Origin of the sequence: Streptomyces sp. NPDC085524, assembly GCF_044541755.1 — a bacterium.
Taxonomy (GTDB): Bacteria; Actinomycetota; Actinomycetes; order Streptomycetales; family Streptomycetaceae; genus Streptomyces.
In genome coordinates this window covers 1-57,435 of sequence record NZ_JBITTH010000021.1, presented here as the reverse complement: position 1 = coordinate 57,435, position 57,435 = coordinate 1, and the positions used below count along the sequence as shown (strand labels likewise).

Below are 57,435 nucleotides of genomic sequence, written 5' to 3'. Positions count from 1 at the left end.
GCGAACTCCAGGCCCCTCATCTCAACCCCGTTGAAGATCACGCGGGCACGCTAACCGACCCCGCGCGGCCGGAACAGCCCCATCGGCCGGCCCGCCGCCTAACCCACCCGCTCCTCCCCGTACTTGACCTCTCCGCCCGCGTCCAGCGACAGCCGGTACCCCCGCTTGACCACCGTCTGGATCAGTTTCGGCGCCCCCAGCGCCACGCGCAGCCGGGCCATCGCCGTCTCCACGGCGTGCTCGTCGCGGCCCGCCCCCGGCAGGGCGCGCAGCAGGTCGGCCCGGGACACCACCCACCCCGGCCGCCGCGCGAGCACCCGCAGCAGGGCCATCCCGGCCGGGGGTACGGGCCGCAGCTCCGCGTCGACCAGGACGGCGTGCCCGCGGATCTCCACCCGGTGCCCGGCCAGCGGCAGGACCTTCGCACGGCCCGGCAGCTCCTGGCAGAGCAGCTGGACCAGCGGGCCGAGCCGGAAGCGCTCCGGCTGCACGGTGTCCACCCCGGCCGCCTGCAGCGGCAGCGCGGTCACCGGTCCCACGCACGCGGACACGACCCCGCCCTGCAGCGTCTCCAGCAGGGATTCCCGTACGCCCCGCTCCTCGGCCCGGGACAGCAGCGAGGCGGCGGCCGGGGCGGAGGTGAAGCTGACCGCGTCGACGCCGCCGCCGATCACCGCGTCCAGCAGCCGGTCGAGCGGAGCCAGGTCCTCCGGGGCCATCCACCGGTACACGGGGACGACCACGACGTCGGCCCCGCCGGCCCGCAGCGCCTCGACGAAGCCGGGCAGCGGCTCCCCGTGCAGCTGGAGGGCGATCCGGCGCCCGGAGACCCCGGACGCCAGCATCCGTTCCAGTACCTCGGCGAGCGATTCCGAGTCCGGGGACCAGGTCTCCACGAGCCCGGCGGCGCGGATGGCGCCCTTGACCTTCGGTCCGCGCGCCAGCAGTTCGGCGGCCCGCAGCCGCTCGAGCAGTTCCTCGCCGATGCCCCATCCGTCGGCGGCCTCGATCCAGCCGCGGAAGCCGATGGCGGTGGTGGCGACCACGACGTCCGGCGCGCAGCCGATAAGTTCCTTGGTGGAGGCGAGCAGTTCGCTGTCGTCGGCGAGCGGCACGATCCGCAGCGCCGGTGCGTGCACCACGGCGGCCCCCCGCCTGCGCAGCAGGGCGATGAGCTCGTCCGCCCTCCGGGCGGCGGTGACGCCGACGGTGAAGCCCGCGAGGGGGCCGGTCTTGGTGTCGTCCATCGTGACCTGCCTTGCGACGCATGGGGGGCGGTACGGGTGGAACCGAGCCTGCCAACGTGGCGTGTCAGGCTCGGTTCACGCACATTTCACCCCGGTTACACGGACGTGAGCTGCGGCTTCGCCTCGGCCCCGGCTTCGGGGAGCACCGGGACGACGGGCCGTCGGAGGTATACCGCCCAGGTCACCGCGCAGCACGCTGCGTAGAAGCCGAGGAAGGTGACGAAGGCCGCCGTGCCGGACCCGGAGCTCAGGAAGGCCTCCCGGAAGACCAGGTTGATGCCGAGTCCGCCCAGTGCGCCGACGGCCCCGATCAGCCCCATGGAGGCCCCGGAGAGCCGTCGCCCGTAGGCGGCCGCGGCTTCGCCGCTCATGCCGCGCGCCAGTGCCTTGGCCTGGAAGATGCCCGGGATCATCTTGTACGTGGAGCCGTTGCCGAGCCCGCTCAGGACGAACAGGGCCACGAACCCGACGAGGAAGACGACGAGCGAGTGCCGCTGCGAGGCGAACACGACGACACCGGTGGCCGCCGCCATGGCCACGAACGTCCCCAGGGTGATCCGCGCCCCGCCGAAGCGGTCCGCGAGCGCGCCGCCCACCGGCCGGACCAGCGAGCCGAGCAGCGGCCCGATGAAGGTCAGCGAGGCGGCCTGGAGCGGGGTGCGGCCGAACTGGGTCTGGAGCACGAGCCCGAAGGCGAAGCTGTATCCGATGAAGGACCCGAACGTCCCGATGTACAGGAAGGCCATGATCCAGGTGTGCGCGTCCTTGACGGCCTCGCGGACCGCCCCGGTGTCGTTGCGCACGGGCGCCAGGTTGTCCATCCGTGCGGCCGCGAGCGCCGCCGCGAGCACGATCAGCGGGATGTAGGCGCCGAGCAGGATCCGCGGGTGCCCGGCCCCGGCGGTGGCGATGACCAGCAGTCCGGCCAGCTGCACCACGGGTACGCCGATGTTGCCGCCGCCGGCGTTGAGGCCGAGCGCCCAGCCCTTCTTGCGCAGCGGGAAGAAGGCGTTGATGTTCGTCATGGAGGAGGCGAAGTTGCCGCCGCCGACGCCGGTGAGCGCGGCCACCAGGAGGAAGGTGCCGTACGAGGTGCCGGGCTCCATGACGGCCAGTGCGGCCACCGTCGGGGCGAGCAGCAGCAGGGCGCTGAAGACCGTCCAGTTCCGGCCACCGAAGCGGGCGACCGCGAAGGTGTACGGGACCCGGACGAAGGCGCCCACGAAGGTGGCGGTGGCGATCAGGAAGAACTTCCCGGCCGGGTCGATCCCGTACTGGGGGCCCATGAAGAGGACCATCACGGACCAGAGCGACCAGATGGAGAACCCGATGTGCTCGGAGAGCACGGAGTAGACGAGGTTGCGGCGGGCTGTGCGCTCGCCGGTCTCCCTCCAGAAGGTCTCGTCCTCGGGGTCCCACTGATCGATCCAGCGGCCTCCCCTGCGCGGTGCGGTCGTACCGGTCATCACACGCCTCCACAGCTGTCGCGTCCGTGGTGACGACCGTAGGAAGGTCGCGTTTCGGCCCCGGTCCCCGCCGGATGACCGCCGGGAAACCTTGCTCTCACCCGCCGCCGGGGCGGGGTGTGAGCCGTGCGGGGCCCTTCGGGAGCCAGCTGCCGGGCGGGAGGTCCAGCCAGCCGCGGTCGGCCGCGAGGCCAGCGGCCGCGGCGCGCAGGGCGTCCAGTCCGGGATGGGTGAGGCCCCTGCGCCACACCATGGACAGGGGCGACAGCGGTACCGGGTCGGTCAGGGGCCGCTTCACGCAGCCCGGCATGTCGAGGAAGTCCACGGTCACCAGCACCGGGTTGCGGGTCTTGGCCATGATCCGGCGGAACTCGTCCTTGCCCATGGCCACCGGTGCGGGCGGCGCCGGCTCGATGCCGCGTCCGGCGAACAGCTCGCGGGCCAGGCCCGTCCACTCGGCGGTCCGCGGGTTCCCGGCGCCGGTGTACACGGTCTCCCCGGCCAGCGCGTCCAGCGGTACGGATTCCCCCGCGGCCAGCGGGTGCCCGTCGGGCAGCAGCACGGCGAGCGGCTCGTACCGTACGGGCATGGCCGCGAGCCCCGCCCGCAGCGCCGGGTCCAGACCGTCCGCGTACCCGAAGGCCACGTCGATCCGGCCCGCGGCGAGCTCGCCGGCGGCGTGGGTGAGCCCGCTCTCGAAGCGGGCCATGAGCTCGCAGTCCGGGGCGAGTTCGCGGGCCCGCTCGAGCACGGTCCTGGCGGTGGAGGGCCCGTCGGTGTTGAGGTCGACGAGGAGGGCGCGGGGTGCGGTGAAGGCGGCGGCCAGTTCCTCGTGCGCGGCGAGCACCCGCCGGGCCGGCCCCAGCAGCCGCTCCCCGTCGGGGGTCAGCTCGACGGCGCGGGTGGTGCGTACGAACAGGGTGGCGCCCAGGGTCCGTTCGAGCCGGCGGACGTCGCGGCTCAGTGCCTGCTGGGCGACGTACAGGCGGGCGGCGGCGCGAGTGAAGTGCAGCTCCTCGGCGACGGCGACGAACCCGCGCAGCAGGCGGGGTTCCACATCACGGGACATCACCCCCGGAGACTAACAACATGATGATGTGAATGGGTCCCGAACAGGTGTTGGACCGCGGGGGCCGCCCGGCGCGAGGCTCTTCCCATGCCCGCTACCACCACCACCGCCCGTTCCCCCCGCATGACCGTCACCGGCGCCACCCTCGTCATCGCCGCCCCCGCGCCGGCCCCGCTGCCGCCGCGGGCCCGGCTCCGGACCGGGCCGCGCGGTCCGTACGGCCGCCTGTTCGCCCTGCCCGGCACCCGCGCCTTCACCGCCGGGAACCTCCTCGCACGGCTCCCCATGGGCATGTTCGGGGTCAGCGCGGTCATGATGATCGCCGGGCAGCGCGGCTCGTACGCCCTCGCCGGTGCGGTCACCGCGACCGGCCTGGCCGCCACCGCGCTGGTCGCGCCCTGGACCGCACGGCTCGTCGACCGCCACGGGCAGGCCCGGATCGCGCTGCCGGCCACGCTGATCGCGGTCCTCGGCTCGCTCTCCCTGATCGTGTGCGTCCGTACCGGGGCCCCCGCCTGGACCCTCTTCGCCTCCTACGCCGCGACCGCGACCACCCCCAACATCGGCGGGCTGTCCCGCGCCCGCTGGACGCACCTGCTGCGCGGCTCCCCCGCTGCGCACCATACGGCGATGTCGTTCGAACAGGCCGCCGACGAGCTGTCCTTCATGCTCGGCCCGGTCCTGGCGGCCCTGCTCTGCACCTCCGTCTTCCCCGAGGCGGGCACCCTCACCGGGGCGGCCCTGCTCCTGACCGGCATGCTGCTCTTCGTCTCCCAGCGCTCCACGGAGCCCCCGGTGACGGCGGCCCCCCGGCTCGGCTCCCCGCTGCGCGCCCTGGCCCCGCTGCTGCTGCTCTTCACGAGCCTCGGCCTGCTCTTCGGCTCGCTGGAGGTGTCCTCCATCGCCCATCTCGAACAGCGGGGGCTGGGCGCGGCCTCCGGGCTGGTGCTGGCCCTCCAGGCGGCGGGCTCCTGCGCGGCCGGCCTGCTCTACGGCACCCTGCGCCCGCGCTCGCTGCGGGTCTGCGTGGCCGTCCTGGCCGCGACGGCGGCGCTGCCGTGGGCGGCGGCGAACAGCGGCTCGCTGCCCGCCCTTTGCGCCGCCCTGCTCCTCGCCGGGATGGCCACGGCCCCGACGATGGTCACCGCGATGTCCCGGGTCCACGCGCTCACGCCCGAGGGCCGCCTGAACGAGGGCATGACCCTCGCCGTCACCGCCATTTTCGCCGGGATCGCGGCGGGTTCGGCCTGTGCGGGTCTGGCGGTCGACCACGCCGGTCCGGCGACGGCGTACCTGCTGCCCGCGGCGGCCGCGCTGGCGGCCCTGGCGACCGCGGCGACCGCGGCGACGGGGCGGGCGAAGAATCATATTTGATCCGGCGGCCGGGTGATCGTGCCCGCGTGGTACTCACCGGCGCCGCTCATGATCCGCAATAACTGGGATGTCTTCCCCCAACGCCCTTCCCTGTGCGGAGGAACACCCCTTGCTGTCTGCTTCCCGCTCCGTTTCCTCGGCCCTGATCGTCGCGGCCGTCACCGCGACCGCTCTGGTGCCGGCCGTTCCGGCCCTGGCCGACTCGTCGAACATCCGGTTCTCCCAGCCGTACCTCCCCTCGATCGCCCCCGGCAAGACGGGCCGCGTCGTGATCGCGGCCCTCGGCGGGTCCCAACCGGCCCTGAGCAGCACCTTCCGGATCACCGCTCCGGAACGGACGACCTTCCCCGAGGCCCGCTTCTACTGGGACGGCAAGCGCGCCGCGACCGCGTGCACGCGGTCCGCCGACGCCCGCCAGCTGACCTGCAACGCGGGCACCCGGGCCGGCTTCCGCTTCCCGGCGAAGGCACAGACCCAGCTCGGCGTGGCCCTGCGGGTGGACAAGAACGCCCCGGAGGGCACGACGCTGGGCGGCGGCGAGTGGGCGACGGGCACGGAGGCCCCGGCCCTGTTCGCCGTCTCCACCCCGGTGAGGGGCCCGAAGGGCGACAAGGGGGACAAGGGCGACGACGGCCACCACGGGCACGACGGAAAGCCCGGCCACGACGGCCACCACGGCAAGCCCGGCAAGCCCGGCCCGCAGGGACCGACCGGCCCCCAGGGACCGCAGGGCGACACGGGCCCCCAGGGCCCGACGGGTGACACCGGCCCGACCGGACCGACGGGCGAGACCGGGCCCCAGGGCCCGACGGGCGACACCGGCCCCACCGGACCGACGGGCGAGACCGGCCCCCAGGGACCGACGGGCGAGACCGGCCCCCAGGGCCCGACGGGCGACACCGGCCCGACCGGCCCGTCCGGCGGCCCCCAGGGCCCGACGGGTGACACCGGCCCGCAGGGCCCGACCGGCGACACCGGTCCGCAGGGACCGTCCGGCCCGACGGGACCCGAGGGCCCGAAGGGCGACACCGGTCCGACGGGGCCCACCGGCCCGACGGGACCCACCGGCCCCAAGGGCGACCACGGCAAGCCCGGCCACTGCAAGAAGTGCGGCGGCCACCACGACGACAAGCCCAAGCCGCCCCACCACGGCAACAAGCCCCCGAAGCCCTCGCACAAGCCGCAGGCCCGCATCGTCAAGCCGGGCCACAGCCTGGGCGTCCGCTCCGGCCCCGGCACCCAGTACGCGAAGACCGGCAAGGTCGACAACGGCGCCGTGGTCTACCTGCAGTGCAAGGTCAACGGCCAGAAGGTCGACGGCAATTCAGTCTGGTACAAGCTCGCCGACGGCTCCGGCTGGATCGCGGCCCGCTACGCCCAGAACCTGAACAAGGTCCCGTACTGCTCCTGACGCCCCACCGCGCATGACGAAGGCCCCGCAGTCCGGAGACTGCGGGGCCTTCGCAGAGTTGTACGACTTTCCGGTACGAGTCCCGTACCGTAAACTTGTACAACTCAGAGAGGAGCGGCCATGTCCATCAGCGCCAGCGAAGCCAGGGCGACCCTGTTTCCCCTGATCGAACGTGTCAACACCGACCACGCCCCGGTACGGATCACCTCGAAGAGCGGCGACGCCGTCCTCATGTCCGCCGACGATTACGACTCCTGGCAGGAGACTGTCTACCTGCTGCGCTCCCCTGCCAACGCCCAGCGGCTGATGGAGGCCGTTGCGCGCGACCGTGAGGGCTCGTCCACGGTCGCCAAGACCATGGACGAGCTGAGGGAGCTGTCCGGGGGCGAGGAGTGAGGAGCGTTCACTTCGACTCCGCCGCCTGGGAGGACTTCCTTTTCTGGCTCGCGTCCGACCGGAAGATGGCTCGCCGAATCACCCGCCTGATCGGCGAGATCCAACGTGACCCGTTCACCGGGATCGGCAAGCCCGAGCCACTGAAGGGCGAGCTGTCCGGCTACTGGTCTCGCCGCATCGACGACGAGCACCGCCTCGTCTACCGGGCCGACGACAAGGAAGTGAAGATCCTCAAGGCCCGCTACCACTACTGACATGACGAAGGCCCCGCAGTCCGGAGACTGCGGGGCCTTCGCCCACATGGGATGAGTGGAGATGGCGGGAATCGAACCCGCGTCCAACGGTGCAGAAGCAGGGCTTCTCCGAGCGCATTCCGCTGCGCTTTTCTCGGCCCCGGAGATCACACGGACAAGTCTCCGACGGGCTCAGTCACTGTTTGGTTTCCCCCTGACCCCCGTGACCGGGGTTAGAGGTTTAGATCCCTAATTGACGCCAGGATCCGGACCGGGACCACTTCCGGGCTGACGCTCCTCACAGAGGCTTCAGCTCACTGTTATTAGGCAGCGAGGGTGAAGCGGGAGTTATCGCTCTTGGAGTTGGCGATTATTTTTTGCGACAGGTGGTTTACGAGATCATTGCCGCTTCCTCGGCTCGCTTCCCCTGCATCGACATCCGCTGTCGAAACCGATCATCCCCATGTTGACCACTATTGAATTAGATACTGCTCAAAGCGCTCCGCCCCCGAGGGGGTGGTGCTGCCGCCATGGTACGCGAAGTGGACCACCGTGTGCCAGGAGGTTAAACCGTGCCCCGCTGCTTGCGGCGGATCGCCGAGATCGTGCGCTGGGTCTCGCGGGTGTCCTGCTTCTCGCGGAGCGTCTGGCGCTTGTCGTACTCCTTCTTGCCCTTCGCCAGCGCGATCTCCACCTTCGCCCGGCCGTCCTTGAAGTACAGGGACAGCGGCACGACCGTGTGACCGGCCTCCTCCGCCTTGCGCGCCAGCTTGTCGATCTCCTCGCGGTGCATGAGGAGCTTGCGCTTGCGGCGGGCGCTGTGGTTGGTCCAGGTGCCCTGGCTGTACTCCGGCACGTGGACGTTGTAGAGCCACGCCTCGTTGCTCTCCACCGACACGAAGCCGTCGACCAGCGAGGCCCGGCCCTGGCGCAGGGACTTGACCTCGGTGCCCGTGAGCACGAGACCGCACTCGTAGGTGTCGAGGATCGCGTAGTCGTGCCGCGCCTTCTTGTTCTGGGCGATCAGCTTGCGCCCTTTTTCCTTAGCCATAGTGCGGTCATTTTCGCACTAAGGACCCACCCCGAGGCCACCCAATACCGCGACCGCCCGCTCCTCGGCCCGCTCGCCCGCCGCCACGTCGGGCGTGATCCCGGTGCCGTCCAGGCTGCGGCCGCCCGGCGTGCGGTACGTACCGACCGTCAGTTCGGCCACCGAACCGTCGGGGAGCTCCGTCGGCATCTGGACGGAGCCCTTGCCGAAGGTGCGGCTGCCCACCGCCACGGCCCGGCCGCGGTCCTGGAGGGCGCCCGTGACCAGTTCGGCCGCGCTCATGGTGCCGCCGTCGACGAGGGCGACCAGCGGGCGCGCCGTGTCCCCGCCCGGGGACGCGTAGAGGGCGCGCTGCTCCCCCCGTACGTCGTACGTGGCCACGAGGCCGCCGTCCAGGAAGGCGGAGGCGGCCGTCACCGCCTCGGTGACCAGCCCGCCCGGGTTGCCGCGCAGGTCGAGCAGGACTCCGCCGCCGGCCGGGGCGGCGGACACCGCGGCCTTGACCCGGTCCCCGGCGCCGCGGGTGAAGGAGGCCACCTTGATGACCGTGATGCCGCCCGGGAGCTGCCGTACGGTCACCGGCTCGGTCCGCAGCTGCTCGCGGCGGACGGTCTCGGTGAGGTCCGCGCCGTCGCGGCTCAGGTTCAGTACGACGGGGGTGCCGGCCTCGCCGCGCAGCAGGGTGATCACGTCGTCGACGGCCAGGCCGGTCACGGCGTGCCCGTCGACGCTCAGCAGCCGGTCCCCGGCGCGCAGCCCGGCCCGGGCGGCGGGGCTGTCGGGCTGGACCTTGTCGACCTGGATCCGGCCGTCGCGGGCCCGCTGGGCCCAGAGCCCGACGCCGGTCCAGCTGCCGTCGAGGCCCTCGGTGAAGGCCGCGTACTCGCCCCGGTCGTAGACGGTGCCCCAGCGGTCGCCGCTGCGGCTGACCACCTCCTGGGCGGCCTTCTTGCCGGACTTGCCCTCGGCGACGGCCTCGGCGACGGCGCGGGCCACGGCCTCGCGGTCGGCGGTGCCCGTCGTGCGGGGCGGCTCGGCCTCCACCACGAGTGCGGCGGCGGAGTCCTCCCCGCGGTCCCAGCAGCCCGTGCCCGCGGCTGCGCTGACGGACGCGAGGAAGACCAACGTCAAGACGGCCCCGCGACGCAGGTCGCGGGGCCGGAGACTGGAGGCGGGAATACTCGGCAAGCCCAGCATGGCGCCGAGTCTAGGACAAGCCCCGCCGCGGTACGGGTGGTTGCCCGGACCGCTCGCGGGGCGCTTGTCACACCTTCAGGTACTTGCGCAGGGCCACGAAGGCCGCCATGGAGGGCATCAGCAGGCCGATGAAGAGGACGTACGGGAGCTTGCCGAGCACCGAGGACCAGCCCATGAAGTCGATCAGCTGGATCTTGTCGCGCAGGCCCACGCCGTGGTCGATCACGAAGTACTGGCCTGAGACGAGCATGGCGCACGCGAAGAGCGCGCCGATGAGCCCGGCGACGGCGGCCTCCATGATGAAGGGCACCTGGATGTAGAAGCTGGACGCGCCGACCAGCCGCATGATCCCGGTCTCCCGCCTCCGGCTGAAGGCGGAGACGCGCACGGTGTTGACGATCAGCAGCAGCGCCACGATCAGCATGATCAGCATGATGGCGAGCGCGGCGATGTTGAGGTAGTTCAGGATCCGGAAGAGGTCGTCGATGGCCTGGCGCTGGTCGTCGACGGTGTGGATGCCGTCGCGGCCCACGAAGGCGGAGGTGACGACCTTGTACTTCTCCGGGTCCTTCAGCTTGACCCGGAAGGACTCCTGCATCTGGTCCGGGGTGATGGAGGAGGCGAGGGGCGTGTTGCCGAACCGCTCCTGGTAGTGCTTGTAGGCCTCGTCCGCCGATTCGTAGGCGACGGACTTCACCAGCGACATCTGCTTGAGCTCGGCCTCGATCTGCTTCTTCTGGTCGTCGGTGACCGCGCCCTTGGCGCACGTGGCGACGCCCGAGGCGGCCGCCGGCGAACCGTCGGTCTTCTTGGCCGCGGCCTCGCTCGCCTCCTGGGCGTCCTGCTTGTTGCACAGGTAGAGCGTGACGTTGGCCTTGTCGTACCAGTAGCCCTTCATCTTGCTCACCTGCTCGCGCATGAGCAGGGAGCCGCCGAAGAGGGCCAGCGAAAGGGCCACGGAGATGATGACCGCGAAGGTCATGGTGAGATTGCGGCGGAGACCGACGCCGATCTCCGACATGACGAACTGGGCGCGCATGACGTCTCAAGGGCCTTTCAGTGCTGGTAGCCGTAGACGCCGCGCGACTGGTCGCGTACGAGTCGGCCCTGTTCGAGTTCGATGACGCGCTTGCGCATCTGGTCCACGATCTGCTGGTCGTGCGTGGCCATGATCACGGTGGTGCCGGTCCGGTTGATCCGGTCCAGCAGCTTCATGATCCCGACCGAGGTCTGGGGGTCGAGGTTGCCGGTGGGCTCGTCCGCGATGAGGAGGGCCGGCCGGTTGACGAAGGCGCGGGCGATGGCCACGCGCTGCTGCTCACCGCCGGAGAGCTCGCCGGGCATCCGGTCCTCCTTGCCGCCGAGGCCCACGAGCTCCAGGACCTGCGGGACGGCCTTGCGGATCTCGCCCCTCGGCTTGCCGATGACCTCCTGGGCGAAGGCGACGTTCTCGGCCACCGTCTTGTTGGGGAGCAGGCGGAAGTCCTGGAAGACGGTCCCCAGCTGGCGCCGCATCTGCGGGACCTTCCAGTTGGAGAGCTTGGCGAGGTCCTTGCCCAGGACGTGCACCTGGCCGTGGCTCGCCCGCTCCTCTCGCAGGATCAGCCGCAGGAAGGTGGACTTGCCGGAGCCGGAGGAGCCGACCAGGAAGACGAACTCGCCCTTCGCGATGTCGAGGGAGACTTCTCTGAGTGCGGGACGGCTCTGCTTCGGGTAGGACTTGGAGACACTGTCGAATCGGATCACGGGTGCACCACGGTCGCCGGGAGTAGGTGTGCGTGACCATACGCGAACGGGCGCGAGGTGTGGACCCGGCAACCGGAGTTGCCCCATATGTCCCCGGGTCCGGGGGGTCTGTGACCGTGATTGCCCGGACGGGCCGCGCCGAATGTCGTCGAAGCTGGCACAGTGGTAGGGGGAACGCAGTGGTTCCTCGTGCCGTTGTACACGAGTAAGAGGACCAAGAGGACGAGAGGAGGAGCGCATGACATATGACCGGCTCGTGTGCGCGAACTGCGCCGCACCCGTCAGCCAGGGCCGCTGCCCGGTGTGCCGGGCGAACAGGGAGCGCCTCCAGCAGCAGGAAGGCCCCTTCTCCGGCCTGAATCCCGCGACGCTCATCGTGCTCATGGTGATCCTCGTGGCGGCGCTCGTACTGGTGGCCCAGCAGACCGCGTAGCCGTGGCGATCACGCACGTGCCGTGAACCGTGTGGACACAGTGCACACAGACGGAAGGGCCCGGACACTGGTGTCCGGGCCCTTCCGTCTGTCTGTTCAGGGGTTACGCGGTCTGCTCCTGCTGCTTGCGCCAGCGGATGCCGGCCTCGAGGAAGCCGTCGATCTCGCCGTCGAGGACCGCCTGCGGGTTGCCGACCTCGAACTCCGTCCGCAGGTCCTTGACCATCTGGTACGGGTGCAGGACGTAGGAGCGCATCTGGTTGCCCCAGGAGCTGCCGCCGTCCTTGAGGGCGTCCATCTTGGCCTGCTCCTCCTGGCGGCGCCGCTCGAGCAGCTTGGCCTGGAGGACGTTCATGGCGCTGGCCTTGTTCTGGATCTGCGAGCGCTCGTTCTGGCAGGAGACGACGATGCCGGTCGGGATGTGCGTGATGCGCACCGCCGAGTCGGTCGTGTTGACGCCCTGGCCGCCGGGGCCGGAGGCACGGTAGACGTCGACGCGCAGCTCGGTCTCGTCGATCTCGACGTGGTCGCTGGTCTCGACGACCGGGAGCACCTCGACGCCCGCGAAGGAGGTCTGGCGGCGGCCCTGGTTGTCGAAGGGCGAGATGCGCACGAGGCGGTGGGTGCCCTGCTCGACGGAGAGGGTGCCGTAGGCGTACGGGGCCTTGACGACGAAGGTGGTCGACTTGATGCCGGCCTCTTCCGCGTACGAGGTCTCGTAGATCTCGGTCGAGTAGCCGTGCCGCTCGGCCCAGCGCAGGTACATGCGCTGGAGGCGCTCGGCGAAGTCGGAGGCGTCGACGCCACCGGCCTCGGCGCGGATGTTGACCAGGGCCTCGCGCTCGGCGTACTCGCCGGAGAGCAGGGTCCGGACCTCCATCTCGTCCAGCGCCTTGCGCACGGAGACCAGCTCGGCCTCGGCCTCGGCGAGGGTGTCCGCGTCGTCCATCTCCTGGGCGAGCTCGAACAGCACCGCGAGGTCGTCGATGCGCCCGCGCAGGGTCTCGGTCTTGCGGACCTCCGCCTGGAGGTGCGAAAGCTTGCTCGTGATCTTCTGGGCGGCCTCCGGGTCGTCCCACAGGGACGGCGCGGCGGCCTGCTCCTCGAGCACGGCGATATCTGCCCTCAGCTTGTCGAGGTCCAGGACGGCCTCGATCGACCCCATGGTCGAGGAGAGGGACTTCAGCTCTTCGGAAACATCGACGACTGCCACGGGTCCAGCGTAGCCGGTCCTCGGAGGAGGCCGTCCGGGCAGGCCGAATCACCCGTACCGACGGCGGGTCGCACGGGCGTACGCTCAGCGTATGACCGTTCTCCTCGTCAAGCGCCGCCATGTGGACCACATGCGTGTCACGACGACGAGCTGTCTTCCGCCGGACCTGTCCCAAGCCTGATCCACCCCGATCCGACTTGGTCCTGTACGCGGACCAGCGGTCCCGGCGCCATCCCTGCCGGCGGCCCACCCCACCCGCGGCCCCCGCCACCTCTGGGGAACAGGACCCCGTGACATCCCGAAACGGAGCCGTCATGCCGTCCGCGCACACCTCGACCTCCTCCCTCCCCGTCCTGGACCTCTCCCAGGCCGACGACCCCGCCCGGCGGGCCGACTTCCTGAAGCAGCTGCACGCGGCCGCCAGGGACACCGGGTTCCTGCACCTGACCGGGCACGGCATCACCGCCGCCGAGAGCGCCCGCATCCTGGAGCTGACCAGGGCTTTCTTCGCCCTCCCGGAGGCCGACCGGCTCGCCGTGAGCAACCTGAACTCCCCGCACTTCCGCGGCTACACCCGGATCGGGCACGAGCTGACGGGCGGCGCCTCCGACTGGCGGGACCAGCTGGACGTCGGCGCGGAGCGGCCCGCACCGGTGCTGCGGCCGGGCGACCCGGCGTACCTGTGGCTGGAGGGCCCGAACCAGTGGCCGGCCGCGCTCCCGGAGCTCCGTACGGTCGTCCTGGACTGGCAGTCCCGCCTCGCCGCGGTGGCCCACCGGCTGCTGCGGGAGCTCCTCACCTCGATCGGAGCCCCGGCGGACTTCTTCGACGAGGCCTTCGCGGACCGGCCCCACCTGCACACGAAGCTGATCCGCTACCCGGGATCGGCCCCGTCCGGCGCGGACCAGGGGGTGGGCGCGCACAAGGACTACGGCTTCCTCACGCTGCTCCTCCAGGACTCGGTGGGCGGCCTCCAGGTGGTCCGGGAGGGGGGCTACCTCGACGTCCCGCCGCTTCCCGGGGCCTTCGTGGTGAACCTGGGCGAGCTGCTGGAGATCGCCACGGAGGGCTACCTGACGGCGACGGACCACCGGGTGATCAGCCCGCCGGGGGCGGTGGAGCGGTACTCGGTGCCGTTCTTCTACAACCCGCGGCTGGACGCGGTGATCGACACGGTGCCGGGCGAGTACCTGCGGACGGCGCCGGGCGTCGTGCACGACGCGTCGAACCCGCTGCACGCCGAGTACGGCCGCAACGAGCTGAAGGGGTGGGTCCGGGCCCACCCCGCGGTGGCGCGCCGCTGGCACCCGGAACTGGTCGTCCCGGCATAGCCCGTATCCGGTGGGGCTGGATTCGCCCCCCTGCCGTCCGCCGGGCGCGGCAGATCCAGCCTCGCCGGCGTTTGAGGAGCGGGGGTTCGGGGGCGGAGCCCCCGACAACGGCGTCGCACCCGCCGGGGCTACGGGGTGCGGGGGCTCGAGTGCTTGTTGTCCTGGCGGGCCGGCGGCGCGTCGTCGCCCGAGACGGCGAACCACGTGCCCAGCCCGAGCACCGCCGCCAGCGCGACCGCGGAGGTCGACAGGATGAGCCGCCGCTTACGGGCGGCCTCCGCCCGGTGCCGGGCGGAGCCGGGCCGGTGGCCACCGGCCGGGCGCGGCACGCGGGCCGTGCCCAGGGCGCCGCCCGCCAGCTCGTCCGGCCCCGGGACCCGCATGGAGGTGTGGGTGTCCCGGTTGGAGTCCGTCGCGGACCCGGGGACCAGCGGGACCACGCCCCGCCGCCGCACCGGCTCCGCCGTCGCGGCCTGCTCCTCCGAGGGGTCCGGCTCCGGTTCCGCGTCGTCCGGCTCGTCCACGTCCAGCGGCGGCATCCCGGCCAGCAGCGGCAGCAGGTCCCGCAGGCGGACCGACAGCTCCGAGGCCCGGAGCCTGGACGCGGGGGCCTTCGCCAGGCACTGCACGATCAGCTGCCACAGCTCGTCGGGGATCCCGGGCAGGGGGACGACGGTCTCCGTGACGTGCCGCCGCAGCACCGCGCCCGGGTGGCCCCCGCCGAAGGGGGTGAAGCCGGCCAGCAGCTCGTACAGGACCGTGGCCAGGGCGTATATGTCGACCGCCGCCCGCGGGGGCAGGCCCTCGACGATCTCCGGGGCCAGGTAGTCCGGGGTGCCGATGATCCGGGTGGCGGGCGCCGACGTCCGGACCCCGGCGGCCCGCCGCGGGGAGTCGATCAGCTTGGCCACGCCGAAGTCGGTCAGCAGCGCCGGATGCGCCCCGCCCGGGCCGAGCGGGCCCTGCATGTCGAGCAGGACGTTCTCCGGCTTGACGTCCCGGTGGACGACCCCCGCCGCGTGCGCGGCCGCCAGCGCGTCGGCCACGTCCGCGACGATCGCCACGGCCGCCTCGGGGGCGAGCCGCCGCTCGCGGTCGAGGCGCGTGCGCAGGTCCGTACCGCGTACGAGGTCCATGACCAGGGCGAGGTCGTTGCCGTCGACGACGAGGTCGCGGACGGAGACCACGTGGGGATGCTCCAGGCCGAGCAGCGCGCTGCGCTCCTGGACGAAGCGTCCGACCAGTTCCTGGTCGGACGCGAGGTCCTCGCGCAGCAGTTTGACGGCGACGGGCCCGTCAGGCCCCTCGCCGAGCCACACCGTGCCCGCGCTGCCGCGCCCCAGGATCTGGTGCGCGGTGTACCGGCTGCCGATCTTCCGTGCCACGACTGCTCCCTCAGCGGCTGGCGTACGCACCAAAGCTACGCGGCCGGGTGCGCCTTGGAGGCCAGCAGGGGCCCTGAATCGCGGTGACCTTCACTTCTGCGGGCGAAAACATGCCCCAGAAGTCGACAAATCCACGAACTCGGCGCTACAAGGGTCCGGTTCAGGGCGTCGGAGGCTGGTTGGAACTCGCCGCGTCCCCGATCGTGCTGACCCAGTCGACGGCGTCGGAGCCCCAGGTCCACAGCTGGTCGAACCAGCCCCTGCCCGTGCCGACCCACTCCTGGAGCGGGGTGAACTCCCAGATCAGCCAGCCCGCGACGAAGAACATGAGGATCAGCACCAGGCAGCCCTTGAGGCAGCCGAGGCCGGGGATCTTCACCGGGTTGGCGCTGCGGCGGCGCGGCTCGCGGGGCTCCCGCGGGGCCTGCTGCGGCGGCGGAGCCTGCGGGGGCTGCTGTTGCGGCTGGCGGTACTGAGGCTGCTGCGGCGCCTGCGGCTGCTGGTACGGCTGGGGCTGACGCTGCTGCGGCTGGTACTGCTGCGGCGGCGGAGGCGCGTACTGCTGGTGCTGCGGCTGCTGCTGCCGGTACTGGGGAGGCTGCTGCGGCGGCGGGGCCTGGCGGTACTGCTGTTGCGGAGGCTGCTGCGGCCGGTGCTGCGGCGGCGGGGGCGCCTGGCGCTGCGGGCGGCGGCGCAGCGGGTCCTCGCTCGGGTCGAGGTAGTGCATCTGCGTCTGCTCGTTGCGGTCGCGCGCGGCCTGCAGCTGCGACTGCCACGGGTGCGGCTGGTCCGGCCGCTGCACGGGCGGCATGACCGAGGTCGGGTCGGCGCCCGGGCCTGGGCCCTGCCCGGCCGACCCGGCCGGCAGCACCGTGGTGGCGTCGGCGGCGCCGACCGGCGGCATGACGCTGGTCATGGCGTTCGGGTCGTACGCGCCCATGGGCGTGGCGGCCGCGCCCGCGGGCAGCACCTGGGTGGCGTCGGCGGCGCCCGGGGTCTCGGGGACCGGCGCCGGGGACGGGTCGGGGGCGAGCAGCACACCGACGCCCAGTGCGGCCTCCACCTCGGCGGCCGAGGAGTGCACGCCGATGCCGGAGGCGACCACGCGCAGGGCGCGGGCCAGGCTCACGGCGCTGGGGCGTTCGTTCGGCTCCTTGCGCAGGCAGCGCTCGACGACCGTCCACAGCGGTTCGGGCACGGTCGAGGGGCGCTGCGGCTCCTCGCTGAGGTGGCGGTGCAGCACTTCGAGTGCGGTGCCGCCGGCGAACGGCGGGCGGCCGGTGAGCAGCTCGTAGAGCAGGATGCCGGCGCCGTAGATGTCGACGGCGGAGGTCTGCGGACGGCCTTCGGCGGACTCGGGGGCGACGTAGGCCGGGGTGCCGACGAACTCGTGGGTGCGGGTCAGGCCCGGGGAGTCCGCGAGGCGGGCGATGCCGAAGTCGGTGAGCATCGGCTTCATCTGGCCGCCGCGCTCGTCGAGCAGCACGTTCGCGGGCTTCAGGTCGCGGTGGACGACGCCGTCGGCGTGGCTGGCGGCGAGCGCGTCCGCGATCTGGGCGGTCAGCAGGCTCGCGGCGACCGGGCTGAAGGGGCCGTTCTCGCGGAGGTACTTGTGCAGGTCCGGGCCGTCGATCAGGTCCATGACGAGAGCGAGGAGATCGCCCTCGACGACGAGGTCGCGGGTGCGGACGATGTTGGGGTGGGTCAGGCGCAGCAGGACGGAGCGCTCCCGCAGGAAGCGCATGACGATGTCCGCGTCCTGGGCCAGCTCCTCCTTGAGGACCTTGATGGCCACGGTCTCGCCGGGCTGTCCGGCCACGGCCGCCTCGGCACCCGCGGCCTCCCTCTGGCGGGCACGCCAGACAGTGCCCGTGGCGCCGCGCCCGAGCGGCTCCTCGAGCAGGTACTTGCTGCCGACTGGCCGCACGTCTCGCGCTCCCTGCTGCTGTGTCGATCTGCTGTGCCGACCGGGTGTCCGATCGGTTTTCCGGCCCACTCTAGGGGGTGTCCCCGTGGAAGACGCGGGTCACGGGAGGTTGGTTGCCGCACGTATGTACGAAGGGTGACGTTCGGGGCGTATGCCCCTGGCGTTTTTCCTCTGCATTCGGCCAGGTCGGGCCCGCCCGCTGATCGATCAAGATCATTTGTGGGCGGGCGCCGGGCGTGTTGTCCGTAACAGGTGCGAGGATGCACACGTACGGAAGGCACGGGACGGGAGCCCCGCCTTCCGGCAGACCTGACCGGACGACGCGTCCGTGCCGGGCGGGGGGCGACGAGCGGGCAGCGATGCCCGGCCCGTCATTCCCCTGCCGGGCGCACTCACCGCGCCCACCGCGCAGAAGGGACCGCTGACGGCGATGCAGATCCGGCTGACCGTCCTCGGGTCGCGCAGCGGCCACCAGACCGCGAGCGCCCCAGCCAGCTGTGACGTGCTCGTCACCGCGCCCGTCGGCACCGTGCTGGCCGCGGTGGCCTCCGGGCTGGCGGCGACCGTGGGCGGACCCGACACCGGGGGCACGGTCGTGCTCTACGCCGGTTCGGAGCGGCTCGACCTCCAGCGGCGGGTCCTGGGCGAACCGCCGCTCGTCGACGGGGCGGTACTGGCGCTGAACGTGCCGGTGCCGGACGTCCTGCCGGAGGAGAGCCTCGGCGCCCCCGAGCTGCACGTGGTCGCCGGACCCGACGCGGGCGGGGTGCACCTGCTGCACAGCGGGCAGATCCGGGTCGGCCGCTCCGCCGACGCCGACGTCCCGCTCGACGACCCCGACGTCTCGCGGCTGCACTGCACGGTGACGGTGCTGCAGGACGGGCGGGTGGCCGTGGCCGACCTGGACTCCACGAACGGCACCACGCTGGACGGCGCCCCGGTGGGCCCGCAGCCGGTCGCCCTGACCCCGGGAGCCCTGCTCCGGGTCGGCGAGTCCACCCTCCGTCTGGCCCCTCCGGCCACGGCGGCCCCGCGCCCGGTCACCCCGGACCTGGAAGGCCACCTGTCCCTGTCCTCCGGGACCCCGGGCCGGGGAGGGCCGACGGGCTCCCCCGGCGGAACGGCCCCGGACGCCCCCGGCGCGAACGGCCCCGCGGGTCCCGTCGGCGCCGGACGGCCCGGACACGTCGGCCCGCCCGACTCCGACGGCGCCGGACGGGGCGCGGGGCACGGCGCCGCGACCCACGGCGGTGCGCCGCAGGGCCCGGCCGGGCACGGCGCGGCCGGCACGGGCACGACCGGCGCAGCCGGGTGGCCCGCCCCGGGCGGCACGCACGGCGGTACGCACGGCGGTACGGATGCCTCCGGCGGCGCCGAGCGGGCCTCGGGGCACGGCCCCGCAACCCACGGCGCTGTCGGCGCGGGCACGGGCGGTGCCGACGAGGGCTCCGCCGGATCCGGCGGGACGCCGCACGGTGCCGCGGGGGCCAACGGACCCGGCACGCCGCCCGGCAAGGGGCGCCGCAAGGGGATAGGCGCCTGGGCGCGGAAGTGGGTGCGCGGGGAGGAGGTCGCCGAGGAGCCGCAGGAGCCGGCCGCGGCCGCCGCCGTGCCCGACGCCGACGACCCCGCCGCACTGCTGCTGGCCGCGCTGGCACCCAACGAGCGCCTGTGGTCGCGTGCGGCCGGCCACCCCCGGCTGCTGGAGGTCGGGCTCGGCGCCGGAAGCCGGGTGTCGCTGCCCGCCGTCGGAGGGCTCGGCGTGGCCGGGCCGAGGGCCCGGCTGACCGGGGTCGCCCGCTGGGTGGTCGCGCAGGCCGCCGCCCTGCACGCGCCCGGGCAGCTGGAGATCGTGCTGCTGTCCACCGACCGCGCACGGGGCCTCGCCGACCGCCGCCGCGACTGGGGCTGGCTCGGCTGGCTGCCCCACGTACGGCCCGCGCACGGCCAGGACTGCCGGCTGCTCCTCGCGTACGACCGCGATCAGGCGGCCGCCCGTACCGGCGAGCTGACCCGGCGCCTCGACGACGGCCCCCTCGGCCCGCACTGGGCCGCCGCCGATGCCGATCAGGTCCGGCGGGCCGCGGCCGTGTACGAGGGGCCGTACACCCTGCTCGTCCTCGACGGCGATCCCGGCGCGGGCCCGCTCCGCGATCTCACCGGGCGGCTCGCCTCGCACGGGCCGGCCGCCGGGATCCACGTCCTCGCGCTCGCCGAGGCCCCGGCCTCCACCCCCGCCTCCCCGGTCGCCGAGACGTACGAGGCCGCCTGCGCGGGCTCCCCCGCGTTCCGGGACTGCGGCGCGGCCGCCCTGCTCAGCGGGGACGTGGCCACGGCCGTACGGACCTTCGCCACCGACGGCGGCCGCCCGGTGCCCACCGGCGCCACCGCCACCGCCGACGCCGTCTCCGCCGCCTGGGCCGAACGCTTCGCGCGGGCGCTGGCGCCCCTGCGCACCACCGAGGCCTCCGCGGAGACCTACCGGCCGGCCGCCGCCGCGCTGCCCGCCACCGCACGGCTGCTGGACGAACTGGGGCTGGCCCGGGCCACCCCGGCCTCCCTGATGGCCCGCTGGGCCGCCTCCACGGACCAGGGGCAGGGCGTGGGCGGCCTCGCCGAGATCGTGCTGGGCGGCGGCCGGCGCGGGCCCGTGGGTGCCGAGCTGGTCCACGACGGGCCGCACCTGCTCATCGAGGGGCCCGCCGGGAGCGGCCGCACGGAGCTGCTGCGCTCGGTGGCGGCCTCGCTGTCGGCGGCGGCCCGGCCCGACCGGCTCGGTCTGGTCCTGCTCGACGGGGCCGGCGGCGAGCGCGGGGACGGGCTGCTGCCCTGCACCGAGCTGCCGCACGTCTCCGCCCACCTGGTGGCCTCGGATCCGCTGCGCATGCGGGAGTTCGCCCAGGCGCTGGGCGCGGAGCTCAAGCGCCGCGCCGAGCTGCTGGACGGGGTCCCGTTCGCCGAGTGGCACGCCGGCCGGGAGCTCGCCGACCGGATGGTGTCCCCCCGCCAGCCCAGCCCGGGCGAACTGCGCGGCGACCTCGACCCCCAGCGCACGGGGACGCTGCGGCTGCGCGCCTCCGCCGTCCGGACCGATCCGGCGGGGCCGAGTCCGCTGCCCCGTCTGGTGGTGCTGGTGGACGACTTCGACGCGCTGGTCGCGCCGGGGCTCGGCGCCACGGGCCGGCCCGCCGCCGGCTCGGTGGTGCGGGCGCTGGAGGCGGTGGCCCGCGAGGGCGCCCGGCTCGGTGTGCACCTGGTGGCCACGAGCGCCCGTCCGGACCGGACGGCCGACACCCTCCTCGCCCGGCTGACCACCCTTCGGGTGGAGTTGGACGCCCCCGACCAGCCGGGGCCCGGCCGCGGCCTGCTGCGGCACGCGGACGGGCGGACGGTGCCGTTCCAGGCGGGCCGGGTGACCGGCCGGATCCCCCGGACGGCGACCTTGCGGCCCACTGTGGTCCCGGTGGAGTGGGAGCGGATGGGCGACCCTCCGGCCCGCCGCCCGGTGCGTGAACTGGGCAACGGGCCGACCGACCTCGCACTGCTGGCCAGCGCCCTGGACCGGGCCTCGCACCTGGTCTCGGCGGTGCCCGTGCTGTTCCCGCCCGCCCCGTAGACGCGGTCCCGCGCCCGGCGAGGCGGTATTGCGCGGGGCGCGCGGGTCGGCGTAGACCTTGTGGTCCAGGACACACTCCAGGACACACAGCGGGCATCGGGGGCAGAACCATGCGCAAGCACGGAACGGGCCGTACGACACTCACCTGGGCGGCGATCGCCGCGGCGGGCGCGCTCGTGCTCGGCGCGTGCGGCGACGGCGGCGGGTCCAAGGCGAAGGACGGCGCGTCGGAGGCACCCCAGGGCGGGACGGCCTCGCCGCAGGTGCAGTTACCGAAGCTGCCCGGCGAGAAGCTCGAGGTCGCGGCGGTCTGGACGGGCCCGGAGCAGGCGAACTTCACCAAGGTCCTGAAGGAGTTCGAGAAGCGGACGGGTGCGACGGTCACCTTCGTCCCGGCCCAGGACCCGATCGTCACCTTCCTCGGCACGAAGATCGCGGGCGGTGCCCCGCCCGACGTGGCGCTGCTCCCCCAGGTCGGGGCGCTGGCCTCGGCGGTGCAGAACAAGTGGGCGCAGCCGGTGGGACCGGATGCCCAGGCGCAGCTCGACGCCAACTACTCGGCGGGCTGGAAGAAGCTCGGCGCGGTCGACGGCACCCAGTACGGCGTGTACTACAAGGCCGCCAACAAGTCGCTGATCTGGTACAACGCGAAGGCCTTCGAGGCGGCCGGCGTGAAGCCGCCGAAGACGTGGAAGGAACTGCTGACGGCGGCGGACACGCTCTCGGCCTCCGGCACCCCGGCGGTTTCCGTGGCCGGTGCGGACGGCTGGACCCTCACCGACTGGTTCGAGAACGTCTACCTCTCGCAGGCGGGGCCCGAGAAGTACGACCAGTTGGCCAAGCACCAGATCAAGTGGACGGACGACAGCGTCAAGCAGGCGCTGACCACGCTCGCCGAGCTGTTCGGGCGCAAGGACTTCCTGGCGGGCGGGCCGAGCGGGGCCCTGGCGACGGAGTTCCCGAAGTCGGTGACGCAGACCTTCACCGGCGGGGACCGGCCGGCGGCCGCGATGGTCTACGAGGGCGACTTCGTGGCGGTGAACATCGCGCAGACGGAGGCGAAGGTGGGCAAGGACGCCCTCGTCTTCCCCTTCCCGGCGGTCGGCGCGAAGGCGCCGGTGGTCTCGGGCGGCGACGTGGCGGTCGCGCTGAAGCCGTCGAAGGGCGCGCAGGCGCTGCTGACCTTCCTGGCCTCGGCGGACGCGGCGGAGATCCAGGCCCGCGAGGGCGGGTTCGTCTCCCCGAACCGGGCGGTGAACCCGGGCGCCTACCCGAACGACATCCAGCGCGACATCGCCAAGGCCCTGATCGCGGCGGGCGACGACTTCCGCTTCGACATGTCGGACCAGGCCCCGTCCGCCTTCGGCGGGACCCCGGGCGCGGGTGAGTGGAAGGCCCTCCAGGACTTCCTCGCGAACCCGTCGGACGTGGCGGGCACCCAGGCGAAACTGGAGGCGGACGCGGCCAAGGCCTACGGGAACTGATCCCGGTGGCGGCCACCTCCCGGGAGGCCCGGCGCCGCCGCCTGATCGCGGCGGCGTTCCTCCTCCCGGCGCTCGTGCTGCTGGGCGCGCTCGTCGTGCACCCGATCGGCTACTCGGTCTACCGCAGCCTCTTCGACCGCTCCGGCGGCTCCTTCGTGGGCACCGGCAACTACCGGCAGATCTTCCAGGACGGGACGATCCGCACCGCCCTGAAGAACACCGCGGTGTGGGTGGTCCTGGCGCCCACGACGGCCACCGCGCTCGGCCTGATCTTCGCGGTGCTGACCGAACGGGTGCGCTGGGGGACGGCGTTCAAGCTCCTGGTCTTCATGCCGATGGCGATCTCGATGCTGGCGGCGGGCATCATCTTCCGGCTGGTGTACGACCACGATCCGGACCGGGGCATCGCCAACGCGGTCTGGGTGGGGGTCCACGACACCTTCGCGGAGTCCTCGGCGTTCCCGAAGGCCCGCCCGGGCCGGGACTCCCCGCTGGTCCCCGCCGACGGGGGCGCGTTCGTCACCCGCGATCCGGTCAGGGCGGGCACCCCGGTCGTGCTCCCGCTGGTCGGCGTGGCGCCGGAGTCCCTGCCCGAGGGCACCCGTACGGCGAAGGCCGCGGCCGCCGAGCCGGGCAAGGTCACCGGGACGGCCTGGCAGGACTTCACCCGGGGCGGCGGGGGCCGCCCGAACGCGGTCGATCCGAGCGAGTCGGGGTTCTCCGGCATGCGGATCGAGGCGGTCAGGGACGGCAGGGTCGTGGCTTCGGCGACGACCCGCGCCGACGGTACCTTCACGCTGCCCGCAGCGGCCGACGGCGCCCTGCTGCGGCTGCCCGCCTCGAACTTCCGGGAGGCGTACGCGGGGGTGGAGTGGCTGGGCCCGGCGCTCGTCACCCCGGCGGTCATCGGGGCGTACGTGTGGATGTGGGCCGGGTTCGCGATGGTCCTGATCGGGGCCGGGCTGGCGGCCGTGCCGCGGGAGCTGCTGGAGGCCGCGCGGGTGGACGGGGCGAACGAGTGGCAGGTGTTCCGCCGGATCACCGTCCCGGTGCTGGCGCCCGTGCTGGTGGTCGTCCTCGTCACCCTCGTCATCAACGTCATGAAGGTCTTCGACCTGGTCTTCGTGATCGCACCGGGCGCGGTGCAGGACGACGCGAACGTCCTCGCGCTCCAGCTGTACCGCACCTCCTTCGGCACGGACGCCGACCCGGGCCTGGGCAGTGCCATCGCCGTCCTGCTGCTGGTGCTGGTGGTGCCGGTGATGCTCGTGAACATCCGCCGGCTCCGCAAGGAGGGATCCCGATGACCCGTTCCGGTGCGACGGCGGTGGCCCCCGGGGCGGTGAAACCCCCTCGGGGCGGGCTCTCCGCCGGAGGCCTCGCCGCACGGGCGGCGGGTGGGGCCGTGAGGGTGTTCCTGGTCCTGGCCGCACTGTTCTGGCTGCTGCCCACGCTCGGGCTGCTGGTCTCCTCGTTCCTCTCCCCCACCGACCTGAACGCGGGCGGCTGGTGGCAGGCGCTGACGGCGCCCGCCCGGCTGACGACCGGCAACTACGAGCGGCTGCTGGCCAACGAGACGATCACCGACTCCCTCCTCAGCACGTTCGCGATCGCCGTCCCGGCCACCCTGCTCGTGGTGACCCTGGGCGCCTCAGCCGGATACGCCTTCGCCTGGCTGGATTTCCCCGGCCGGGACTGGCTGTTCCTCGTCGTCGTCGGGCTGCTGGTCGTCCCGGTGCAGGTGGCGCTGATCCCGGTCTCCGAACTCTTCGGCTCCATCGGCCTGTTCGAGACCACCGCGGGCGTGGTCCTCTTCCACACCGCCTTCGGGCTGCCGTTCGCCGTCTTCCTGCTGCGCAACTTCTTCGCCGAGATCCCGCGCGAGCTGCTGGAGGCCGCCCGCCTCGACGGGGCGGGCGAACTGCGGCTGTTCGCGCGGGTGGTGCTGCCGCTGGGCGCCCCGGCGATCGCCTCGCTCGCCATCTTCCAGTTCCTGTGGGTGTGGAACGACATGCTGGTCGCGCTGGTCTTCGCGGACTCGGCGCACCCGCCCGTGACGGTCGCGCTCCAGCAGCAGGTACGGCAGTTCGGGAACAACATCGACGTGCTGGCGCCCGGCGCCTTCCTGTCGATGGTGGTGCCGCTCGTCGTCTTCTTCGCCTTCCAGCGGCAGTTCGTCTCGGGGGTGATGGCGGGCGCGGTCAAATAGCCCGGACGGCCCGAAGACCACGATCGACGTGGGGTGTTGACGCTCCGTAACCCGAATGCCGCACTCTGCGTAACCCGATCGCCACGCCGGGGGTTCCTGGGCAATATGCCCGCGCCGACCCCTGGATGTGCCGTGCCCCGGTTCAGCGTCATCGTGCCCGCGTACAAGGTCCAGGCCTACCTTCAGGAGAGTCTGGACTCGGTCCTGACGCAGTCGTACCCGGATCTGGAACTGATCGCCGTCGACGACGCCTCCCCGGACGCCTGCGGTTCGATCATCGACGAGTACGCGGCCCGGGACCCCCGGGTGACCGCCGTGCACCTGCCGCACAACCTCGGGCCGGGCCCCGCCCGCAACGCGGGCCTGGCCCGGGCCACCGGCGACTACCTCGTCTTCCTCGACGGCGACGACACCCTCGCCCCCGGCGCCCTGCAAGCCGTCACCGACCGGCTGAAGGCCACCGGCTCCCCCGACGTCCTGGTCTACGACCACGCGCGCACCTCCTGGACGGGCGAGCCGGTCCCGGGCAGCCCCTCGCACCGCCTCTCCGAGGAGGGCCCGGCCAGCTTCCGGCTCGCCGACCGTCCGGGCCTCCTCGGCATGCCGATGGTGGTGTGGAACAAGACCTACCGCCGCGAGTACGCGGAACGCGAGGGCCTGGAGTTCCCGCCCGGCTTCTACGAGGACGCCCCCTGGACCTACCCCGCCCTGCTGGCCGCCGAGTCCGTCGCCGTCCTCGACCGGGTCTGCGTGCACCACCGCCAACGCCGCACCGGCTCGATCCTGACCACGGCCAGCCGCCGCCACCTCGACGTCTTCGACCAGTACGACCGGGTCTTCGGCCACCTCGCCGGCCGCCCCGAACTGGAGCGCTGGCGCCCCGCCGTGCACCGGCGGATGGCCGAGCACTTCTGCACCCTGTACGCCGACCCGCGCCGCCTCCCGCGCACCTGCCGGGCCGAGTTCTTCCAGCGGGCCTCGGCCCTCCTGCACCGCTACCGGGCGCCGGTCCGCGCCGGAGCACTGCCCCTGTCCCTGTCCCGCACCGACAGGCTGCGCCACGCCCTGATGCAGCTGGGCACGCGGCGCACGTACCGGCTGCTGTCCGTGCTGCGCTCGGCCTCCCTGGCGGCGGGCCGCGGCGGCGCCGCCCTCGGGCGGGGCCTGCGCGAGAGCGCCCTGCGCCTGCACTACCGCATCCAGCGGCTGCTCCCGCTCCGCCCCGAGCTGGCGGTCTTCTCCGCGTACTGGCACGGCGGCTACGCCTGCAACCCGGCGGCGATCGAGGCCAAGCTGCGGGAGCTGGCGCCGCGGATGCGGACGGCGTGGATCTGCGACCCGGAGCACGAGGCGACGCTGCCCCGGGAGACGGCCGCTCTGCGGCCGGGCTCGGCGGCGTACTGGACGGCCCTGGCCAGGGCCACGTACCTCACCACGAACGTCAACTTCGAGCGCGCCCTGGTCAAACGCCCGGGCCAGGTCCTGCTCCAGACCCAGCACGGCACCCCGCTCAAGCGGGTCGGCCTGGACCTCCAGGACCGCCCCGCCGCCGCCCCCACCACCGACTTCGCGGGCCTGCTGCGGGGCGCCGACCAGTGGGACTACCTGCTGTCGGCGAACCGGCACTCCACCCTGGTGTGGGAGAAGGCGGTCCCCGCCTCCTACACCACCCTCGAATACGGCTACCCGCGCAACGACCCCTTCCACCGGGCCACCCGCTCCGAGGTCCTGGAGCTGCGCGAACGCCTCGGCATCCCGGCCGGCTCGACGGCGATCCTGTACGCCCCCACGCACCGCGACTACCGGCGCAGCCGCCCCGAACTCCTCGACTTCGAGCGGGTCCTGCGCGATCTGGGGCCGCGCTTCGTCCTGCTGGCCCGCACCCACCTCACGTACGCGGACGCCCCGGCGACGGCGGACCCCCACCCCCGCCTGATCGACGTCTCCTCCCACCCCTCGGTGGAGGAGCTCTGCCTGGCCTCGGACGCGCTGGTCACCGACTACTCGTCCCTGATGTTCGACTACGCCTCGCTGGACCGGCCGATCGTGATCCACGCGGACGACTGGGAGGCGTACGAGGCGGCCCGCGGCACCTACTTCGACCTGCGGGCCTGCCCGCCGGGCGCGATCGCCCGGACCGAGGACGAGCTGGTGGACATCTTCGGCACCGGCCACTGGCAGGGCTCGCGCTCGGCGCAGCTCCGTGCGGCGTTCCGCGCGCGGTTCTGCTCGTACGACGACGGGCACGCGGCGGAGCGGGTGGTCCGCCGGGTCTTCCTCGGCCAGCCGGACCCCCTCCCGGCGGTCGTCCCCCCGGAGGACCGCCGCCCCTGCCCGGCGGCGGCCGCCGGGCCGCTCCCCGACCCGCCGCCGCTGGCCGCGCTGAGCCCGTCGCTCTGGCCGTAGATCAGTCGCCGAAGACGACGGACCGCAGCTTGAGCCGCTCGCTGCCGCGCCCGACGAGCGGACGGAGGGTGAACCAGTCGCCCGTGCAGTCGGGCTCGGTGAACACGGTCGCCGTCGCGTCGGTCCGGTTGCGCGGTGAGTGCGCGGGGCTGCTGGAAGCGGGGTCGGCGACCTCCGGGAGCGTGATGCACTCGCCGTCCGCGGGGTCCGGCAGCTCGGCGGTCTGCGGGCGTCCGTCGAGCCCGCTGTACGTGTACCGGAACTCACCGGTCGCGGCGGCCGCGGGCGAGGCCGGGAGGGTGAGACCGAGCACGAGGGCGCCGAGGCCGGCGACGGCGGCGTTGCGCATGCGCATGAACTGCTCCTAGGGGAGTGCGGCGGCGGCCCCGGGGTCGGTCCGGGTCCGCCGCCACACTCCCGTGCCGCTCGGGCGCGCCCCAACCTCCGGCCGCCGAAGAATCGATCCCCCGTCCCCCGATCGGCCGAGCCGCCCCTGCGCCCCGCCGGGTCAGACGGCCTTCAGCCCGGCCACCACCGACCGCGCGAGCTCGTCCAGGTAGCCCCCCGGGACGGCGTCCCGGACCACCACCTGCCGCCAGTACAGCGGCCCGATCGCCAGATCGAGCGCCCGGTCCGGATCCACCCCCTCCGCGAGCTCCCCCCGCGCAACCGCCTCCTCGACGATGCCCGCGGCAAGCCGCCGCTGCCCGTCGAGCAGCGCCCCCCGCACCGCATCGGCGATCTCCGGGTTCCGCGCCGCCTCGACCAGCAGGTCGGGGATCACGGCCGACGCCACCGGGTGCCGCAGCACGTGCGACATGACCTCCAGCAGGGCCCGTACGTCCCCGTACAGCGACCCCGTGGCCGGCACCGGCAGCCCGTCCGCCGCGAAGGCTCCCACCAGGTCCAGCACCAGGTGCAGCTTCGACTTCCACCGCCGGTACACCGCCGTCTTGCCGACGCCCGCGCGCCGCGCGATCCCCTCGATGGACATCCGCGCGAAGCCGACCGCGGCCAGCTCCTCCACCACCGCGGCCCGGATCGCCTCGGTCACGTCCTCCCGCAGGACGGCGGCCCCGGCGGGGGCCCTCCGGGCGGGAGCGGGGGCAGCGGCGGAGGAGGCGGCAGCGGGATCCGTGGTCATGCACAGAGCATAACCGCGCCACGTAACGACGATACGGTTGCGTTCCGACGCGCCCCGCCCTACTGTCACCGTAGCGACGAAACGGACCCGTCCCATCGTCAGCGACGCCCCGACCCCGGCGAAAGCGACCCTCGTGACCACCACCTCGACGGCACCCGCGCAGCCCGCACGACCGACGGCTCCCGCCCCCACTTCCGCCCAGCTCGCGGAACTCGCGGCCGCCCACGGCCTGACGCTCAGCGGCGCCCGCCCCACGCTCCCCCGCTACGTCGCGGAACTCTGGGGCCGCCGCCACTTCGTGACGGCGTACGCGACCGCCCGCATGCAGGCGCAGTACAGCACCGCGAAGCTCGGCCAGGTCTGGCACCTGGTGACCCCGCTCCTGAACGCGGCGGTCTACTACTTCATCTTCGGCATCGTCATGCGCGCCAGCCACGGCGTGCCCGACTACGTGCCGTTCCTGATCACCGGCGTCTTCGTCTGGGACTTCATCGGCAGCTCCATCAACGCCGGCACCCGCTCCGTCCACAGCAACCTGGGCCTGGTCCGCGCCCTGCACTTCCCCCGCGCGAGCCTGCCCATCTCCAGCGTCGTACAGCTCTTCCAGCAGCTGCTCGTCACGATGGCCGCCCTGGTCATCCTGCTGCTCGCCTTCGGCCAGACGCCCGGCCCGGCCTGGCTCCTGGCGGTCCCCACCCTCTTCCTGATGGCGGTCTTCGCCGCCGGCGTCGCCATGGTCATGGCCCGGATCGGCAGCAAGAGCCCGGACGTCAGCCAGCTGATGCCCTTCGTCCTGCGGACGTGGATGTACTCCTCGGGCGTGATGTGGTCCATCGACACCATGCTCAGGACGGACCAGCTGCCGTACTGGGTGTCGACGCTGCTGAAGCTCAACCCCCCGGCCGTCTACATCGACCTGATGCGCTTCTCGCTGATCGACAGCTTCCAGGCGCACTCGCTCCCCCACCACGCATGGCTCATCGCCGTCGGCTGGGCACTGCTCGCCGGAGCCGGCGGGTTCGTCTACTTCTGGAAGGCCGAGGAGGAGTACGGCCGTGGCTGAGCTCACCGACACCACCGAGACCCGCGTACCGACCGTCATCGCGGACGGGGTCCACGTCGTCTACAAGGTCAACGGCGGCGGCCGCAAGGGCACCGCCACCGCGGCCCTGAGCCGGATCTTCTCCCGCAGGCCGGCCCCCGGCATCCGCGAGGTGCACGCCGTCAAGGGCGTCACGTTCACCGCGTACAAGGGCGAGGCGATCGGCCTCATCGGCACCAACGGCTCGGGCAAGTCCACCCTGCTGGCCGCCATCGCCGGCCTCCAGCCGGTGGCCCGGGGCCGGATCTACTCGCACGGCCAGCCCTCCCTGCTCGGCGTCAACGCCGCCCTGATGAACGACCTGACAGGCGAACGCAACGTCGTCCTCGGCGGCCTGGCCATGGGCATGACCCGCGAGCAGATCAAGGAGCGCTACCAGGACATCGTCGACTTCTCCGGCATCAACGAGAAGGGCGACTTCATCTCGCTGCCCATGCGCACGTACTCCTCCGGCATGGGCGCCCGCCTGCGGTTCTCCATCGCCGCCGCCAAGGACCACGACGTCCTGATGATCGACGAAGCCCTGGCCACCGGCGACGCCGCCTTCCAGCGGCGCAGCCAGGCCCGCATCGAGGAACTGCGGGAGCGGGCCGGCACGGTCTTCCTGGTCAGCCACGGCATCGGCACGGTCCGCGAAACCTGCGACCGCGCGATCTGGCTGGAGGCGGGCGTGATGCGCATGGACGGCCCCGCGGACGAAGTCTGCGACGCGTACGAGGCCTTCACCACGACCCGCTGAAGCCCTGCCCACCGGGGCCCGCAAAGCAGGGCTGCGCCGAGCCCCTGGGGCTCCGCACCCGGCCGTCAACGGGTGCACGAACGGGCCGGGCCCGGGACCGCGAAGGTCCCGGGCCCGGCCCGTTCAACGGAACCGACTAGCTGTGCGCGCGCAGCAGCGACCGCATCGTCCGCATCGCCACCGACAGGTTCGCCAGGTCGAAGTCGTCCGAGCCCCGGATCTCGTCCAGAGTCGTCCGCGCGCGGCCGATCAGCGCCGCGTTCTTCTCCTCCCACGCCTTGAAGCGCTCCTCGGGCGTCGCGTCCCCGTCGCCCACGGACAGGACGTCCGCGGTCAGGGCGGCGTGCGCCGCGAAGAGGTCCTCGCGGATGGAGGCGCGGGCCATGGACTGCCAGCGGTCGGACCGCGGCAGTTCGATGATCCGGTCCATCAGCTGCGTGATGTCCAGGCGGTCGGCGAGGTCGTAGTACACCTCGGCGACACCCAGCGAGTCCACGCCCGTGCGGTCGGCGATCGCGACGATGTCGAGCGTCGGGAAGGCCGACGAGAACCCGGCGACCTTCGCCGCCAGCTCCTCCGGGACGCCCTCGCCCGTCAGCTCGTCCAGGATCGACTGGTACCACTCGAGGTCGGCGCCGCGCACCAGCTTCGGCAGCTCCGCCCACACCTCGGCGACGCGCGCCGAGAAGAAGTCGATGGTCTCGGTGATCTGGAGCGGCTGCGGCCGGTTGTTCAGCAGCCAGCGGGTACCGCGCTCGACCAGACGGCGCGAGTGCAGCCGCACCCGGGTCTGGACGTCGGCGGCGACCTTGTTGTCGAGCGCCTCCACCGCGTCCCACACGTCGGCCAGACCGAAGATCTCGCGCGCGGACAGCTGCGCCCGGACGATCTCCTCCAGGGAGGCCCCGGTCTCCTCGCGCAGGCGGTGCAGGAAGGTCGAACCACCGGTGTTGACGGTGTCGTTGACCAGGAGCGTGGTGATGATCTCCCGGCGCAGCGCGTGCGCGTCGATCTGCTCCGGGAACTTCCGGAGCAGGGCGCCCGGGAAGTACGCGTGGAGCAGGCCGCGCAGGTACGGGTCGTCCGGCAGCTCGGTGTGGATGAGCTCGTCCGCCACCGTGATCTTGGTGTAGGCGAACAGGACGGCCAGCTCCGGCTGGGTCAGGCCCTTGCCGGTGTTGAGCAGCTCGCGGATCTGGCGGTCGGCGGGCAGGAACTCCAGCTCGCGGTTGAGCAGGCCCTCGCTCTCCAGGCGGCGCATGAAGCGCTGCTGGGCGTGGAGCAGGCTCGGGGCCTGGGCCGAGGCGTTGGCGAGCGCCGTGTTCTGCGCGTAGTTGTTGCGCAGGACCAGCGTGCCGACCTCGTCGGTCATCTCGGCGAGCAGCTTGTTGCGCTGCTTGACGGTCATGTCCCCGTCGGCGACGACCGCGTTGAGCAGGATCTTGATGTTCACCTCGTGGTCGGAGGTGTCCACGCCCGCGCTGTTGTCGATGGCGTCGGTGTTGACCTTGCCGCCGTTGTGGGCGAACTCGATGCGGCCGAGCTGGGTCAGGCCCAGGTTGCCGCCCTCGCCGATGACCTTGGCCCGGACCTCGGAGCCGTTGACGCGGATGGCGTCGTTGGCCTTGTCGCCGACGTCCGCGTGCGTCTCGGCCGTGGCCTTGACGTACGTGCCGATGCCGCCGTTCCACAGCAGGTCCACGGGGGACTGCAGGATCGCCTTCATCAGGTCGGCCGGGGTCATCTTGGTGACGCCGGCCTCGATGCCGAGGGCCTCGCGGACCTGCGCGGTGATCGGGACGGCCTTCGCCGAACGGGGGTGGACGCCGCCGCCCGCCGAGATCAGCGAGGTGTCGTAGTCCGCCCACGAGGAGCGCGGCAGGTCGAACAGGCGGCGGCGCTCGGTGTACGAGGTGGCCGCGTCCGGGTTCGGGTCGATGAAGATGTGCCGGTGGTCGAAGGCGGCGACGAGGCGGATGTGCTCGGAGAGCAGCATGCCGTTGCCGAACACGTCACCGGACATGTCGCCGACGCCGACGACCGTGAAGTCCTGGGCTTGCGTGTCGTGGCCCAGCTCGCGGAAGTGCCGCTTGACGGACTCCCACGCGCCGCGGGCCGTGATGCCCATGCCCTTGTGGTCGTAGCCGGCCGAGCCGCCGGAGGCGAAGGCGTCGCCCAGCCAGAAGCCGTACGACTCGGCGACGCCGTTGGCGATGTCGGAGAAGGTGGCGGTGCCCTTGTCGGCGGCGACGACGAGGTAGGTGTCGTCCTCGTCGTGGCGGACGACGCCCTGCGGCGGCACGACCTCGCCGGCGACCATGTTGTCGGTGATGTCGAGCAGCGCCGAGATGAAGATCTTGTACGAGGCGATGCCCTCGGCGAGCCACGCGTCGCGGTCCACCGACGGGTCGGGGAGGTTCTTCGCGACGAAGCCGCCCTTGGCGCCGACGGGCACGATGACGGTGTTCTTCACCATCTGCGCCTTGACCAGGCCGAGGATCTCCGTACGGAAGTCCTCGCGGCGGTCGGACCAGCGCAGACCGCCTCGGGCGACCTTGCCGAAGCGCAGGTGGACGCCCTCGACGCGCGGGGAGTAGACCCAGATCTCGAAGGCCGGGCGGGGCGCCGGCAGGTCCGGGATGGCCTGCGGGTCGAACTTCATCGACACGTACGAGTGCGGTTCGCCCGCCGCGTTCAGCTGGAAGAAGTTGGTCCGCAGCGTCGCCTTGATCAGCGTGAGGAAGGAGCGCAGGATGCGGTCCTCGTCGAGCGAGGCGACCTGGTCCAGGGCCCCGTCCAGCTCCTCCAGCATGGCGTCGACGAGCTCGCTGCCGGCGGCCTGGCGGCCGGGCGACATCCGCGCCTCGAAGAGGGAGACCAGCAGCCGGGTGGTGTGGACGTTGTTGCGGAGGGTGTCCTCCATGTAGTCCTGGCTGAAGGTGGAGCCGGCCTGGCGCATGTACTTGGCGTACGCGCGCAGGACGACGGCCTGCCGCCAGGTGAGCCCGGCGCCGAGCACCAGGCTGTTGAAGTTGTCGTTCTCCGCGTCCCCGGTCCACACGGCCGCGAAGGCCTCCTGGAACCGCTCACGGGCGTCGTCGCCGAGGTAGTTGTCCCCGTTGCCCGTCGAGACCGGCATCCGCAGGCCGAAGTCGTAGATCCAGGCGCTGACGCGGTCGGAGCGGCGCAGCTCGTACGGGCGCTCGTCGGTGACCTCGACGCCCAGGCGCTGCAGCACGGGCAGGACCGCGGACAGGGAGACCTGCTCGCCGGTCCGGTAGATCTTGAACCGGCGCTCGCCGGGGCCCGCGCCGACCGGCTCGTACAGGGAGAGCGCGAACGGGCGCTCGCTGGCGGAGAGCTTCTCCAGGTGGCACAGGTCGGCCACGGCCGCGCGCGGCGAGTGGTCGGCCTTGTAGCCCTCGGGGAAGGAGGTGCCGTAGCGGCGCAGCAGCTCGGCGGCGCGCTCCTCGCCCAGCTCGGCGACCAGGGCCTCGGAGAAGCCGTCGGCCCAGGAGCGGGCGGCGTCGACGAGGCGGGCCTCGATGCGCTCGACGTCGGCCTCGGTCAGGACGGGGAGTTCCTTGCCCTGCGGGACGCGGACGACGAAGTGGATGCGGGAGAGGATCGACTCGGTGTTCCAGGCGGTGAAGTCGACGCTGATGCCGTCGAGGTCCTCCTTGAGGATGTCCATCAGCCGCAGCCGGACGCCCGTGGTGAAGCGGTCGCGCGGCAGGTAGACGAGGGCCGAGTAGTAGCGCCCGTACTCGTCCTGGCGCAGGTACAGCCGCAGCCGGCGGCGTTCCTGCAGGTAGAGGACGGAGGTGACGATGGCCTGGAGCTGGTCGACCGGGGTCTGGAACAGCTCGTCGCGCGGGTACGTCTCCAGGATCTGCAGCAGGTCGCGGCCGTCGTGGCTGTGCGGCGCGAAGCCGGCGCCCTCGAGTACCTCGGTGACCTTGCGGCGGATGACGGGGACGCGGCGCACCGACTCGGTGTAGGCGGCGGAGGAGAACAGGCCGAGGAAGCGGCGCTCGCCGACGACGTTGCCGTCGGCGTCGAACTTCTTCACGCCCACGTAGTCGAGGTACGAGGGGCGGTGCACGGTGGAGCGGCTGTTGGCCTTGGTCAGCACCAGCAGGCGGTGCTCGCGGGCCTTGGCGCGGGCGTCGGCGGGCAGCCGGTTGAAGGACGGCGAGACCGGGTGGCCGTCGTCCTTGCCGCTGTGGTGCGGGTCGGAGCGCAGGATGCCGAGGCCGGTGCCGGGCACGGCGGCGAGGGCGTCGCCGTCGACGAGGTTGTACTCGCGGTAGCCGAGGAAGGTGAAGTGGTCGTCGGCGAGCCAGCGCAGCAGCTCGCGGGCCTCTTCGAGCTCGTACTCGCGCAGGTCCGGGGCGGTGGGCTCCTCGGGCAGGCCGTCGGCGATGCGCAGCGCGGCGTCGCGCATCTTCTCCCAGTCCTCGACGGACTCGCGGACGTCGGACAGGACGCGCAGCAGGTCGACGGTGATCTGCTTGAGGTCGGCGCGGTCGGTCTCGCGGTCGATCTCGACGTGGATCCAGGACTCGACGAGGGAGTCGTGGGGGCGCGAGGTGCGGGGGCCGTGCGCGTCGCAGTCGGGGCCGAGGATCTCGATGAGCTTGCCGGTGACGTCACGGCGGACGACGACCTGCGGGTGGATCACGACGTGGATGCCGCGGCCCTGGCGGGACAGCTCGTTGGTGACGGAGTCCACGAGGAAGGGCATGTCGTCGGTGACGACCTCGACGACCGAGTGGCTGGAGGTCCAGCCGTTCTCCTCCACCGTGGGCGTCTGCACGCGCACGTTCGCGGTGCCCTGCGGACGGTTCTCGGCGAGGCGGTAGTGCGAGAGCGCCGCCCCGAACACGTCGACCGGGTCGCGGTCCGAGAGGTCCTCGGGGGCCGTGTGCAGGTAGTAGCGCTGGAGGTAGGAGAGCACCGTGTCCTTGTCTGGACGCTCTCCCTGCTCGGACCCAGTCGGAAGTAGCCCCCCGGCCGGGCTGTTCTCAGCTACCCGTGCCGCCCGTGCGAGCAGCTCGGCCTTTGCTTCGTCCAGCTTGGTCTGCATGTCCTCTGGCTCCTGTCGCGCGCCATTGCGTGACGTAGGTGAAGGAAGGAATGACGGAGCGCCGCGCGGGGGCGGGATGTCCGTCCGTGATCGATATCGACGCTAGGTCGTCGGGAGAGGCTGCCGGGAGGGAATCGGCCATGTTCGGCAGGAGGTCCCGGCGGCGGAAATCAGCGAAGGCCCGGGTACGGTCGTACGCCGGGCGCATGCCGGAGGCTCCAGTGCCGCCGATGACTATCGCGCTGATCACGGGTACAAGGCTATCTCGCCCTACCCCCAGGTCGTCATTCACTGCATCTGTACAAATCTCGGGGTGGAACTTTGACACTCTGGCCAGCGACTCGGCCGGGCGTCCGTGCAGGCCGCCCGTGACGGCCCTGTCCAGACGTTATTCGGCCAGTTCCCGAGCTGTCCGAACGGCCTCTGCCAGGCTGTCCACGACGGGTACACCGGCCGATTCCAGACTGGCGCGGCTGTGGGAGCCGCCCGTGTACAGCACGGCCCTGGCGCCGACGTGGGCGGCCGCGAGCGCGTCGTCCACGGCGTCTCCGATGAGGACCGTACGGCCGGGTGCCACCCCCGTCCCGTCCAGTGCGGCCATGTGGCGTACGAGGTGCCCCGCCTTGGAGGTGTGGGAGGGGCCGGTCCGGCCGTCGACGCGCAGGAAGTGCCCTTCGATGCCGAACTCCCGGACGAGCGGAACGAGCTTCTCGTGGGGTGCGAGGGACAGCAGGGACTGGGTGAGCCCGGCCCGGTCCCAGTCCTGGAGCAGCTCGCGGGCGCCCTCGGCGAGGCCGGAGTCGGCTGCGGCGGCCCAATAGTGCCGGTGGAAGGTGTCGTCCATGACGACCCATTCCTCATCGGTGGGCAGCCGCCCCATGAGCCGCTCGTAGAACTTGGGCACCGGTACGACGTACAGGTCGCGGTACGTCTCCAGCGTGATCGGCGCGAAGCCGAGTTCGGCGAAGGAGGCGTTGGTCGCGGTGATGACGGCGTCGATGTCGTGCAGGAGCGTCCCGTTCCAGTCCCAGACGATGTGGGCGCCCTGGCCCGTCATCGCAACAGCCCCGGAATCTCCTGCACCCCGAACCACAGCAGCTCGTGGTCCTCGGCACCGTCCACGGTGAACTGCGCGTCGTCGTCCCCGGAGTCGGCGGCCTCCAGCGCGGCCGCGGCGGCGGCCACGTCCTCCCGGGCGTCGTCGGCGTCCACGTGCACGGCGGCGGCCACGGTCAGCCGCACGGCGGCGGCCAGGCCGACCTGCCCGAGGGTCGCCTCGTCGACGCCGGGGGTGGAGCTGACGGCCTTGTCGTCCACGTCGAGCGCGACGACGACCCGCTTGCGCGGAGCCCCCTCCTCCTGCGCCAGCATCCGCAGGGAGGCGGCGGCGGCCCGGCTCAGGGCGGCGTACTCGAGCTCCTCGATGTCGTCGGACACGTACCACTCGCGCAGCCCGGGCGTGACGGCGTACGCACGCAGCGGGGCGGGCCCCAGCTCACCCGCCTTGTGCGCCTCGGCGAGCCCGGGGAGGGTCAGGGGGACGTACACGCGCATGGCCGGCTGCTTTCGGTAGTCGGAAACGCCCCCAGGATACGACTGTCACCCTGCGCCCGAGTGGGGGACGGGCCCGTACCCCTTCGGGGCGTCGCGGCACGGTCCGCGCCCGTCCACCTCCGTCCGCGCCGACGGCGGGCCGCGGCGCTGCGCGGGACCGCCGCGCACTCGGATAGGTGAACCGGCCCGGAAGCTGCCCCCGCGGCCCGCACGATTGCGGACCGTGACCGGCGGTCCGTAGAAGATCCCCATCAAGTTACTGCCCGGTACTGGATCCGGGCCCGGCCTGACGGGGGCAGATCGCCATGGACACCACGCTGCGCACGACGACCGGCGGGGAAGCCGCCCGCCGCCGGCCCGGCGCCCGTACCCGTACCCGGCCCGCGGGCCGGACCGACCAGCGCCGTCCCCCGCGCACCGCACGGCTCGGCCCGCACCACTGGTTCGCCGACCGGCTGCTCGCGGTCGTCAGCGGCCGCCGCCCGGTCCACTCGCTCCTCGGCCACACCGTCGGCCCCGCCTACGAGCAGCTGATCACCCTGGCCCCGGCGGACCACCTCCGCGCCCGGCTCGGCCCGGTGATCCGCCAGTGCGGCCGCTTCACGCCCGGCCCGGGCGTCATCGAGGCCTTCGCCCGCATCGCGACGGGCGACCGCATCACGGCGATGGCCTTCCGCCTGGAACAGGGCCCGGACCTCCGCTGGCGCTGCGCAGCGGTGGAACTCCGGGGGCCGGGCCGCGACGCCCCCTGAGAGCGGGTGCGGCGCCGCCGCTGGAAACTCCCTGCGGGCGCACTTCACGGCCTACGCCGGGCAGAACCCAGCCCCGCCGGCGTTTGAGGCGCCGCCGGAGGCAAATCCAGCCCGTCCGGCGTTTGGGGACCGGGGGTCCGGGGGCAGCGCCCCCGGCAGCGGTGCCGCAGCCGAAGGGGGACACGACGCGGCCGGGGCCGGACACCTTCGGCGGTGTCCGGCCCCGGCCGGTGAGCTCGACCCCGCAGGGGTCACTTCTTGCGGCGACGCCCGCCAGAGGCCTTGGCGGCCTTGCGCCGCTCCGCCCGCGTCAGACCGTCACCCGCGCCATCGGACCCGGCGTCTTCGAAGTCGCCCTCGACGACCCCGCCCTCCCCGTCCACCGTCGGCGCGGAGAAGTGCAGCCGGTCCGGACGCTGCGGAGCGTCCAGCCCCTTCGCCCGGATCTCCGGACGCGCCGCCGGCACCGGCTCCTTCGTCAGCAAAGGCGCCGCGTCCTGCACCGGAAGCTCCTCGACCTGCTGCTCGACCTGGACCTCCAGGTTGAACAGGTAGCCGACGGACTCCTCCTTGATGCCCTCCTGCATGGCGTTGAACATGTCGAAGCCCTCTCGCTGGTACTCGACCAGCGGGTCCTTCTGGGCCATCGCCCGCAGGCCGATGCCCTCCTGCAGGTAGTCCATCTCGTACAGGTGCTCGCGCCACTTGCGGTCCAGCACCGACAGCACCACGCGCCGCTCCAGCTCACGCATGATGTCGGAGCCGAGCGCCTTCTCGCGCGCCGCGTACTGCTCGTGGATGTCGTCCTTGACGGACTCCGCGATGAACTCGGCGGTGATGCCCGCACGGTCGCCCGCCGCGTCCTCCAGCTCCTCGATGGTGACCTTCACCGGGTAGAGCTGCTTGAAGGCGCCCCACAGGCGCTCCAGGTCCCACTCCTCGGCGAAGCCCTCGACCGTCTCGGCCGCGATGTACGCGTCGATCGTGTCGTCCATCATGAAGCGGACCTGCTCCTGGAGGTCCTCGCCCTCCAGGACGCGGCGGCGCTCGCGGTAGATGACCTCGCGCTGGCTGTTGAGGACCTCGTCGTACTTCAGGACGTTCTTGCGCGTCTCGAAGTTCTGGGTCTCGACCTGCGACTGGGCCGACGCGATCGCGCGCGTCACCATCTTGTTCTCGATCGGCACGTCGTCCGGCACGTTGGCCATGGCCATGACGCGCTCGACCATCTGCGCCTTGAACAGGCGCATCAGGTCGTCGCCCAGCGACAGGTAGAAGCGGGACTCGCCCGGGTCGCCCTGTCGGCCGGAGCGGCCGCGCAGCTGGTTGTCGATACGGCGGGACTCGTGGCGCTCGGTGCCCAGCACGTACAGGCCGCCGAGGTCCTTGACCTCCTCGAACTCGGCCTTCACGGCCGCCTCGGCCCGGGTGAGCGCCGCGGGGAGGGCGTGCGCCCACTCCTCGATGTGCTCCTCCGGGTCCAGGCCCTGCTGGCGCAGCTCGGCCTCGGCGAGGTCGTCCGGGTTGCCGCCGAGCTTGATGTCGGTACCGCGGCCGGCCATGTTCGTGGCGACGGTGACGGCGCCGCGGCGGCCGGCCTGGGCGACGATCACGGCCTCGCGCTCGTGCTGCTTGGCGTTGAGGACCTCGTGCGGGATACCGCGCTTGGACAGCTGCTGGGAGAGGTACTCGGACTTCTCGACCGACGTCGTGCCGACGAGGATCGGCTGGCCCTTCTCGTGCTTCTCCGCGATGTCGTCGACGACGGCGGCGAACTTGGCGACCTCGGTGCGGTAGATCAGGTCGGCCTGGTCCACGCGCTGCATCGGCCGGTTCGTCGGGATCGGGACGACGCCGAGCTTGTAGATCTGGTGGAACTCGGCGGCCTCGGTCATGGCCGTACCGGTCATGCCCGACAGCTTCGAGTACAGGCGGAAGAAGTTCTGCAGGGTGATCGTGGCGAGGGTCTGGTTCTCGTCCTTGATGTCCACCCCTTCCTTCGCCTCGATCGCCTGGTGCATGCCCTCGTTGTAGCGGCGGCCGGCGAGGATACGGCCGGTGTGCTCGTCGACGATCATGACTTCGCCGTCGATGACGACGTAGTCCTTGTCCTTCTTGAACAGTTCCTTCGCCTTGATGGCGTTGTTCAGGTAGCCGACGAGCGGGGTGTTCACCGACTCGTAGAGGTTCTCGATGCCGAGCCAGTCCTCGACCTTGGCGACACCGGCCTCGTGGATGCCGACCGTGCGCTTCTTCTCGTCGACCTCGTAGTCGCCGGTCTCCTCGATGCCCTTGAGCGGCTGGCCGGCCTCGCCCTTGGTCAGGCGGGTCACGAGCTTGGCGAAGTCCGCGTACCACTTCGTGGCCTGGTCCGCCGGACCGGAGATGATCAGCGGGGTGCGGGCCTCGTCGACGAGGATCGAGTCGACCTCGTCGACCACGGCGAAGTTGTGGCCGCGCTGGACGAGCTCGTCCTGGGACCACGCCATGTTGTCGCGCAGGTAGTCGAAGCCGAACTCGTTGTTCGTGCCGTAGGTGATGTCGCAGGCGTACTGCTCGCGGCGCTGCGCCGGCGACATGTTCGCCAGGATGCAGCCGATGGACAGGCCCAGGAACTTGTGGACGCGGCCCATCATCTCGGAGTCGCGCTCGGCCAGGTAGTCGTTCACCGTGATCAGGTGGACGCCCTTGCCGGACAGCGCGTTCAGGTAGGCGGGCAGCGTGCCGACGAGGGTCTTGCCCTCACCGGTCTTCATCTCGGCCACGTAGCCGAGGTGCAGCGCCGCACCACCCATGATCTGTACGTCGTAGTGACGCTGGCCGAGCACGCGCTTCGCGGCCTCGCGCACCGTGGCGAAGGCCTCGGGCAGCAGGTCGTCCAGGCTCTCGCCGTCCTGGAAGCGCTGCTTGTACTCGTCAGTGAGCGCCCGCAACTCGGCGTCGGAGAGGTTGACGAAGTCCTCTTCGATGGAGTTGACCTGGTCCGCGATGCGGTGCAGTTTGCGCAGGATCTTGCCTTCGCCTGCACGCATGAGCTTGTTGAAGACGGACACCGAGGTTTGTCTCCTTGCCGGTCGGGCCTGGGCACTGTACGTACACGGGCACGGCAGGTGGGCCCCACCGTAACGGCCATCGTAAGCGAGGACGTGGTCGCGCCGGGAGGTCCGCCGTAGCCGCGAGGGCGCGGGTGCCCGTATTGAGAACGTACGGGTGACGCGGAAGGTGCCGCTTCCCCCGCGAGATTCCCGAAAAGTGTTCGCCCGGCGGAGGGCGGCGGCAGCAGAATCCGTTCATGGAGCCCACGACACTGACGACAGGCCGACTCGACCTGAGGCCCTTCACCCCCTCCGACGAGGACGAGGTGTACAAGGCCGCCCAGGACCCGGACATCCAGCGCTGGACGATGGTCCCCTCCCCCTACGGGCGCGAGCACGCCCGCGCCTTCGTCGGCGAGCTGGTGCCGAACGGCTGGCGCGACGACACCGGCTACTCCTTCGCCGTCCGCCTCGGCGAGGGCGGCCCGCTGGTCGCCGCCGTCGGCGTCCACGTCCACGAGGCCTTCGGGGAGAAGTCGTACGAGATCGGCTACTGGGCCGCCAAGGAGCACCGCGGGCGCGGCTACATGGCCGAGGCCGTCACCGCCGTGGCCCGCTGGGCCTTCACCGAGCTGGGCGCCGTACGCCTGGAGTGGCGCGCCGAGGTCGGCAACGCCGGCTCGCGCGCCGTCGCCGAGAAGGCGGGCTTCCGCATGGAGGGGCTCCTGCGGGCCTCCCTGCACCGCGCCGGCACCGTGCGCGACTCCTGGGTGGGCGCGCTGCTCCCCTCGGACCTCGGCCTGGCCTCCGAGGTGGCCTACCTGCCGTCGGACGCCGGCTAGCCCCTCGGCAGAATCGCCGGTCATGGAGCCGATCACGCTGACCACCGAGCGCCTCGTGCTGCGTCCCCACACCCCCGGGGACGCGGCCGAGGTGCACGCCGCCTGCCAGGACCCCGAGATCCAGCGCTGGATCCCCGTACCGCTGCCGTACCGGCCCGAGGACGCGCGCGCCTTCGTCGCGGAAACGGTTCCGCGCGGGTGGCGGGAGGACACCGAGTTCAACTTCGCCGCCCGTCTCGGGGCCGGCGGCCCGCTGGTCGCCGCCCTGTGCGTCGTCCCGCGCGGCGCGCACGCGCACGAGATCGGCTACTGGGCCGCCGCCGGGCACCGGGGCAACGGCTACATGACGGAGGCGGTGCGCGCCGTGGCCCGCTGGGCCTTCACCGAAGCCGGCTGCGTCCGCCTGATCTGGCGGGCCGGAGTGGGCAACACCGCCTCCCGCGCCGTCGCCGAGAAGGCCGGCTTCGTCGTCGAGGGCGTCCGGCGCGCCGGCATGGAGCACCGCGGCACCCTGCGCGACTGCTGGGCCGGCGCCCTGCTCCCGTCGGACCTCGGCCTGCCCTCCCGGCTGGCGTACCTGCCCGCTGTCAGTGCCCGCGGCTAGGCTCCGGAGATGATCTCGACCCCGCTCTCGCTGTCCGCCGACGAGGCCCGCCGGATCGCCCTGCGCGCGCAGGGCTTCCTGGGCGCTCCCGACCGCCGCGGCGGGGTCCGCGGCGTGCTGCGCCACCTGGGCGCCGTACAGCTGGACACCATCTCGGTCCTGGCCCGCTCGCACGAGCTGATCCCGTACGCCCGCCTGGGCGCCGTCGGCCGGGAGGCGGTGGAGAAGGCGTACTGGTCGGACCGTCACGCCTTCGAATACTGGTCGCACGCGGCCTGCATCCTGCCCATCGAGGAATGGCCGCATTTCGCCTTCCGGCGCCGCGCCCGCCGGGCCCGCGGCCACCGCTGGCACGTCCTCCAGGACAAGGAGCGCTCGACGAAGGCGGTCCTCGACCGGCTGAAGGCCGACGGCCCGCTGACCTCCACCGAGCTGGGCGGCGCGAAGAACGGCGGCGAGTGGTTCGAGTGGTCCGAGACCAAGATCGCGGTGGAGTGGCTGCTCGACACCGGCGAGGTGGTGTGCAGTGAGCGCCGGGGCTGGAAGCGGGTGTACGACCTGCCCGAGCGCGCCGTCCCCGACGCCCTGCTCCACGACGACCTGGACGACCGCGAGTGCCTGCGCCGCCTCGTCGCGCTGGCCGGGCAGTCCCTGGGCGTCGGCACCCGGGCCGACATCGCGGACTACCACCGCCTGGGGGGCGGGGAGTTCGACGCGGTGATCGCCGATTCCGGGCTGGTCCCGGTCGAGGTGGAGGGCTGGTCCAAGCCCGCGTGGGCCGACCCGGCGGCGCTGGCCACCGTCCCCCGGGGCCGCCACCGCACCACGCTGCTCTCGCCGTTCGACTCCCTGGTGTGGGACCGTCCGCGCACGGAGCGGATCTTCGGCTTCACCCACCGCCTGGAGGCGTACGTCCCCAAGCCGAAGCGGATACACGGGTACTTCGCGATGCCGCTGCTGGCGGGCGGCCTGCTCCAGGGCCGCGTCGACCCGGCCCGCGAGGGCCGCACCCTGGTCGCCCGGCAGCTCTCCCTGACCACCCCCAAGGCAGCTCCCGCGATGGCCGAGGCCCTGTGGGAGGCCGCGGCGTGGGTGGGGTGCGACGCGGTCCGGGTGGAGCGCGCGCAGACCGCCGCCGAGGCCGCAGCGGTCACCGCCGAACTGGCCCTCCGGGGCTGACAGCCGCCGCCCGACCCCGGCCGGAGCGGAGGCCCGGCCGGGACGCGGACCCGGCACGGGCGCGGACCCCGCGCGAGCACGGACCGGCACTGACGCAGCCCCGGCACAGACACGGCATGACCCGGAACGGGCCGGGCCGGGGTGCGGGCCCGGGTCCGGCGCGGGACGCCGTCGGCCGCCCGCGCCCGGCCGCGGGCCGCGGGCCGCGCCACCGCTCCACCGCCCACCCCGCCGGGAGGCGATCAGCGGATCTCGAGGATCTTCTCCCGCATCGCGTAGACCACGGCCTCCATCCTGGAGTGCAGCTGCAGCTTCTCCAGGATGTTGCGGACGTGGTTCTTCACGGTGTTCTCCGAGATGAACAACTCCTTGGCGATGTCACGGTTGTTCATGCCCGTGGCCACCAGCTTCAGGACCTCCAGCTCCCGGTCCGTCAGCCTCGGCGCCGGCACCAGCCGGCGCTCGTCGGTCCGCTGGATCATCGACTTGAACTCGGTGAGCAGCTTCGACGCCATCGACGGGCTGATCTGGGACTGTCCGTCCGCGACCGCACGGATCGCGGTGGCCACCTCGTCCGTCGAGATCTCCTTCAGGAGGTACCCGGTCGCGCCCGCCTTGATCGCGTCGTAGAGGTCGGCCTCCTCGTCGCTGATCGTCAGCATGATGATCTTCGCGGAGGGTGCCACCTCCTTGATCGAGGTGCACGCCTCGATCCCGCCGCGCCGGGGCATCCGCACGTCCATCAGCACGATGTCCGGCAGCAGGTCGGCCGCCTTGTCCACGGCCTCGGCCCCGTCCCCGGCCTCGCCGACGACCTGGATGTCCTCCTCCTGCGCGAGGACGATCTCCAGCCCTCGCCGGAACAGCGCGTGGTCGTCGACCACGAGCACCCGGATGGGCTCCCCGCCCCGCGAACCGGCCGCTTCCCCCGAGGCCGCCCCGTCCGCGTCACGACAGTCCGCGCCGCCGTCACCGCGTACCGGCCCGAAGCTGTCCGCCATCGTTCCTCCCCCTGCATGTGCTCAACCGCCGGACCAACCGGACGAACACCGCCATCGGTTGACTGACCGCCATGATTCCATGCCCGCACCACGGCGCGGGGGCGTCCGGCGGCCATGCGTGGCGCATACCCGTCACACAGGTGCCCCTGCGGACGCATGAGCGAACCGCAGGGGCACCGAACGGTCGGTATCAGCCGCCGAGCGCGCCGCCGGCGCCGCCTCGCGGTTCCTCCGAGCTGGAGGCCCCGTCGGGGTTCACGTGAATGACGCCGTAGTCGTAGGCGTGACGGCGGTACACGACGCTGGGCAGCTTGGTCTCGGCGTCGACGAACAGGTAGAAGTCGTGGCCGACCAGCTCCATCTCGTAAAGAGCCTGGTCGAGCGACATGGGTGCCGCAGAGTGCGTCTTCTCGCGGACGATGAGGGGGCCTTCGCCCTGCACCTCGATGGATCCGATCCGGGTGATCGGTACCCCGTTCACGCTCTCCTCGCCGACCGGCTCACCATTGCCGTTGAGCGTTGCGACACCCGGTACGACGTCGGCGACCTCCGCCGCCGAGAGGCGTCCGTTGCCGCGGCGCGTGTAGCGCTTGTCGTGCTGCTTGCGCAGCCGGGCCTCCAGCTTGTCCTGAGCCAGGTCCAGCGCCGCGTACGGGTCGGTGGCCGCAGCCTCGGCACGGATCACCGGGCCCCGCGTGCGGAGGGTGATCTCCACGCGGTCGGAACGGTCGGCCTGACGCGGGTTGTGCTCCTTGGACACCTCGACGTCCACGCTGATCACCTTGCCGTCGTACTTGGTGATCCGCTCAGGATTCAGCTTCTCGGCCACGTGCTTGCGGAACCGCTCGGGCACTTCGGTCTTACGGCCCTTGACGACGATGTCCACGCAGAACTCCGTTCCCGGATAGCTCCGCCTCATGGGGCGAAGCGTCTCCCTTTCGCACCAGGCTCCGGTGAAGGCCGGAGCCACGGACTTGGCGACTTCCACCTCCTCCTCCCCCATCGGCAAGATCTACACCCCACCGACTTCGGAGTCGAGAGACCGCGATGCGTGGGGCCAAAGGCTCGCCAGTCCTTACAACCGAACATATCCCTCTATGACGGTTGTCGGCACCCGCTACCGGGACGTTCTTCCGATCCCGTCACTGATCTCTCTTACTACCTGCAACGATGGGCCTTCCCCAGCAGTTCCAAATGTATTCACAAGACTTTTGCTCTCTTCGAGTAGCCGGCCGTCGCAGCGACCACGGCGGCCCGCACGGCACCTCCGGCCGCACCCGGCCCCGCCTCGCGCAGGGCCCGGGCCGCCTCCGCCAGCGTGGCCCCCGTGGTGACGAGGTCGTCCACCAGTACGACGGCCGCGCCCGCCACCGCCCGCACCCCGCCCCGGCGCACCTCCAGCGCCCCCGCGAGGTTCTCCCGGCGCTGCCCGGCCCCCAGCCCCGCCTGGTCCGCCACCGCCCGCCGCAGCCGCAGTACGGGCGCCACGCGCGCAGGAACACCGGCCCGCCGCAGCAGCCCCGCCGCGGCCAGCGCCGTCCTGCGCGCCGGATCGTGCCCGCGCGCCCGCACCTGCCGCCGCGCCGAGGGGACGGGCACCAGCGCCAGCTCCCCCTCCCCCGGCCCCCTGCCGCCCGCCAGGACCGCCGCCGCCAGGGCACGGCCGAGCGCCCCGGCCAGCGGCAGCGCCCCGCGCTCCTTGTGCGCCAGCAGCACCGCCCGTACGGGGCCCTCGTAGACGGCGGCCGCGTGCACCACCGGCAGCCCCTCCGGCGCCGGCGAGGGCCGCACGAGCCCCGCACCGGCCCCGCTCAGCGCCTCCCGGCAGCCTGCGCACAGCAGCACCCGGGCGGCGCCGCAGCCGGCGCAGTCGTCCGGCAGGACCAGCCCGGCCAGCTCCTGCCACCACCCCCGCATGGCTCCACCCTGCCCGGCCCGGCCCGCACCCGCCACCCCTGTGGACGGCCGCGGAACCGCAGGCCGGGCAGGGGCGGCGGGCCCGGCCGCGGGGATCCGGATCAGCCCGGGTACACCGGAGCCCGGCCGCCCGCCGCCACCGTGCGCCACTGCGCCCCCGGCGGCAGCCACACGATGCCGTCGTCCTTGGAGAAGCCCACCACCGGCTTCGGCTTCGCCTCCTCCTCCGAGACCGCCACCGCGACCGCCTCCAGCCCGGTGGCCCCCGGCAGGCTCGCCGCGACCATCGAGCCGTCGGCCAGCATGTAGCGGGCCTGCACGACCCCGCCGCTCTCCCGGCCCACCACCAGCAGCCGGGCGCGCGGCGCCCAGCTCATCGCCGTCACGTCCGCCATCTGCGGGGCCGCCGGGCGCAGCTCGCGCACCGACACCGACTCGGCGTTCGTCTTGGCGTCGGGCCGCTCGATCCGCCCCACCCACAGGGTCTTGCGGCCGCCGCCGTCCTCCAGGAGCAGCGCGAGCCGCACCCCGTCGGCGGAGGCCTTCAGCGAGGTGATCTTCCGCCCGTCGAGCCCCGCCACCGGCACCTTCTCGGGGGTCCCGACCCCGCCCGGCACCCGCCACAGGCCGGGGTGCTGCGGATCCTGGTCCGCGACCCACAGATCGCCCGCCGCGTCCCAGCTGGGCGCGGTCAGGGTGTCCGCCGCCCTGGTCCCCTTGCTCGTGACCACCGGGACCTGCGGCATGGCGCCGACCCCGGACATCTGCACCACGTACAGGCCGTGCCCGTCCTCCGAGACCACGGCCGCGCGCCGCTCGTCGTACGTCACGGCGGCCGAGCTGACGTTGAAGGGGACCGGGGTGCTCAGCGGCCCCGGCACCGGCTCGGGCTTCGGCTGCTGGTCCTCGCTCGCGACGTCGAGCTTCATGCGGACCAGCCGCTTCTCGTTGTCGACGAAGTACTGGTACTCGGGGGTCCTGGGCCGCCCGGCGATCGTGGCCGCCGTCGACTCGTTGACCGAGCAGAGCGAGGACTTGCCGTCGGAGCGCAGCAGTTCGACCTGGTCGAGCCGGGAGCCCGTCAGGTCCTTGACCGAGTACAGGAGTTGGGTGGCCATCTTCTTGCACTGCGGCTGCGTGACGATCTCCGCCTTCTCGTTGAGCGGCACGCGCAGCGTGTTCTGGCCGTCGTACGAAAGGGACTTGGTGCCCTCGCGCAGTTCCGTCCCGGTGGGGAAGCTCGACTGGACGACCGGGCCGAGCCAGTTGGAGGGCCCGGAGAGCAGCGACTGCACGGTCTGCGTGGTCGGGTCCATCCGCGAGTCCGGATCGGCGCGCTGGCGCACGTAGACCGGGTCGGCGACGAGCGCACTCCCCGCGAAGTAGTACTTGTTGACGGGCATGTAGATGCGCTGGAAGTCGGACTCGCTGAGCACGAGGCTCTTGGGCGGGGTCGCGATCCGCCACTGCTTGTTCTCCTGGACGAGCTGGAGGAACCACTCGTACTTCCCGCCGCCGGTCTCCGGCTGGTACGCGCTGCGCTCGTCCACCGTCGCGAGCTTCTCGCCGGTCACCTTCCAGCGGGGTCCGTCGGGGTCCTTCTCGCCGGTGACGGGAGAGCGCCCGAGGCCCGACTTGAGCACGGTGACGGTGGAGCCGGGCTTCCAGCTCTTCGCGGCGTCCTCGGTGAGGTACTTGCGGGCCGTCTCCAGCTGCGGGTCGTCGCTGGTCATGGCCTCCAGGAAGCCCTTGACGATCTCGGCCGCGCCGGCCTTGTCCGCGGGCGGCACGCCGAAGACCCGGACCTGCGAGTCGACTCCCTGCGAGGCCTGCACGGAGCGGATCTCCCCGTGGGTGGGCATCGAGGCGCACCCGGCCAGCAGCAGGGCGGCCCCGCCGAGGGCGCACGCCCGTACGATGCGCGCGCTCCTGGGCTCAGCGTCCATCGGGTCCGTCCTCCTGTGGTGCCTGCTCGGCAGGGGCGTCTTCGGCGGGCCGGGCCACGACGCGGGCCCCGCTCCCCGGCAGGGCGGTCGGGTCGGCCGGTACGGGCACCGCACCCGCCACAGGCGACCTGGGCGGGATCGCCGACCGGTCTCCGGCCTCCGCGGGCCGGGCGGGCGCCGCGCTGCCCGCGGCCTCCGCGGCGGCCCTGGCCCGGTTGGCCCGGGAGTCCTCGGGCTCCAGCGGGATCGGCGACCCGCGCAGCGGCTCGTCGGCGGTGCGCGGCAGGGTCAGGCGGAACTGCGACCCGCCGCCCGGCTCGCCCCACGCCTGGAGCCAGCCGCCGTGCAGCCGGGCGTCCTCGACGGCGATGGACAGGCCGAGGCCGGTGCCGCCGGTCGTGCGCGCCCGCGCCGGGTCGGCCCGCCAGAAGCGGTTGAAGACGCGGGTGGCCTCGCCGGGCTTGAGCCCGACGCCGTAGTCCCGTACGGCCACCGCGACGGCCCCGCCCGCGGACGCGAGCCGGACCACCACATCGCGGCCCTCGCCGTGCTCCACGGCGTTGACGACGAGGTTGCGCAGCACCCGCTCCACCCGCCGGGCGTCGGCCTCGGCGATGACGGGCTGGGTGTCGCCGAGCACCCGGATCCGGGTGCCCTTGTGCTCGGCCAGCGGTTCGGCCCCGTCGATGACGCGGCGTACGACGTCGCGCAGGTCGATGGGCTCGGCCTGCAGGTCGGCGGCGCCCGCGTCGAACCGGCTGATCTCCAGCAGGTCCGCGAGCAGCGACTCGAAGCGGTCGAGCTGCCCGGCGAGCAGCTCCGCCGACCGCGCGGTCACCGGGTCGAAGTCGACGCGGGCGTCGTGAATGACGTCGGCGGCCATCCGCACCGTCGTCAGCGGGGTGCGCAGCTCGTGCGAGACGTCCGAGACGAAGCGGCGCTGCATCCGGGACAGGTCCTCCAGCTGCTGGATCTTGAGCTGGAGGTTCTGGGCCATCTTGTTGAAGGCCTCGCCGAGGCGCGCGATGTCGTCCTCGCCGGTGACCTTCATCCGCTCCTGGAGCTGCCCGGCCGAGAGCCGTTCGGCGATCCCGGCGGCCATCCGCACCGGCGTCACGACCTGCCGTACGACGAGCCAGGCGACGCCGCAGAGCAGGACGACGACGAACAGGCCCGCGGTCACGATGGTGACCTTGATCAGATTGAGGGACTCCTCCTCCTGCGTGAGCGGGAAGAGGTAGTACAGGTCGTACGGGTCCCCGTTGATGTCCGTGAGGCGCTTGCCGACGACCAGCGCGGGCTCCGGCGCCTTCTGCCCCGTCCCGCTGGTGTAGCGGATCTCGGAGAACGTCTTGAAGCTGCCGGTGGCCCGGTTGACCGCCCGCCGCAGCGGCAGCGGAACGCTCGCGGTCGGGTCCACGTTGCCGGAGGCCCGGGCGCCCTTGACGCCCTGCGCACCGGGCAGCGCCTGCTCACCGGTCCCCGCGCCGAGCGCGACGACCTCGAAGGCGGTCTGGCCGCCGCTGGCGAGCTGCTTGACGAGCGAGTTCATCCAGGTGCTGGCGTCCCGCCCCGTCTTGCTGTCGGCGGCGTCGCCCCCGTCCGAGGTCGCCGGGGCGTTGGCCTTCTCCTGTGCGACCGCGAACCCTCCGGCGGCCTGGCTCTGCGCCGCCTCCTCCTTCGCGTCGAGGAGGCCCTTGTTCACCTGCGCGATGACGACGAAGCCCAGCGCGAGGACCACGGAGAGCGAGATCAGCAGGGTGGCGGCGACCACCCGCAGCTGGATGTTGCGCCGCCACAACCGGACAGCCGGGAGCAGCGGCCGGCGTACGAGCCGTACGCACAGCCGCAGCAGCGGGCCGCCGGGCGCCCCGTCCTGGAGCAGCCTGCCGCCCCGTAGCGCTCCCCACCGGGAACCGCTCCGGGCCTTGCCGGACTGCACGTCAGCTCGGTCCGGCCTTGTAGCCGACACCGCGCACCGTCACAACGATCTCGGGGCGCTCCGGGTCCTTCTCGACCTTGGAGCGCAGTCGCTGCACGTGCACGTTGACCAGGCGGGTGTCCGCGGCGTGCCGGTAGCCCCAGACCTGCTCCAGCAGCACCTCGCGGGTGAAGACCTGCCAGGGCTTGCGGGCGAGCGCGACCAGCAGGTCGAACTCGAGCGGCGTCAGGGCGATGGAGGCACCCTCCCGCTTGACCGAGTGCCCGGCCACGTCGATGACCAGGTCACCGATGGCCAGCTGCTCGGGCGCGGGCTCCTCCGACCGGCGCAGGCGGGCCCGGATGCGGGCCACCAGCTCCTTCGGCTTGAACGGCTTGACGATGTAGTCGTCGGCCCCGGACTCCAGGCCCACGACCACGTCCACCGTGTCGCTCTTGGCGGTGAGCATGACGATCGGCACGCCGGACTCCGCCCGGATCAGGCGGCAGACCTCTATGCCGTCCCGACCCGGAAGCATGAGGTCGAGCAGCACCAGGTCCGGCTTCGCCTCCCGGAAGGCAGCAAGTGCCTTGTCACCGTCCGCTACGAACGACGGCTCAAAACCTTCTCCACGCAGCACAATGCCGAGCATCTCGGCCAGCGCGGTGTCGTCGTCGACGACAAGGACGCGTCCCTTCATGGTTGACATCATCCCATTAGCTAATCGTTACCCGGCGGTGAGCTGTCCCACAGCCAAAAGGGCTGGAAATCGCCCCTCGGACCTGCGTGGAGAACAGGTCGACCAGTCTGCCCCGGATCCGGGTGACAATTGAAGGTACGGGCTGCCGGAGATCCGGGGGGACGGCCGGTCCGTTCGTGGACCCCACGTGGCACGATGGCAGCCGACCAGCGCCCCCGCCACAGCAGGTGCACGTGAAGGAGCGACGATGAACGACTCTCCGGGCTGGGCCACGCCCGGGTCCTCCCCGTCCGAAGGCGAGCGTCCGGGGGCCCCGGCCGAGCAGCCGCAGCCTCCCGCACAGCCCGCCGACGCACCGAAGTGGTCCGCCGAGCAGCCGCCGCCCGGCCAGTGGCAGAGCCCTGCCCCGGGCCAGAACCCGCCGCCGGCCCCGCAGGGCGGCGGCTGGGGCGGGTATCCCCCGCAGCCGCCCCCGTACGGCGGCCCGCAGGGCGGTCAGTACGGCTATCCGGGCGGCCCCGGCCACTGGGGCCAGCCCCCCGCCGCCAAGCCCGGAGTGATCCCCCTGCGCCCTCTGGGCCTCGGCGAGATCCTCGACGGCGCGGTCGCCACCATGCGCGCCCACTGGCGCTCGGTACTCCCGATCACCCTGGTCGTGGCCACCGTGGTCCAGGTGCTCAGCCTGCTCGTGCAGAAGTTCGTCATGGAGGACCTGGTCCTCTCCGCGAACCGGGGACAGGTGACTCCCGAGGAACTGCTCAGCAGCCTGGGCAGCACCCTGCCGGTGAGCGCGGCGGCGCAGCTCCTCGAGTTCGCCGGCGGCATCGTCGTCACCGCGATGCTCACGATGATCTTCAGCCGGGCGGTGCTCGGCCTGCACTCCTCGATCTCCGAGGCCTGGCGCGACGCCCGCCCGCAGATGCTGCGCCTGATGGGCCTCACCCTGCTGCTGGCCCTCGGCGCCGTCCTCCTCGGCGTGGTGCTCATCGTGCCCGTGGCCTTCACCGGGAACCCCGGCCTGATCGCCCTCGCCGCCCTCCTCTGGATCGGGCTGTTCGTCTGGCTGGGGATCAAGTTCAGCCTGGCCTCGTCCGCCCTGATGCTGGAGCGCGGCACCGTCTTCAAGTCCCTCGCCCGCTCCTCCAAGCTCGTCGGCGGCGCCTGGTGGCGGATCTTCGGCATCACGCTCCTGACCCTGATCATCACCGCCATCTTCGCGGCGATCATCGTCCTCCCGCTCCAGATGATCGGCTTCTCCGTCTTCGGCGACGGCCTGGGCTCCATGCAGGACCCTCTCGCCGCGACCGCCTGGGGACCGCTCGTCCTCACCGGCATCGGCGCGATCATCGCGCAGGCCGTGATCATGCCGATCCAGTCCGGCGTCACCGTCCTCCTCTACGTCGACCAGCGCATCCGCCGCGAAGGACTCGACCTGGAGCTCGCCCGGGCGGCCGGCGTCGAGAACTACGGGGGCTGATTCGCCCATGATGAGTACGGGGGGTCTCATCAGCACGCCGACACCACCGGTGACGACACCGCACGACCCCGCCCGCGAGGCGGCCGAACGCGAACTGTCCAAGCCGCTCTACCACCAGAACGACCCGGGCCTGATCGACCGCGCCCTGCGCAAGTTCTTCGACTGGCTCGGCGACCTGCTCGACACCGCCGCCGGGGCCTCCCCCGGCGGCGGCTTCGGCCTGCTCGCCATCGCCGTACTCGTGCTCCTGGCCGTCGGGGCCCTGTGGTGGCGCCTCGGCGCCCCCCGCCGCACCGCCACCGCGGACAACGCCCTCTTCGACGACGGCATCCGCAGCGCCGCCGACCACCGCACGGCCGCCGAGGCCCACGCCGCCGCCGGCCGCTGGACCGAAGCCGTCCAGGAACGCATGCGCGCCGTCGTCCGCTCCCTGGAGGAGCGCACCCTCCTCGAGCCCCGCCCGGGCCGCACCGCCGACGAGGCCGCCGCCGAGGCCTCCGTGTCCCTCCCGGAGCACACCGCCGAGCTGCGCGCAGCCGCCCGCGTCTTCGACGACGTCACCTACGGCGGCCGCACCGCCGACGCCGACACGTACGCCCGCCTGCGCGCCCTCGACACCACCCTGACCCGCACCAAGCCCCTCCTGACGGGACCCGCCGCATGACCCCGCCCAACGAGCCCACGGCCGAGGCCGGCGGAGCCCCCGGTTCCGGCGGGTACGGGGGCGTGCCGGGGCGTCCCCTCGGGGCGCTGGGCGCAACCACCCCGCACTCCTCGGACGCCTGGAAGGATTCGGCACCCGGCGGGACTCCCGCCACCCCGCCGAGCCCACTGCAGGCAGCCGTCGGACCGCAGGCGCCCGGAAGCACTCCGCAGGCACCCTCCGGAGCCACCCCGCCCGGCGGGCCGCAGGACCCCGGCGGGCCGACCGCACCCCACCCGCCGGGCCGGCCACGGGCCACCCGCGTCCGCCGGATGCGCAAGGGCCTCGTCATCCTGGGCGTCGTGGCCGGGGGCATCGCGATCCTCGCCGCCCTGAACTCCGGCACCCGCCACGGCCTCCTGGACCCGCGCTCCGCCGACCCCTACGGCAGCCGCGCCGCCTCCGAGCTCCTCAAGGAGCGCGGCGTCACCACCCGCGTGGTCACCACCGCCGCCGAAGCCGCCGCCGCCACCGGCCCCCGCACCACCCTCCTGGTCACCGACCCCGACCGGCTCGGCGCCGCCCAGCGCCGCCTGATCCACCGGTCCGCGGAGCTCTCCGGCGGCCGCATGATCCTCATAGCACCCACCGGCCACTCCCTCCCCGAGCTCGCACCCGGCGTCCACACCAAGGGCGACGCCGACGCGAAGGCCCTCGCCCCCGCCTGCACGTTCCCCGCCGCCGCCACCGCCGGCCGCGCCACCCTCGGCGACGGCCTGCGCTACGGCACCACCGCCCCCGGGGCCACCGCCTGCTACCCCGCCGACGGCCACCCCACCCTCCTCGTCCTCCCCGCGGGGCCCACGGGAACCACAGGAGCCACAGGAACCACGGGTGCAAAGGGCACCAAGGGCGGCGACACCGTCGTCCTCGGCTCCGGCAGCATCCTCCTCAACCGCAACCTCGCCGACGACGGCAACGCCTCCCTCGCCCTCCAACTCCTCGGCTCCCGCCCGGACCTCGTCTGGTACATGCCGACCCCGGGGGACTCCGACGCCGACAGCCGTGCCTCCGACGAGCGCCCCGACTTCCTCGACCTCATCCCCGCCGGCTGGTCCTGGGCCCTGCTCCAGCTCTTCGTCGCCGCCGCGCTCGCCGCCCTCTGGCGCGCCCGCCGGCTCGGCCCCCTCGTCACCGAGAAACTGCCCGTCGTCATCCGCGCCTCCGAGGCCACCGAGGGCCGCGCCCGCCTGTACCGCAAGGCCGGCGCCCGCGACCGCGCCGCCACCGTGCTGCGCGCCGCCGCCCGCGAACGCCTCGCCGCCCTCACGGGCGTGTCGCACACCCAGGCCCACGACCCCGCCACCCTCGCCCCGGCGGTCTCCGCCCGGCTCTCGGGCGGCCCGCAGGACGTCACCGACCTGCTCTTCGGCCCCACACCCTCCGACGACGCGGCACTCGTCGCGCTCGCCGACCACCTCGACGCCCTCGAAAGAGAGGTCCGTACGTCATGACGTACCCGGCCACCGAGTCCGCGGCCCCGACCCCGGCCTCAACCGCTGACAGCGCCCGCGCTTCCCTCGAAGCGCTCCGCACCGAGATCGGCAAGGCCGTCGTCGGCCAGGACTCGGCCGTCACGGGTCTCGTCGTCGCCCTCCTCTGCCGCGGCCACGTCCTCCTCGAAGGCGTCCCGGGCGTCGCCAAGACCCTCCTCGTGCGGGCCCTCGCCGCCTCCCTCGAACTCGACACCAAGCGCGTCCAGTTCACCCCCGACCTGATGCCGAGCGACGTCACCGGCTCCCTCGTCTACGACGCCCGCACCGCCGAGTTCTCCTTCCAGAACGGCCCGGTCTTCACCAACCTCCTCCTCGCGGACGAGATCAACCGCACGCCCCCCAAGACCCAGTCCTCCCTCCTCGAAGCCATGGAGGAGCGCCAGGTCACGGTCGACGGCACGCCCCGCGCGCTCCCCGAGCCCTTCCTCGTCGCCGCCACCATGAACCCGGTCGAGTACGAGGGCACGTACCCCCTCCCGGAAGCACAACTGGACCGCTTCCTCCTCAAGCTCACCGTCCCCCTCCCCTCCCGCCAGGACGAGATCGGCGTACTGACCCGGCACGCCGCCGGATTCAACCCCCGCGACCTGCACGCCGCGGGCGTCCGCCCCGTCGCGGGACCCGCGGAACTCGAAGCGGCCCGCGAGGCCGTCACCCACGTCACCGTCTCCCCGGAGATCGCCGGGTACGTCGTCGACATCTGCCGCGCCACCCGCGAATCGCCGTCCCTCACCCTCGGCGTCTCCCCGCGCGGCGCGACCGCCCTGCTGGCCACCGCCCGCGCCTGGGCCTGGCTCACCGGACGCGACTACGTCACCCCCGACGACGTGAAGGCCCTCGCCCTCCCGACCCTGCGCCACCGCGTCCAGCTGCGCCCGGAAGCCGAAATGGAAGGCGTCACCGCGGACGCGGTCATCACCGCGATCCTCTCCCACGTCCCCGTTCCGCGCTGATGGCGGCCCTCACCGGACGCGCCGCCCTGCTGGCGGCGCTCGGCAGCATCCCCGTCGGCATCCTCGAACCGAGCTGGACGGGAATCCTGGCGGTCAACGCCCCGCTCGCACTGGCCTGCGCGGTCGACTACGCCCTCGCGGCGCCCGTCCGCCCGCTCCTCCTCACCCGCTCGGGCGACACCTCGGTCCGCCTGGGCGAGACCGCGGACGTCCACCTCACCCTCACCAACCCGGGCACCCGCACGCTCCGCGCCCGCATCCGCGACGCCTGGCCCCCCAGCAGCTGGCTCCCCGGCACGGAGGGCCCGGCCTCCCGCCACGCCCTGACCGTCCCCTCGGGGGAACGCCGCAGGATCACCACCCGCCTGCGGCCCACCCGCCGGGGCGACCGCCAGGCCGACCGCGTCACGATCCGCTCGTACGGACCCCTGGGCCTGCTCGCACGCCAGGGCTCCCACCGCATCCCCTGGACCGTCCGCGTCCTGCCGCCCTTCACGAGCCGCAAGCACCTGCCCTCCCGCCTCGCCCGCCTGCGCGAACTGGACGGCCGTACCAGCGTCCTGACCCGCGGTGAGGGCACCGAGTTCGACAGCCTGCGCGACTACGTCCCCGGTGACGACACCCGCTCCATCGACTGGCGCGCCACCGCCCGCCAGAACAAGGTGGCCGTCCGCACCTGGCGCCCCGAACGCGACCGGCACATCCTGATCTGCCTGGACACCGGCCGCACCTCGGCGGGCCGCGTCGGCGACGCCCCCCGCCTCGACTCCGCCATGGACGCGGCCCTGCTCCTCGCCGCCCTGGCCACCCGTGCCGGGGACCGCGTCGACCTCCTGGCCCACGACCGCCGCCCCCGCGCCCAGGTCCAGGGCCGCGCGGCCGCCGACGTCCTGCCGTCCTTCGTCAACGCGATGGCCACCCTCGAACCGGAACTGGTCGAGACGGACTCCCGTACCCTGGCCTCCACCATCCTCCGCAGCGCCCCGCGCCGCTCCCTGGTGGTGCTCCTGACGAGCCTGGACGCGGCCCCCGTGGAAGAGGGCCTGCTCCCGGTCCTCCCCCAGCTCACGGCCCGCCACACGGTCCTGCTGGCCTCCGTCGCCGACCCCCACGTCGCCGCGATGACCGCCGCCCGCGGCGACGCCGACGCGGTCTACGAGGCCGCGGCCGGCGCCCAGTCCCAAGCCCAGCGCCGCCGCACCGCGGACCAGCTCACCCGCCACGGCGTCCACGTGGTCGACGCCACCCCGGACACCCTGGCCCCCGCCCTGGCAGACGCCTACCTGGCCCTCAAGGCCGCAGGCCGCCTCTAGAGGGTCGTCTGACTGGATACTCTGGCAAGGCACCCACTGGGAGGACACATGGCCGACTTCACCCCCGAGCAGCTGCGCCGCATGCACGATTTCGCGGAGCAGCTCGCGGAGCTGGCCGAGCACCACGAAGAGCAGTGGAAAGTTCAGACCACCGACGGTCAGATCTTCCTCACGATGATGAGCCCAACAGCTCCGCACGGGCTCAACGTGATGCGGCTACGTCGTCAGGTCGAGGCCCAGACACCTGACGCGGCGGCTCTCAGCGACACGAACATGAGCGATCCGGTGAGCGGCCTGACCAAGATCCCCGATCTCCTGGTCATGGCGGAGGAGGACACCGATGACACGGCGAAGGCCGTCAACTCACGTGACGTACTGATGGTGGTGGAAGTCGTCTCCCGTACGAATTCCCTCACCGACATCCGCGACAAGCTGCACGACTACCCGAGGATGGGAGTCCCGCTGTACGTCGTGGTCGACCCCCGCAAGGACAAGAAGACCGTCACCGTGCACAGCGACCCGTCGGAGGGCCCTGACGGCATCCGCTACCGCAAGAAGGTTCCGTACTCCTTCGGGAACACCGTCACCGCCGGCCGCTGGACGCTCGATACGAGCAGCCTCAAGAGCTACCCCGCCGACTGGTAAGAGAGGGGCCAGCGCCACGTGTCAACGCAGGCCAGCGCCCCAAACGCAGAAAAGCCCCGCACCAGAAGGTGCGGGGCTTTCCCACAATGATTGTTCGGCGGCGTCCTACTCTCCCACAGGGTCCCCCCT

46 protein-coding genes and 1 other RNA gene (1 of these 47 only partly in view) are annotated in these 57,435 nt (G+C 72.7%); 23 read left to right on the top strand and 24 right to left on the bottom strand.

Features of this window, described 5'->3' with window-relative positions; genetic code table 11:
• The 4 genes from ACIGFK_RS28595 to ACIGFK_RS28580 all read right to left on the bottom strand — a co-directional run.
• A protein-coding gene (locus ACIGFK_RS28595) for a GNAT family N-acetyltransferase (RefSeq protein WP_376661831.1) crosses the window boundary here: on the bottom strand, positions 1–20 show its beginning. It extends 508 nt beyond the left edge of the window; only the first 20 of its 528 coding nucleotides appear in the window; the start codon lies at positions 18–20; its stop codon lies beyond the left edge, outside the window.
• A 78-nt stretch (positions 21–98) separates the two neighbouring features.
• The gene (locus ACIGFK_RS28590) at positions 99–1,247 is read right to left on the bottom strand and encodes a uroporphyrinogen-III synthase (protein ID WP_376661824.1); all 1,149 of its coding nucleotides are present in this window, start codon (positions 1,245–1,247) and stop codon (positions 99–101) included.
• Between the two features lie 95 nt (positions 1,248–1,342).
• Positions 1,343–2,713, bottom strand: coding sequence for a nitrate/nitrite transporter (locus tag ACIGFK_RS28585; RefSeq protein ID WP_376661825.1), 1,371 nt, complete (start codon positions 2,711–2,713; stop codon positions 1,343–1,345).
• 97 nt (positions 2,714–2,810) lie between these two features.
• Positions 2,811–3,782 (bottom strand): LysR family transcriptional regulator, encoded by a 972-nt coding sequence (locus ACIGFK_RS28580; protein ID WP_376661826.1) that lies wholly within the window; start codon positions 3,780–3,782, stop codon positions 2,811–2,813.
• Between the two features lie 87 nt (positions 3,783–3,869).
• On the opposite strand from ACIGFK_RS28580, the gene ACIGFK_RS28575 reads away from it, so the two are divergent.
• The 4 genes from ACIGFK_RS28575 to ACIGFK_RS28560 all read left to right on the top strand — a co-directional run bounded on the left by ACIGFK_RS28575 (position 3,870) and on the right by ACIGFK_RS28560 (position 7,217).
• Positions 3,870–5,156, top strand: coding sequence for an MFS transporter (locus ACIGFK_RS28575; protein ID WP_376661827.1), 1,287 nt, complete (start codon positions 3,870–3,872; stop codon positions 5,154–5,156).
• Between the two features lie 109 nt (positions 5,157–5,265).
• Positions 5,266–6,567, top strand: coding sequence for an SH3 domain-containing protein (locus ACIGFK_RS28570; RefSeq protein ID WP_400054118.1), 1,302 nt, complete (start codon positions 5,266–5,268; stop codon positions 6,565–6,567).
• Between the two features lie 120 nt (positions 6,568–6,687).
• Positions 6,688–6,963 carry a type II toxin-antitoxin system Phd/YefM family antitoxin gene (locus ACIGFK_RS28565; RefSeq protein ID WP_376661829.1) on the top strand — a complete coding sequence of 92 codons (276 nt, stop codon included), beginning with the start codon at positions 6,688–6,690 and terminating at the stop codon, positions 6,961–6,963.
• The gene (locus ACIGFK_RS28560; protein WP_376661830.1) at positions 6,960–7,217 is read left to right on the top strand and encodes a Txe/YoeB family addiction module toxin; all 258 of its coding nucleotides are present in this window, start codon (positions 6,960–6,962) and stop codon (positions 7,215–7,217) included. The genes ACIGFK_RS28565 and ACIGFK_RS28560 overlap by 4 nt, the downstream gene beginning before the upstream one ends.
• Positions 7,218–7,270: 53 nt before the next feature.
• Here the strand turns inward: ACIGFK_RS28560 and ssrA are convergent.
• From ssrA to ftsE, 5 genes are all read right to left on the bottom strand, one after another.
• Positions 7,271–7,659: a transfer-messenger RNA gene (ssrA, locus tag ACIGFK_RS28555) on the bottom strand.
• A 102-nt stretch (positions 7,660–7,761) separates the two neighbouring features.
• Positions 7,762–8,247 carry an SsrA-binding protein SmpB gene (smpB, locus tag ACIGFK_RS28550; protein ID WP_376662476.1) on the bottom strand — a complete coding sequence of 162 codons (486 nt, stop codon included), beginning with the start codon at positions 8,245–8,247 and terminating at the stop codon, positions 7,762–7,764.
• Between the two features lie 18 nt (positions 8,248–8,265).
• Positions 8,266–9,444 carry a S41 family peptidase gene (locus ACIGFK_RS28545; RefSeq protein WP_386471262.1) on the bottom strand — a complete coding sequence of 393 codons (1,179 nt, stop codon included), beginning with the start codon at positions 9,442–9,444 and terminating at the stop codon, positions 8,266–8,268.
• Positions 9,445–9,511: 67 nt separating this feature from the next.
• Complete coding sequence (gene ftsX / locus ACIGFK_RS28540) at positions 9,512–10,483, bottom strand: permease-like cell division protein FtsX (RefSeq protein WP_386471265.1); 972 nt, start codon at positions 10,481–10,483, stop codon at positions 9,512–9,514.
• 17 nt (positions 10,484–10,500) lie between these two features.
• Positions 10,501–11,190 carry a cell division ATP-binding protein FtsE gene (ftsE, locus tag ACIGFK_RS28535; protein ID WP_030771648.1) on the bottom strand — a complete coding sequence of 230 codons (690 nt, stop codon included), beginning with the start codon at positions 11,188–11,190 and terminating at the stop codon, positions 10,501–10,503.
• 238 nt (positions 11,191–11,428) lie between these two features.
• Between ftsE and ACIGFK_RS28530 the strand changes: the two genes are divergently transcribed.
• Positions 11,429–11,623, top strand: coding sequence for a hypothetical protein (locus ACIGFK_RS28530; RefSeq protein WP_329384927.1), 195 nt, complete (start codon positions 11,429–11,431; stop codon positions 11,621–11,623).
• Positions 11,624–11,726: 103 nt separating this feature from the next.
• Here the strand turns inward: ACIGFK_RS28530 and prfB are convergent, their stop codons facing one another.
• On the bottom strand, positions 11,727–12,836 hold the full coding sequence (gene prfB, locus ACIGFK_RS28525; protein WP_376662260.1) for a peptide chain release factor 2: 1,110 nt from the start codon (positions 12,834–12,836) through the stop codon (positions 11,727–11,729).
• A 314-nt stretch (positions 12,837–13,150) separates the two neighbouring features.
• Between prfB and ACIGFK_RS28520 the strand changes: the two genes are divergently transcribed.
• A complete protein-coding gene (locus tag ACIGFK_RS28520) occupies positions 13,151–14,167 on the top strand; it encodes an isopenicillin N synthase family dioxygenase (protein ID WP_376662259.1) in 1,017 nt (338 codons plus the stop codon).
• 128 nt (positions 14,168–14,295) lie between these two features.
• Here the strand turns inward: ACIGFK_RS28520 and ACIGFK_RS28515 are convergent, their stop codons facing one another.
• Complete coding sequence (locus ACIGFK_RS28515) at positions 14,296–15,552, bottom strand: serine/threonine-protein kinase (RefSeq protein WP_376660810.1); 1,257 nt, start codon at positions 15,550–15,552, stop codon at positions 14,296–14,298.
• 160 nt (positions 15,553–15,712) lie between these two features.
• The gene (locus tag ACIGFK_RS28510; protein ID WP_400054113.1) at positions 15,713–17,479 is read right to left on the bottom strand and encodes a protein kinase; all 1,767 of its coding nucleotides are present in this window, start codon (positions 17,477–17,479) and stop codon (positions 15,713–15,715) included.
• Positions 17,480–17,909: 430 nt separating this feature from the next.
• Between ACIGFK_RS28510 and ACIGFK_RS28505 the strand changes: the two genes are divergently transcribed.
• From ACIGFK_RS28505 to ACIGFK_RS28485, 5 genes are all read left to right on the top strand, one after another.
• A complete protein-coding gene (locus ACIGFK_RS28505; protein WP_400054111.1) occupies positions 17,910–21,095 on the top strand; it encodes an FHA domain-containing protein in 3,186 nt (1,061 codons plus the stop codon).
• A 110-nt stretch (positions 21,096–21,205) separates the two neighbouring features.
• A complete protein-coding gene (locus ACIGFK_RS28500; protein ID WP_400054110.1) occupies positions 21,206–22,579 on the top strand; it encodes an ABC transporter substrate-binding protein in 1,374 nt (457 codons plus the stop codon).
• Positions 22,576–23,886 carry a carbohydrate ABC transporter permease gene (locus ACIGFK_RS28495; RefSeq protein WP_376660811.1) on the top strand — a complete coding sequence of 437 codons (1,311 nt, stop codon included), beginning with the start codon at positions 22,576–22,578 and terminating at the stop codon, positions 23,884–23,886. The genes ACIGFK_RS28500 and ACIGFK_RS28495 overlap by 4 nt, the downstream gene beginning before the upstream one ends.
• Positions 23,883–24,788 (top strand): carbohydrate ABC transporter permease, encoded by a 906-nt coding sequence (locus tag ACIGFK_RS28490; protein WP_400054108.1) that lies wholly within the window; start codon positions 23,883–23,885, stop codon positions 24,786–24,788. Before ACIGFK_RS28495 ends, ACIGFK_RS28490 begins: the two co-directional genes overlap by 4 nt.
• Positions 24,789–24,920: 132 nt before the next feature.
• The gene (locus tag ACIGFK_RS28485) at positions 24,921–27,194 is read left to right on the top strand and encodes a CDP-glycerol glycerophosphotransferase family protein (protein WP_400054106.1); all 2,274 of its coding nucleotides are present in this window, start codon (positions 24,921–24,923) and stop codon (positions 27,192–27,194) included.
• 1 nt (position 27,195) lies between these two features.
• Here ACIGFK_RS28485 and ACIGFK_RS28480 read toward each other — a convergent pair whose 3' ends face one another.
• Both ACIGFK_RS28480 and ACIGFK_RS28475 read right to left on the bottom strand, forming a co-directional pair.
• Positions 27,196–27,549 (bottom strand): hypothetical protein, encoded by a 354-nt coding sequence (locus ACIGFK_RS28480; RefSeq protein WP_386471284.1) that lies wholly within the window; start codon positions 27,547–27,549, stop codon positions 27,196–27,198.
• Positions 27,550–27,702: 153 nt separating this feature from the next.
• Positions 27,703–28,338, bottom strand: a complete 636-nt coding sequence (locus tag ACIGFK_RS28475; RefSeq protein ID WP_376660804.1) for a TetR/AcrR family transcriptional regulator — start codon at positions 28,336–28,338, stop codon at positions 27,703–27,705.
• Positions 28,339–28,471: 133 nt separating this feature from the next.
• Here ACIGFK_RS28475 and ACIGFK_RS28470 point away from each other — a divergent pair, with 133 nt between their 5' ends.
• Both ACIGFK_RS28470 and ACIGFK_RS28465 read left to right on the top strand, forming a co-directional pair.
• Positions 28,472–29,401 (top strand): ABC transporter permease, encoded by a 930-nt coding sequence (locus tag ACIGFK_RS28470; protein ID WP_376660803.1) that lies wholly within the window; start codon positions 28,472–28,474, stop codon positions 29,399–29,401.
• Entirely contained in the window at positions 29,394–30,179 is a 786-nt protein-coding gene (locus tag ACIGFK_RS28465) for an ABC transporter ATP-binding protein (protein ID WP_400054103.1), read from the top strand. Before ACIGFK_RS28470 ends, ACIGFK_RS28465 begins: the two co-directional genes overlap by 8 nt.
• Positions 30,180–30,315: 136 nt before the next feature.
• On the opposite strand, the gene ACIGFK_RS28460 is transcribed toward ACIGFK_RS28465, so the two are convergent.
• From ACIGFK_RS28460 to ACIGFK_RS28450, 3 genes are all read right to left on the bottom strand, one after another.
• Entirely contained in the window at positions 30,316–35,268 is a 4,953-nt protein-coding gene (locus ACIGFK_RS28460; RefSeq protein WP_376661966.1) for an NAD-glutamate dehydrogenase, read from the bottom strand.
• A gap of 388 nt (positions 35,269–35,656) precedes the next feature.
• A complete protein-coding gene (locus tag ACIGFK_RS28455; RefSeq protein ID WP_376661967.1) occupies positions 35,657–36,325 on the bottom strand; it encodes an HAD family hydrolase in 669 nt (222 codons plus the stop codon).
• Positions 36,322–36,822: a DUF6912 family protein gene (locus tag ACIGFK_RS28450; protein ID WP_376661968.1), complete on the bottom strand. Its 501-nt coding sequence runs from the start codon at positions 36,820–36,822 to the stop codon at positions 36,322–36,324. Before ACIGFK_RS28450 ends, ACIGFK_RS28455 begins: the two co-directional genes overlap by 4 nt.
• Positions 36,823–37,127: 305 nt before the next feature.
• On the opposite strand from ACIGFK_RS28450, the gene ACIGFK_RS28445 reads away from it, so the two are divergent.
• Positions 37,128–37,574, top strand: coding sequence for an Rv3235 family protein (locus ACIGFK_RS28445; protein ID WP_400054101.1), 447 nt, complete (start codon positions 37,128–37,130; stop codon positions 37,572–37,574).
• A 251-nt stretch (positions 37,575–37,825) separates the two neighbouring features.
• Here the strand turns inward: ACIGFK_RS28445 and secA are convergent, their stop codons facing one another.
• On the bottom strand, positions 37,826–40,627 hold the full coding sequence (gene secA / locus ACIGFK_RS28440) for a preprotein translocase subunit SecA (RefSeq protein WP_376660121.1): 2,802 nt from the start codon (positions 40,625–40,627) through the stop codon (positions 37,826–37,828).
• A gap of 239 nt (positions 40,628–40,866) precedes the next feature.
• On the opposite strand from secA, the gene ACIGFK_RS28435 reads away from it, so the two are divergent.
• Genes ACIGFK_RS28435 through ACIGFK_RS28425 form a run of 3 tightly spaced genes read left to right on the top strand, consistent with a single transcriptional unit; the run spans position 40,867 to position 43,234 of the window.
• Positions 40,867–41,451: a GNAT family N-acetyltransferase gene (locus ACIGFK_RS28435; protein WP_386471294.1), complete on the top strand. Its 585-nt coding sequence runs from the start codon at positions 40,867–40,869 to the stop codon at positions 41,449–41,451.
• A gap of 22 nt (positions 41,452–41,473) precedes the next feature.
• On the top strand, positions 41,474–42,055 hold the full coding sequence (locus ACIGFK_RS28430) for a GNAT family N-acetyltransferase (RefSeq protein WP_386471297.1): 582 nt from the start codon (positions 41,474–41,476) through the stop codon (positions 42,053–42,055).
• Positions 42,056–42,064: 9 nt separating this feature from the next.
• A complete protein-coding gene (locus ACIGFK_RS28425; RefSeq protein WP_376660118.1) occupies positions 42,065–43,234 on the top strand; it encodes a winged helix-turn-helix domain-containing protein in 1,170 nt (389 codons plus the stop codon).
• Between the two features lie 242 nt (positions 43,235–43,476).
• Here the strand turns inward: ACIGFK_RS28425 and ACIGFK_RS28420 are convergent, their stop codons facing one another.
• The 6 genes from ACIGFK_RS28420 to mtrA all read right to left on the bottom strand — a co-directional run bounded on the left by ACIGFK_RS28420 (position 43,477) and on the right by mtrA (position 50,731).
• A complete protein-coding gene (locus ACIGFK_RS28420) occupies positions 43,477–44,235 on the bottom strand; it encodes a response regulator (protein ID WP_376660117.1) in 759 nt (252 codons plus the stop codon).
• A 190-nt stretch (positions 44,236–44,425) separates the two neighbouring features.
• Positions 44,426–45,121 (bottom strand): ribosome hibernation-promoting factor, HPF/YfiA family, encoded by a 696-nt coding sequence (gene hpf / locus ACIGFK_RS28415; RefSeq protein ID WP_376660122.1) that lies wholly within the window; start codon positions 45,119–45,121, stop codon positions 44,426–44,428.
• A gap of 314 nt (positions 45,122–45,435) precedes the next feature.
• Positions 45,436–46,152 (bottom strand): ComF family protein, encoded by a 717-nt coding sequence (locus tag ACIGFK_RS28410; protein WP_376660116.1) that lies wholly within the window; start codon positions 46,150–46,152, stop codon positions 45,436–45,438.
• 101 nt (positions 46,153–46,253) lie between these two features.
• Positions 46,254–48,098 (bottom strand): LpqB family beta-propeller domain-containing protein, encoded by a 1,845-nt coding sequence (locus ACIGFK_RS28405; RefSeq protein ID WP_376660115.1) that lies wholly within the window; start codon positions 48,096–48,098, stop codon positions 46,254–46,256.
• Positions 48,088–50,040, bottom strand: a complete 1,953-nt coding sequence (gene mtrB, locus ACIGFK_RS28400) for an MtrAB system histidine kinase MtrB (RefSeq protein ID WP_376660114.1) — start codon at positions 50,038–50,040, stop codon at positions 48,088–48,090. The genes ACIGFK_RS28405 and mtrB overlap by 11 nt, the downstream gene beginning before the upstream one ends.
• Position 50,041: 1 nt before the next feature.
• The gene (mtrA, locus tag ACIGFK_RS28395; RefSeq protein WP_189828951.1) at positions 50,042–50,731 is read right to left on the bottom strand and encodes a two-component system response regulator MtrA; all 690 of its coding nucleotides are present in this window, start codon (positions 50,729–50,731) and stop codon (positions 50,042–50,044) included.
• 235 nt (positions 50,732–50,966) lie between these two features.
• On the opposite strand from mtrA, the gene ACIGFK_RS28390 reads away from it, so the two are divergent.
• From ACIGFK_RS28390 to ACIGFK_RS28365, 6 genes are read left to right on the top strand one after another with little or no spacing between them, the layout of a single operon-like run.
• Complete coding sequence (locus ACIGFK_RS28390) at positions 50,967–52,196, top strand: hypothetical protein (RefSeq protein WP_376660113.1); 1,230 nt, start codon at positions 50,967–50,969, stop codon at positions 52,194–52,196.
• Positions 52,197–52,203: 7 nt separating this feature from the next.
• Entirely contained in the window at positions 52,204–52,860 is a 657-nt protein-coding gene (locus ACIGFK_RS28385; RefSeq protein ID WP_376660112.1) for a DUF4129 domain-containing protein, read from the top strand.
• A complete protein-coding gene (locus ACIGFK_RS28380; protein ID WP_400054096.1) occupies positions 52,857–54,353 on the top strand; it encodes a DUF4350 domain-containing protein in 1,497 nt (498 codons plus the stop codon). Before ACIGFK_RS28385 ends, ACIGFK_RS28380 begins: the two co-directional genes overlap by 4 nt.
• A complete protein-coding gene (locus ACIGFK_RS28375; RefSeq protein WP_376660110.1) occupies positions 54,350–55,348 on the top strand; it encodes an AAA family ATPase in 999 nt (332 codons plus the stop codon). The genes ACIGFK_RS28380 and ACIGFK_RS28375 overlap by 4 nt, the downstream gene beginning before the upstream one ends.
• Positions 55,348–56,661 carry a DUF58 domain-containing protein gene (locus ACIGFK_RS28370; protein WP_376660109.1) on the top strand — a complete coding sequence of 438 codons (1,314 nt, stop codon included), beginning with the start codon at positions 55,348–55,350 and terminating at the stop codon, positions 56,659–56,661. Before ACIGFK_RS28375 ends, ACIGFK_RS28370 begins: the two co-directional genes overlap by 1 nt.
• A gap of 48 nt (positions 56,662–56,709) precedes the next feature.
• Complete coding sequence (locus ACIGFK_RS28365) at positions 56,710–57,306, top strand: Uma2 family endonuclease (RefSeq protein WP_376660108.1); 597 nt, start codon at positions 56,710–56,712, stop codon at positions 57,304–57,306.
• Positions 57,307–57,435: the final 129 nt, after the last annotated feature.

What these genes read in the sequence shown, in the direction of transcription:
- ACIGFK_RS28590 (WP_376661824.1), bottom strand. Translation starts at nt 1,247, where the DNA reads ATGGACGACACCAAGACCGGCCCCCTCGCGGGCTTCACCGTCGGCGTC.
- ACIGFK_RS28585 (WP_376661825.1), bottom strand. Translation starts at nt 2,713, where the DNA reads ATGACCGGTACGACCGCACCGCGCAGGGGAGGCCGCTGGATCGATCAG.
- ACIGFK_RS28580 (WP_376661826.1), bottom strand. Translation starts at nt 3,782, where the DNA reads ATGTCCCGTGATGTGGAACCCCGCCTGCTGCGCGGGTTCGTCGCCGTC.
- ACIGFK_RS28575 (WP_376661827.1), top strand. Translation starts at nt 3,870, where the DNA reads ATGCCCGCTACCACCACCACCGCCCGTTCCCCCCGCATGACCGTCACC.
- ACIGFK_RS28565 (WP_376661829.1), top strand. Translation starts at nt 6,688, where the DNA reads ATGTCCATCAGCGCCAGCGAAGCCAGGGCGACCCTGTTTCCCCTGATC.
- smpB (WP_376662476.1), bottom strand. Translation starts at nt 8,247, where the DNA reads ATGGCTAAGGAAAAAGGGCGCAAGCTGATCGCCCAGAACAAGAAGGCG.
- ACIGFK_RS28545 (WP_386471262.1), bottom strand. Translation starts at nt 9,444, where the DNA reads ATGCTGGGCTTGCCGAGTATTCCCGCCTCCAGTCTCCGGCCCCGCGAC.
- ftsX (WP_386471265.1), bottom strand. Translation starts at nt 10,483, where the DNA reads ATGCGCGCCCAGTTCGTCATGTCGGAGATCGGCGTCGGTCTCCGCCGC.
- ACIGFK_RS28530 (WP_329384927.1), top strand. Translation starts at nt 11,429, where the DNA reads ATGACATATGACCGGCTCGTGTGCGCGAACTGCGCCGCACCCGTCAGC.
- ACIGFK_RS28520 (WP_376662259.1), top strand. Translation starts at nt 13,151, where the DNA reads ATGCCGTCCGCGCACACCTCGACCTCCTCCCTCCCCGTCCTGGACCTC.
- ACIGFK_RS28505 (WP_400054111.1), top strand. Translation starts at nt 17,910, where the DNA reads ATGCAGATCCGGCTGACCGTCCTCGGGTCGCGCAGCGGCCACCAGACC.
- ACIGFK_RS28500 (WP_400054110.1), top strand. Translation starts at nt 21,206, where the DNA reads ATGCGCAAGCACGGAACGGGCCGTACGACACTCACCTGGGCGGCGATC.
- ACIGFK_RS28490 (WP_400054108.1), top strand. Translation starts at nt 23,883, where the DNA reads ATGACCCGTTCCGGTGCGACGGCGGTGGCCCCCGGGGCGGTGAAACCC.
- ACIGFK_RS28480 (WP_386471284.1), bottom strand. Translation starts at nt 27,549, where the DNA reads ATGCGCATGCGCAACGCCGCCGTCGCCGGCCTCGGCGCCCTCGTGCTC.
- ACIGFK_RS28475 (WP_376660804.1), bottom strand. Translation starts at nt 28,338, where the DNA reads ATGACCACGGATCCCGCTGCCGCCTCCTCCGCCGCTGCCCCCGCTCCC.
- ACIGFK_RS28460 (WP_376661966.1), bottom strand. Translation starts at nt 35,268, where the DNA reads ATGCAGACCAAGCTGGACGAAGCAAAGGCCGAGCTGCTCGCACGGGCG.
- ACIGFK_RS28455 (WP_376661967.1), bottom strand. Translation starts at nt 36,325, where the DNA reads ATGACGGGCCAGGGCGCCCACATCGTCTGGGACTGGAACGGGACGCTC.
- ACIGFK_RS28450 (WP_376661968.1), bottom strand. Translation starts at nt 36,822, where the DNA reads ATGCGCGTGTACGTCCCCCTGACCCTCCCCGGGCTCGCCGAGGCGCAC.
- ACIGFK_RS28445 (WP_400054101.1), top strand. Translation starts at nt 37,128, where the DNA reads ATGGACACCACGCTGCGCACGACGACCGGCGGGGAAGCCGCCCGCCGC.
- ACIGFK_RS28435 (WP_386471294.1), top strand. Translation starts at nt 40,867, where the DNA reads ATGGAGCCCACGACACTGACGACAGGCCGACTCGACCTGAGGCCCTTC.
- ACIGFK_RS28430 (WP_386471297.1), top strand. Translation starts at nt 41,474, where the DNA reads ATGGAGCCGATCACGCTGACCACCGAGCGCCTCGTGCTGCGTCCCCAC.
- ACIGFK_RS28425 (WP_376660118.1), top strand. Translation starts at nt 42,065, where the DNA reads ATGATCTCGACCCCGCTCTCGCTGTCCGCCGACGAGGCCCGCCGGATC.
- ACIGFK_RS28420 (WP_376660117.1), bottom strand. Translation starts at nt 44,235, where the DNA reads ATGGCGGACAGCTTCGGGCCGGTACGCGGTGACGGCGGCGCGGACTGT.
- ACIGFK_RS28410 (WP_376660116.1), bottom strand. Translation starts at nt 46,152, where the DNA reads ATGCGGGGGTGGTGGCAGGAGCTGGCCGGGCTGGTCCTGCCGGACGAC.
- ACIGFK_RS28405 (WP_376660115.1), bottom strand. Translation starts at nt 48,098, where the DNA reads ATGGACGCTGAGCCCAGGAGCGCGCGCATCGTACGGGCGTGCGCCCTC.
- mtrA (WP_189828951.1), bottom strand. Translation starts at nt 50,731, where the DNA reads ATGATGTCAACCATGAAGGGACGCGTCCTTGTCGTCGACGACGACACC.
- ACIGFK_RS28390 (WP_376660113.1), top strand. Translation starts at nt 50,967, where the DNA reads ATGAACGACTCTCCGGGCTGGGCCACGCCCGGGTCCTCCCCGTCCGAA.
- ACIGFK_RS28385 (WP_376660112.1), top strand. Translation starts at nt 52,204, where the DNA reads ATGATGAGTACGGGGGGTCTCATCAGCACGCCGACACCACCGGTGACG.
- ACIGFK_RS28380 (WP_400054096.1), top strand. Translation starts at nt 52,857, where the DNA reads ATGACCCCGCCCAACGAGCCCACGGCCGAGGCCGGCGGAGCCCCCGGT.
- ACIGFK_RS28375 (WP_376660110.1), top strand. Translation starts at nt 54,350, where the DNA reads ATGACGTACCCGGCCACCGAGTCCGCGGCCCCGACCCCGGCCTCAACC.
- ACIGFK_RS28370 (WP_376660109.1), top strand. Translation starts at nt 55,348, where the DNA reads ATGGCGGCCCTCACCGGACGCGCCGCCCTGCTGGCGGCGCTCGGCAGC.
- ACIGFK_RS28365 (WP_376660108.1), top strand. Translation starts at nt 56,710, where the DNA reads ATGGCCGACTTCACCCCCGAGCAGCTGCGCCGCATGCACGATTTCGCG.